Genomic DNA, 57,671 nt, shown 5'->3' with positions numbered 1-57,671 from the left:
CTCACCCGGACAGGCCGCGTCGAGCATCCCCTTGCCGACGAAGCCGCCGTGCAGCGGCTCGTGCCCCGACCCGCCGCCGGAGACGAGCCCGACCTTGCCCTCGTACGGGGCGCCCCGCCGGATGATCACCCGGCGCTCGACGTCGACCGTCAGGTCCGGATGAGCGGCGGCGATCCCGCGCAGCGCATCGGCCACGACCGTCTCGGGAACGTTGATCAGCATCTTCATCGGTACCTCCAACTGGGACCGGGCGCCTTCGCGGGCGCGAGGCCGGCGACGGCCGGCGTGTACCTCCAGTATCCGGCGATGATCGAAGAACGTCACGGAGAGCGCGGCCACCTGTCGCCGCCGGACCCGCCCTCGCACCCGCTCTCTGAGGGCCGCGACCCCGCGCCGCCGGACTTTCCCGGCCGGCCCGGGAGAGGGCCGCGGGCAGGTCAGGAGGGGCCAGGAAAGGGGCGGCTCCGGCAGCGGCAGCGGGTCCCAGCAGACCGGAACCGCCGGGCAGTGGGGCCGGGTTCTCCGGCAGCGCCGCCGCGGGCCCCGGCGCGGCCTCCACCGGCGCGGCGCCCGGTGAGGCGATCCGGGGCTGGCCGCCTCAGGGCGCCGCGCGTGGCGGGGCCGGTGGGCGGCAGCCGGCGAGTTTGGCGGGGGCCAGCACTGTGTCCACCCGGGTGACCAGTCCGCCGTCCAGGGTCAGTGCCATCACCATGGTCACCCGGGTGCCGTCCAGGACCGCGAAACCCGGCCCCTCGTTGACCTGGACCGGCACGATCCGCTGGTCGGGGCCGATCCTGCCCGCGACACCGATGAGGAAGCGGGCCACCCGGTCCGGGCCGAGCACCGGTTTGCGGGCCGCGGTCACTTCGCCGCCGCCGTCGCTGGTGAGGACCACCCGGGGGTCGAGCACGGCGGTCAGTGCCGCCAGGTCCCCGCCGGCCGCCGCCGCGGCGAAGGCGGCCACCGCCGCCCGGTGCTGCTCGGTGGCCACCCCCCTGCGCGGGGTGCCGTCGGCGACGTGCCTGCGGGCCCGGGAGGCGAGCTGGCGGACCGCCGCGGGTGTCCTGCCGACGATCTCCGCGACCTCGGGGAACTCCAGCCGGAACAGATCGTGCAGCACCCACGCGGTGCGTTCGGCGGGACTGAGCCTCTCCAGCACCACCAGCAGCGCGAAGCTCACCGACTCGTCGAGCGTCACCCGGTCGGCCGGATCGGGCGCCGTCCCCGCAGCGGTCAGCAGCGGCTCCGGCAGCCACGGGCCGACGTACGTCTCGCGCCGGCTGCGGGCCGAACGCAGCGTGTCCAGCGCGCCGCGGGCCACCGCCACCACCGCCCACCCCTCGACGTCCCGCACGGGTTCGCGGGCGTTCGCGGCGGCCAGCCGCAGCCAGCAGTCGGCGACCACGTCCTCGGCCTCGGCGTGACTGCCCAGCATCGCGTACGCCATGCGGGTGAGCCGCGGCCGGGCCTCGGCGTAGGCGGCGGCGAGAGCGGCGTCCCCGCTCATGAACGCCCGCTCATGAACGCCCCGCTCCTGTGCCCGCTGCCTGCCCGGCCAGCCACTCCTGGTAGGTCTGCTCGCCCCGTGGGCCGGGCCCGGCCGGCAGCAGGGCCCCGCCCGCCATCGCCCGGCCCACCCGGCCGGGCATCCGCACCGCCAGTACCCGGCGGCGCAGGCCGCGGGCCCTGAGCAGACGGCGGGCCATGTCCGGCAGGTACTCCTCGCGCGGGCCCGCCAGCTCCGGAGCCATCCCCAGCGGCGGTCCGACCGCCAGTTCGGCCAGTGCGGCGGCCACCTCCCGTACCGCCACCGGCTGCGAGCGCATCCGCGGCACCACGGCGACCGGGCCGGGCACCAGGGCCAGCACCTGGTCGGCGAACTCGTGGAACTGGGTCGCCCGCAGCACCGTCCACGGCACCGCACCCGCCCGCACGATCTCCTCCTGGCGGAGCTTGCCCTGGTAGTAGCCCAGGCCCACCCGGTCGACGCCCACGATGGACAGTGTCACAAGGTGGCTGACCCCGGCCTTCTCCCCGGCCGCCAGCAGATTCCGCCCCGCGGCCTCGAAGAACCCTTCGGCCGCCTTGCGGCTGGTCGTCGTGATGTTGGAGACGTCGACCACCGTGTCCACGCCGGCCAGCGCCTCCTCCAGACCTCCGCCGGTCAGCAGGTCGACGCCCTTGGACCGGGCGAGGACCACCGGCTGGTGCCCCTGCCCGGCCAGGATCCCGGCCACCTGCCGCCCGGTGAGCCCCGTTCCGCCCGCAACCGCTACCCGCATGGTCCCGCCGTCCTCTCCGTCAACGGGCCGTGACGTTCACGACCCACCACTGGACGGACGGGACGGCCCGCCGCCGTGTGACATCCCCGTCCCGGTCCTGCCGCCGCCGGCCGGCACCATCAGCGCGGCGCCGGCCACCACGAAGAAGCCGAGCGCGAGGACGTTCAGCACCTGGTCGGAGGTTCTGTACATGTCCAGGTGCCGCAGGTGGAAGGCCAGGTGCGGCACGCTGAAGACCAGCCAGGTCAGGCCGGTCACCGCGGCGAGCCGGTTGTCGCGGGCCCAGCGGGCGGCGCTCAGCGACAGCACCGCGAGTGCCAGATAGAGGGCGCCCACATCCCTGGCCAGATGCTCGTTGTACGGGCCGAGCACCGGCAGCCAGTGCAGGCCGAGGCCGGGGAAGGCGCGATACCAGGAGGTGGGGAGGAAGTACGCCCAGACACCCACGTACGCACCGACGGCGGCGACCACCAGCAGGAGCACACGGCGGAAGGTGATGTTCATACCCGCAGGACGAGGCAGCTCCGCCGGATGTGACATGCCGGGTCACTTGGCCGACACCGGAATGTGCGGGGTCGCGGCGAAGGCGGCCGTCGGTGTCATCGCCACCCCCTTCACCGTCACCGACCGGGAGGTGGAGACCTTGGCGCAGGCGCCGCCGCCCGCCGCGGTGCGGCCCGGCGTGGCCGGCGCGGTCGGGGAAGCCGCGACCTGGTGGGCCCGGTCCTCGAAGGTCTCATCCGACGGCGGGCCCGCGCCCGGCCCGGCCGCCGGGCCCCTGGACGGCCCCCTCGTCGTCGGTGCTCCGGTGCCGGTGACCTTCAGCGGACGGTCGGCGCCGATGGTCGCGAAGAGGCCCTTGGCGGCTGCCGCGGGCACCAGCCGGTCCGGATTGTCGGGGTCGGGGGCGCTCGGCATGGTGGTGAAGGTGAACCGGGCGGAGGGCACCTTGCGTACGTCGTCGGCCAGGCCCACCAGCTTGCGGATCGCGGCCAGCCCGGTGTCCACGGTCAGCGCCTTGGTCGCCGCGTCGGCCATCGTCAGCATCCCCGCCGGGTCGGAGAGCGAGCCGCCGTCGCGCATCCGGTGTGCCAGCGCGCCCAGGAAGAGGTGCTGGGCATCGGTACGGCCCAGGTCGCTGCCGTCGCCGAAGGAGTGCCGGGAGCGCAGGAACTCCAGCGCCGCCTCGCCCTTCAGCGAGTGGCGGCCCCTGGCCAGTTTCAGATGCGAGTACGGGTCGTACACATTGCGGTCCACGCACACCGACACCCCGCCCACCGCGTCGGACATCCGTACCACCCCGGCGAAGTCGGCGAGCATGAAGTGGTCGATGGGGAGCGCGGTCAGCCGGTGCACCGCGGCGACCGTACAGCCCGGGCCGTACTGCAGCGTGGAGTTGACCGGGCCGCGCCGGGACGCGGACACGCCGCCGTTCTGGGTCCGGCACGCGGGCAGCTGCATCACCGTGTCCCGGGGGATGCTCAGCACGGTGGCGTGCGAGCGGTCCGCGGAGATGTGCAGCACCATCTCCACATCGGCGTTCTGCCCCGGTCCGCAGTCGCCGCCGAGCCGGCAGTCCTCCTGGTCCGAACGGGTGTCGGAACCGATCACCAGCACATTGAGCGGGGTGCGGCCGAAGGCGTCAGGGCGTTCCCGGCCCGCGTCCCCGCCGATCCCGCCGAAGAGCGGCATGTCCCGGATATTGCCGTTCAGCCGGAAGTAGACGAAGGCGCCGGCGCCCGCGGTCAGCAGCACCGCCACGGAGAGGCCCACGGTCACCCAGCGTGCCACCCGCTGCCGCATCGACCGCGGCCCGGCCCGCTCCGCCGCCTCCCCCTCGCCCCCGCCCTCCAGCTCCGGCTCTCCTTCGCCTCGCGGCGGCAGCCGCCCCGGCCCGCTCGGCTCTCCGTCGAGAGGGTGGTCATGCTCACCGTCGGCCATGGGTGTGTACGTCCTTGCGTCCGTCCGCGGGCCGGGGGCGGCTGCCGCGTCTCGTGGTCGTGCTGCTTGCTCCTTCCACGGCCGGCCCGGTCCCCCGGCCGCCCGCCGCGCAAGCCCGGGCGTGAGCCCACCGGTACACCAGCGCATCCGCAGTATCGCCCACGGTGACGACGAATCCCCGCTCCCGACCGGCGGGGTGTCGGACCGTCGGCGGTCACCGCGGGCCGCCCACCGGGGCGGCCTCCGGCCCGGCCACCGGGCCCGCCGCGTACCGGCCGGACCGCATGCGGAAGCGTGTCGGGCACCTCCCCTCCGGGCGCGCCGCGCCGTCCCGAGCCGCGCCCCCGCCGCCGGCGGCTCCCCGTCGTCCCCAGGTCTCCTCGGGCGGAGCTACCGTTGGTCACACGGAGCGTGCCCGCGTGGGCCGGAGCGCGCGGGAGCAGGAAGGAACGGGAAGCGACGGGAAGTGATGGGAGGTGACGGGAAGGAACGCGGAAGGAGGATCCGTGCGCGAGGAGGACCCAGGACTCTTCGGTCCCGACTCGGTGACCTGGCAGCTCCACGGCGACCCCGTGATGTGGATCGCCGGTGTCCGCGCGCTCTACCTGCAGGCCCTGCACCCACGGGCGGTGCGCGGCGTCGTGCAGAACTCCGACTTCCGCCGCGACGCGTGGGGCCGGCTGCTGCGTACCGCGTCCTTCGTCGGCGAGATCACCTACGGCACCACGCTCGCCGCCGAGCGGGCCGGCGCCCGGATCCGCGGCATCCACCGCAGGCTGACCGGCACCGACCCCGCCACCGGGGAACGCTTCCGTGTCGACGACCCCGAACTGCTGCTCTGGGTGCACTGCGCCGAGATCGACTCCTATCTGAACGTCGCCCGCCGCTCCGGCTATCCGCTCACCGACGCGCATGCCGACTCCTACGTGGACGAGCAGCGCGAGGCCGCCCGGCTGGTCGGGCTCGATCCGGCCGCCGTGCCCGCCGACACCGGACAGCTCGCCCGCTACTTCGACAAGACGCTCCCGGAGCTGGCCGCCACCCCCGAGGCGTACGACGTCGTCCGTTTCCTCAAGGCGCCGCCGGTGCCGCCGGTCCTGCTGCCGGTGCGCGCCGCCTTCTGGCAGGGGATCGCCGGTATCGCCTTCGGCGCGCTGCCGCCCTTCGCCCACGAGCTCTACGGCCGCCGCGCCCCCTCCGCGGCCGCCACCGACCGGCGGCTGCGGCTCACCGCCCGGGTGCTGCGGACCATCCCGGCGACCCTGCGCCGGCAGCTGCCGCCCGGCCACATCCTCAAGGCGGTGGGGCGGCTCGGGCCCGGCACCCACCCCTCCGCCCGCCGACTTCCGAAACCGGTTCCCGAAATGCCCTGATGCGCTGTCCCGCACACCGTCCGGCGCCGCCATACTTGGACCGGGGAAGCACCGAGAAGCACGGGGGCGGCGGCGCACGATGGCGGCTGGACATCATGACGGACATCTGGAACCGGACGGCGCGATACCCGGCCGGCCGGGGGCGAACGGCACCCTCATCCAGGGCCGGTACCGACTGCACGAGCTGATCGGCCGGGGCGGCATGGGCGAGGTCTGGCGGGCGCTGGACGAATCCCTCGGCCGCCGGGTGGCGGTGAAATGCCTCAAACCCGCCGGGCACTCCAGCGACGCCGGCTTCACCCGCGTCCTCCAGGAACGTTTCCGCCGGGAGGCCAGGGTCGCCGCCGGGCTCCAGCACCGCGGCATCACCGTCGTCCACGACTTCGGCGAGCACGACGGCCTGCTCTTCCTGGTGATGGAACTGCTCGACGGCCGGAATCTGCTCCAGACGCTGGAGGACGCCCGCCGCCACCCGCTGCCGGTCCCGGACATCACCGACATCGCGGAGCAGGTGACCGCCGCACTCGCGTACACCCACGACCAGGGTGTGGTGCACCGCGACCTGAAACCGGCCAACATCATCCGGCTCACCGACGGCGCCGTGAAGATCTGCGACTTCGGCATCGCCCGGCTCGGCCACGACATCGGCTTCACCTCCCGCCTGACCGGCAGCGGCGTCGCCATGGGCACCCCGCACTACATGTCGCCAGAGCAGATCGACGCCGCCGAGGTCGACCACCGCAGCGACCTGTACTCGCTGGGCTGTGTGCTCTACGAACTGGCCACCGGAGCACCGCCGTTCGACCTCGGCGACGCCTGGTCCATCCTGGTCGGGCACCGCGACACCGAGCCCGTGCCGCCGCGCGCGGGCCGCCCGGAGCTGCCCGCCGAGCTGGAACGCCTCATCCTCGACCTGCTCGCCAAGGACCCCGAACACCGCCCGCAGGACGCCGCCGACGTCCTCGGCCGGCTCAAGGCGATGCGGGCGGCGGCCGGGGTCACCGCGAGCCCCGCGGTCCCCGCCCGGCTGCCCGCCTGGGCGAGGAACGTCACCACCGGCAGCGCCGCCCGCTCCACCCGCGCCCACCGCATCACCGCCCCGCCGCACCACGAACTCACCGCTGCCTGGTCCACCCGCCCGGTGCCGGTGGAGGCCGACCCCGACGCCGTCGCCGCGCTGGCCGCCCGGCACGCCGAAGCCGCCGACCTGGCCCGGATCGGCAACTGGAGCCAGGCGTACGACCTGCACACCTCGGTCGCCGCCGCCCGCGACCGCGCGCTGGGCCCCGAGCACCCCGACACGCTCACCAGCCGCCACGAAGCCGCCTACTGCCTGACCCGGCTCGGCCGCACCGAGGAGGCGCTGCGGATGTACGAGTACGTCGCCGAGGCCCGGCGCCGCGTCCTTGGCCCCGAGGATCCGCAGACGCTGGTAGCCCGGCACGAGGCGGCGTACGAACTCGGCCGGCTCGGCCGCCACCTGGAGGCCCACCAGGAGTTCTCCGCGGTGCTCGCCGCCCGCGAGCGCACGGTCGGTCCCGACGACCCGGACACCCTGCAGTGCAAGCACAACCTCGGCGTCAACCTCGGGCTGCTCGGCCGGTCCGAGGAGGCGCACACCACGGCGGTCGAGGTGGCCGAGGCGCGGGCCCGGGTGCTGGGGGAGGACGACCCGGAGACGCTGGTGACCCGCTTCGAGGTGGGCCACGCGCTGGGCCGCACCGGCCGCTGGGCGGAGGCGCTGCGCACTTACCAGGAGGTCGCCGACGCGCGGGCCCGGGTGCTCGGCCCGGACCACACCGAGACACTGGCCGCCCAGTACGAGATCGGCATCTGCCTGGGCCGGCTCGGCCGCAGCGCGGACGCCCTCGCCCTCTTCGAGGACCTCGTCCCGGCGCTCACCCGTACCGTCGGCTCCACCGACGCGGAGACCCTGCGTGCCCGGCACGCGCTCGGCGTCAACCTCGGCCTGCTGGGCCAGTGGGACCGGGCGCTCGCCGAGTCCCGCGACGTGGCGGCGGTACGCGAACGGGTGCTCGGTGCCACCCACCCCGACACCCTGGTCAGCAAGCGGGAGATCGCCGTCGGCCTGGGCTGGCTCGGCCGCTGGGCAGGGGCACTCACCGTCTACCGCGAGGTCGCCGAGGGGCGCGAGCAGGTGCTGGGGCCGGCCCACCCCGACACCCTCACCAGCCGCAACGACGAGGCCCGCTGCCTGGCCCAGCTCGGCCGGACCGCCGAGGCGCAGGAGATCCTGCGCCGGGTCACCGACCTGCGCGAGGAGGCGCCGGAACGCCTCTGAGCCCGCGCGGACACCCCTCCGTCCCGACCCCGAGCACGCCGCACCGCCCGCCCGCCACCTGGACGGCCTCGCCGGGACCACCGCGCCAGGACCACCGCGCCAGGAACGCCGCGCCGCCCTCGTCACCGGCGGCGGTAGCGGGTGATCATCCGGGGGTAGAAGCCGAGCGGCGGCGGACACGACGGCGAGGAGCGGCGGCGAGTGGACAGCGACAGCGGCACGGTCCGTGTGATGACCTGGAACCTCTGGTGGCGGTTCGGCCGCTGGGAGGAACGCCGCGAGGCGATCCTGCGCACCCTGGAGGCGGAACGGCCCGGCATCCTGGGCCTGCAGGAGGTGTGGGGGAGCGCCGAGCACTCCGGCAGGGACGAGAACATGGCCCGCTGGCTGGCCGAGCGGCTCGGCATGCACTGGGCCTGGTCCCGCTCGCCGGTCCAGGCGCGCTGGCACAAGCGCAACGGCGGCGACACCTCGGTGGACGTCGGGGTGGCGGTGCTGAGCCGCTACCCGCTGCTGGAGACCGCCGAACGGCGGCTGCCCGCCGCCGACTTCCCCGACGACGGAAAGACCGTGCTGCACGCTTCAGTCGAACTCCCAGGCGGTGTGCTGCCGTTCTTCACCACCCACCTCAACTCCGGCCTGGACGAGTCCGCGGTCCGCTGCGCGCAGGTCCGGGAGATCGCGGCCTTCATGGCCGAGCGGGCGCGCGGACCGTATCCGCCGGTGCTGACCGGTGACTTCAACGCCGAACCCGACTCCGACGAGATGCGGCTCCTCTGCGGCACCAGGACCGCGCCCGCGGCCCGCGGGATGGTGCTGCTGGACGCCTGGCGGTTCGCCGATCCGGGGCTGCCGCAGGGCACGTGGGACCTCGCCCACGACCAGGCGGTCACCTTCGGCCGCGGCCCGAGCTGCGTCGACTTCATCCTCGCCGGGCCACCGCAGGCCGGCGGCCGCGGCCGTATCCGCACCGCGCGCCGCGCCGGAGACGTCCCGGTGGCGGGGGTCCAGCCGTCCGACCATGCCGCGGTGATCGCCGAACTGGCCCTGGCCGAAGGACCGGCCGGCCTGTGACGTCCGCGCCGCAGGCCCTGCCGCCCGCTCAGTCCCGGCTGAACTCCACCTCCGCCGCCTTGACCACCGTGCCGAAGCGCGGGAAGTCCAGCGTCACCGACGACTCGTGCTCGGCCGCGGTCAGCCCGGACATCGCGTCCGTGGCGAAGACCAGGTGGTATCCCAAGTCCGCGGCGGCCCGCGCGGTGGACTCCACGCCGAGGTTGGTGGCGACACCGGCCAGGACGAGGGTGCGCACCCCGCGCTCGTGGAGCCACTCGTGCAGCCCGGTGTCCTGGAAGGCGCCGACGGTGTGCTTGACCACCACCAGACCGGCGACCGCCGCCACTTCGGGCACCAGATCGCTGCCCGGCGGCTGGACCGGCACCCCCGGACGCCGTACCCGGACCGCGAGCACGGGCGCGCCCGCGGCGCGGAAGGTGTGCGCCAGGCCGAGCGCCGCGTCAAGGACGTCGGGGCCCGGATGCGGGGCCAGCGGGAGGGCGACCATACGGTCCATCAGGTCGATCAGGAGCAGAGCGGTGCGGGCCGGGTCGAGCCCGGGAGCCAGCGGGGACTCGCGTCGGGCGCCGGCCCGGCGACCGTGATCATGTGCGGTCATGATCGGACCCTACCCGGCCGGTCAGGCTCGTGGACCGATGATCCAACACGTGGGCGCATCAGGGCAGTTGCCGTTCACCGCCGCGACTGCGGCATGACATCCCGGCGGGCCGGAAGCGGGCGGCTTGCGCCTTCTCGTATCCGCGCCGTGTCCCGGCGGATACGCTGAGCGGGTAGGACGACGTGGCACGTGGGAGGAGCGCGGACGTGGCGGAGAGCACCATCGGACAGCCGTTGGCCAACGGAAAGAAGCCCCAGGTCGATCTGACGGACGCGGAGTGGCTGTCCAGCAGCCAGGGCACCGGAGATGTACAGATCGCCTTCGTGGAGGGCTACATCGCCATGCGCGACGGCCGGAGCCCCGACGGCCCGGCGCTGATCTTCACCCCCGCCGAGTGGCGCGCCTTCGTCCTGGGCGCGCGCGACGGGGAGTTCGACCTCACCTGACCGCTTCCGCGACCTGGAGACCGCCGCCGCCGGACCCCGTACGAGCTACGGGGCCGGCGGCGGCGCCGGTCGCGGGCGGCCGGAAGGCCGCGCTCCGTCACGGCCAGGGGCCGAGTTCCGGCAGCGGATCGCCGGTCAGCGGCCCGGCCGGATGCCGTCCGGCCAGCCAGGCCGCGAGGTCGGTGAGCCGCCCGGCCACCGCGACCGGCGTGCCCTCACCGCGGGTCCAGGTCCAGGGGCTGTCCACCGCGGTGAGCGTCAGCCGCACCCCGGCCGGCACCCGCGGCGCCAGGAACTCCGCCACATGCGCGGCGAACGGCTGCGACCAGTCGGTCACGGACGGCCCCAGCAGCGCGTCGGTGGTGTGGATCTCCAGCTCCCGCCACCAGGCGAGACCCGCGTCGAGCAGTACACCGTCGCGGTAGCGGACCGGGCGCTGCCAGTCCTCCGGTCCGACCCCCGACCAGGACGCCTCGACCTCGTCGAGCGCGTCGGTGAGCGCCGCTCGCAACTGCGCCGCACCGCGCCGCTGTCCGGCCTCGATCGCCGCGTTGCGGGCCGGACGTCCGCCGTCGTAGACGTCGATCAGCTTGCCGCGCAGCGCGTACCTGGCCTGCCGGGCGAGCGCCAGACCGACGCCCTCGATGTGGGAGAGGACATGCGCGCGGCTCCAGCCGGGCAGTGCGCTCGGTGCCCGGGTCACGTCGTCGGTGAGGCCGGGCAGCAACTCCCGCAGCCTGCGCTGCCCCGCGTCGAGTGCGGCCGGGAGGCCGACCGCTCGCGCGCTGTCGGGTGTCACGGACACAGCCGCCCCCGCTCCCAGTCGCCGTCGGTGCGCCGGTACTCGACGCGGGTGTGCCGGCGGTCGCGGTCGCCCTGCCAGAACTCCACCTGGTCCGCGCGCAGGGTGTAGAGCGTCCAGCCGGGTGCGACCAGACCCGGGTCGGCAGCGATCCGGGCGGCGCTCGCGCGTACCGCCTCCTCGCGGGCCGCCGGGTCGGTCAGCGGAGTGCTCTGCAGGCCGGGCAGGGCCTCGGCGCGGGCGCCGGGGGAGCGGGCAAGGAAGTCGGCGGCGGACTCCGCCGCGGTGCCGGGCTCGACCCGGCCGCGTACCCGTACCTGGCGGGCGAGTGGTGACCAGTAGAAGGTCAGCGCCGCCTCGGGGTGGGCGGCGAGTTCGGCCCCCTTGCGGCTGCCGGCGTCGGCGGCGAACTGCCAGCCCTCGGCGGAAACGTTCTTGCAGATCAGCACCCGCGCCGCCGGGTGCCCGTCGGCACCGGTGGTGGAGACGGTCATGGCGTGCGGTTCGCGCACTCCGCCATGGATGGCTTCGAGCAGCCAGTCGATGAAGAGTTCCTGCGGATCGGCCGGCAGCCGCGTGGTGTCGAACACCGGCAGATCACCCGAGAAGACCTCAAGTCCGCGCAGCACTTCGCGCAGGTCGGACACGGATACCCCCCTCGCTGTTAATGGTGTAGGGCGAAGATACCATTAAGCCCATGGACGTTGATCAACTCGCGGTCGAGCTCGCGGTCACCATCCGGCACGACGGCCACGGCGGTGTCGCCGACGACCTCACCGAGCCGGCCGGTCTTGACCGCTGGGTACGCGAGCACCCCGCGGCCCGCATCGCCGCGGGCCCGGACTTCACCGCGGACCCGGCCGCGCTGGCCGCGGTCGTCGAGGTGCGAACGGCGGTGCGCGCGCTCTTCGCCCGGGCCGTGCTGCCCGGACCGCCCAGTTCCGCTGACGCCGGCCTGCTGCCGCCGGCCGCGCAGGCGATCGGCCGGCTCAACGCGGCCTCGGCGCTGGTCCCGGTCACCGCGCTGCTCGACTGGCCGCCGGACGGCCCGCCGGCCGCGGGCTGGGCCGTCCCCGGCGGGCCCACCGCGGGAGACCGGCTCACCGGCGCCATCGCCAGGGCCGCCATCGCCTTCCTGGCCGGACCCGACCGGGAGAAGCTGCGGGCCTGCCCGGCCCCGCGCTGCGTCCGTTACTTCGTCAAGGAGCACGCCCGCCAGGAGTGGTGCAAGCCCTCGTGCGGCAACCGCGCCCGAGTCGCCCGTCACCACGCCCGCCGCCGGGCGCAGACCGCCGCGCACCAGGACTGATCCGCCGCGCACCAGGACCGATCCCCGCAGGACGGCCGGCGAGGGACCGGTGACCGGTCACCCGGAAGGCACAGAACATCTCTTACTACCGGTAAGGGGGGCGCACGCGGGGCGCAAGGGAGCTTCCGGGAGTCGCGGGGGTCGTGAGAGCTGGTGGGTCCGGGCGCCGCGTGGCAGGGTCCGCAGTGGGCCGGCCCGGAGGGTGCCTCCACGGTGCCGCAGCCGACGCCGTGCCGGTCATGTCTCCTGCCAGTGACGGACCGGCACGGCGGCTGTCCGCCCGGCGCCCCCTCCGCGGTTGCCTCCCGCCCCGTCCGGACACCGTTCCCGCCGCCGGTGAATTACCCGTCGTTCCCATTCCGTTATCCCCTCACACGCCGCAGCCAACGGCGTACGCTGTGAGCCCACTGGACCGGTGGTCATACGGGCTGTCGTGCGCCGGGCGCGCGCCCACCGGGAGGTTGGGGGGTGCACGATGTCGCAACGAGTTCCGCGCAACGGGCGCGCGTTACTCGAGCGCGAGGGCGAACTGGCCGCCGTCGACGAGGCGTTGGCCGACCTCGTGGGCGAGCGCGGCCATTCCCGCGGCGGGCTGCTGGCGTTCGCCGGTCCCGCCGGACTCGGCAAGACCACTCTGCTCGCGGAGGTCCGCAGACGCGCCGCCGCCCACAGCTGCACGGTGCTGTCCGCCCGCGGCGGCGACCAGGAACAGCAGGTCGCCTTCCACGTGGCACGGCAGCTGCTCCAGCCCCGGCTGGCCGGCAGTTCGGACCAGGAGATCCGCGCCACGCTGGGCAGTTGGTACGGCATCGTCGGCCCCGCACTGGGCCTGTGCACCGCCGACGGCCCGGCTCCCGACCCGCAGGGTCTGCGCGACGGCCTCGACTGGGTGCTGACCCACCTCGCCGTGCAGGACGCCCCCGTCGTCCTGGTCCTGGACGACGCGCACTGGGCCGATCCCCAGTCCCTCAACTGGCTGGCCGCCTTCGCACCCCGCGCCGACGAACTCGCGCTGCTCATCGTGGTGGCCTACCGCCCGGACGAACTCCCGGCCGGAGCCGACGCGTTCCGCTATCTGCCCGGCCGGGCGGGCTACCGGCCCATCGCTCTGGAACCGCTGACCGCCGACGCCATCGGCGAGCTGGTCCGCGACTCGGTCGGCGAGCACGCCGACGACGCCTTCTGCCGGGAGTGCTGGGCGGTCACCGCGGGCAATCCCTTCGAGGCCGTCGAACTGACCGTCAAGGTCCGCGACCGGGGGCTGCCCCCGGACGGGACGAGTACGCACCTGCTGCGGGACCTGGTGGCCGCGGTGAAGGGCCGCGGTCTGATCGCCCAGCTGGAGCGGCTCGGCCCCTCGACGGTCCGCCTCGCCTGGGCGGCCGCCGTCCTCGGCACCGAGATCGAGCCGGCGCTGGCCGCCACGGTGGCCGGACTCGGCCGGGAGGAGGCCGCCGACTGCGCCGACCGGCTGCGCGAGGCCCGCATCCTCACCGGCAGCCAGACGCTCGGCTTCGTCCACCCGCTGATCGCCACCGCCGTCTACCGGGCGATTCCCGACGCGGTGCGGGTCGCGCTGCACGGCCAGGCCGCCTGGTCCGTCGTGGACGCCGGGCAGGGCCCCACCGCCGCCGCCCGCCACCTGCTGGAGACCCATCCCGAGGGCGACCCCTGGGTGGTGCACCAACTGCGCGCGGCGGCCCGCGAGACACTGCGGGCCGGCGCCCCGGAAGCCTCCCGCACCCTGCTCGCCCGTGCCCTGCGGGAACCGCCGCCACCGGAGGAGCGCGCCGCGGTCCTCTACGAACTGGGCTGCTCCTCGCAGCTGCTCGAACCCTCCGCCACGGTCAATCACCTGCGGGCCGCGCTGGAGGAGGAGATCGACGACCCGGCGCTGCGCGACAGCATCCTCTTCCGGCTCTCCCAGTCCCTGGCGCACAGCGACCGGATGACCGAGGCCGCCGAGCTGGTCGGCCACGCCGCCCGCACCGCCACCGGTGCCAGGACCAGGCTGCGGATGCAGGCCGAGCAGTTCATGTGGGACGCCTTCCGCGCCGACGAACCCGACTCGCCCAGCCGCTCCCGGCGGCTGGCACGGCTCGCCGACCGGCTGACCGGCCGCGATCTCACCGAGCGCTACATCATCGCGCTCCGCGCCTGGGACGCCACCCTGCGCGGTGAGCCCACCGGCACGGTGCTCCGGCACGCCGCCCGCGCCCTGGAGGGCGGCCTGCCCTGGGCCGACGAGGACCGCGGCTTCGAGGTGCCGGTGCTCGCCGCCCTCACGTACATGTACGCCGACTTCCCGGACCGGGCCGAGGAGCTCTTCGCCACCGGCATCGCCGACTTCGAGCGGCAGGGCTGGCGCGGCGCCCACCTGTCCTTCGGTTATGTGCTGCTGGGCTACCTCCACTACCGGCGCGGCCGGCTCGCCGAGGCCGAGGAACTGGCCCGCGACGGGCTGCGGCTGGCCGAGCGGGTCGGGCGCGGCACGCCTGTGCAGTGGTACTCGATCGCCGTACTGGTCGAGATCCTGCTGGCCAGGGGGCGTACCGGGGAGGCGACCGCGCTCGCCGCCGACTACGCGTTCGAGGAGCCCTTCCCGGCCACCGTCACCTTCCCCGACGCCCAGGCGGTGCACGGCGAACTGCTGCTCGCCCGCGGCATGTACAAGGACGCCGCCACCGAACTGGCCTCCGTCGGGCGGCGGCTGGACCCGCGCGGGATGCGCAACCCGGCCTGGTGCCCGTGGCAGATGGATCTGGCGCTCGCCGAGTTCCACGACGCCCCGGAGCGGGCCGGCCGGACCGCCCTGGACGCGGTGACCCGGGCACGGCAGTTCGGCGCCCCCTCGACGATCGGGCACAGCCTGCGGGTCGCGGCGCAGGTGATCCGCGGGGACACCGGCCTGGACCTGCTCGCCGAGTCCGTCACCCAGCTGGAGGACTCGCCCAACGCCTACCAGCTGGCCTGCTCGCTGGTCGCGCACGGCACGGCACTGCGCCAGTCGCGCCGCACCGGCGCGCTGGCGGAGGCGGCCGACCGGCTGCACCGCGGCCTGGAGGTCGCCCTGCGCTGCGGCGCGGACGGCCTGGCGGCGACCGCGCGCCGGGAACTGGCCCTGATAGCTCCGCTGCGCCCGGCCGGTGTGACCGGCAACGGGCTGTCCGACCGGCCGCACACCGCATGACGTCCGGCTCCCGGCGGACGCGTCCCACCCCGTACGATGGCCGTATGTCCTTCCTCCGCCGCCGTAGCGCAGCCACGCCCACCGGTCCGGACTTCGACGTTCTCGCGATGGACCCGGGGGACTGGCCCGGTGACCTGGGGGCCGGGCTGCTGCCCGGGCCCGACGGGCGGTGCCAGGGCATCTACCTGCGCTACGACCTGTTCGGCGGACGCGGTCCCGCCATGCTGATCGGGAACCTCCCGCCCGGCTCGCCCGCCCGCGAGCTGGCGGAGGGCCAGGTGCCCTTCGAGGTGGCGCAGCTGCTGGCCGCGCTCGGCAACGACGAACACGCCGAGGTCACCGAGCTGGAGGACACCCCGGTGATGCAGGGCGACGGCCTGCTCATCGTGCGCCGGATCAAGATCTCCGAGTCGCGGGTCGCCTGTGCCCAGTTCGACCGCAGTGACGGTGTACAGGTCACCATCGCCACCTGGGACCGGCCGATCACCGATGATCTGTACCAGCTGCTCAAGCCGCTGCCCGCGGAGATGTTCCAGGCCGGCTGAACCACCGGGCACCGCGGTATGCGCGAGGCCGGCCGGGCAGCAGCCCGGCCGGCCTCGTCGTGTTCTCCGCGTCCGGCTCCGGTCAGGGCGCGCCGAGCAGCGACGGCAGCAGCGTCACGTCGTCGGCCCTGACGTACTCGATCCGTGCGCCGAGCTGGATCTCGTAGTACAGCTGCTTCCCGCGGACCACCTGGTGGCTCGCGGGGTCGAAGGTCACCGCGTAGTAGTACTCGCCGTGCACCGCGCCGCCGACCACGTACCGCTGCCCTGCGGGCACCGTGTACGGCATCGGGGTCAGGGACTGCACCGGGACGCCCGCCGGGAAGGCCGACGCCTCGGGGTAGGCGCGGCCGTAGACCGGGATGGTGTCCAGGCCCTTCTTCGGGGTGATCACCAGGCCGAGCGCGTTCACCGCGGTGGGGTCACGCCGCGGGTTGTGGAACCACGCCTTCTGGCCGAGGTACCAGATCGCCGTCCAGTCGCCCTGCCGGCCGGCCACCGCGAACTGCTGCCCGGCCGTGGCCCGGGCGCCCATGTCGTTGACGCCGGTCGTGCTCGCGCCGGTGGCGCCGTGCAGTCCGATGTCCCGCACCAGCGGCGCGTCCTGGCTGGGCGCGGAGTAGAGCCGTACCGCCGCCGAGCCGTGCGCCGGACAGGTGTCGCCGGCGGTGACGCAGCCGGTGTAGACGGGCTGGTTGGTCTCGTAGTCCGGGTCGATGGTCACGATGCCGCCCCAGGAGCCGGCCGTCGCGTGGATCGGGGCGCCGAGCAGCTCCATGTAGTGGCCCCAGTCCCAGTACGGGCCCGGGTCGGTGTGCATTCCGGAGATGTACGAGCCGGTGGGGCCCGGCACATTGTCGTGACCGAGGATGTGCTGCCGGTCCAGCGGGATGCGGTACTTCGCCGCCAGGTACTTCACCAGCCGCGCCGACGAGCGGTACATCGCCTCGGTGTACCAGGCGTCCGGATCGGTCAGGAAGCCCTCGTGCTCCACGCCGACCGACTTGGCGTTGGTGTACCAGTTGCCCGCGTGCCAGCCGACGTCCTGCGTCTTCACATGCTGGGCCACATGGCCGTCGGACGACCGTACGGTGTAGTGCCAGCCCAGATACGTCGGGTCCTGGACCAGCTGCATCGCGGTGTCCCAGTAGCCCTCGGTGTCGTGGATGACGATGGTGTCGATCTTCTCGTCGTGCGGGCGGTCGGCGAGGTCGTAGTTGCCGTAGTCCCCGCCGCCGGTCTCCTGGTAGGGCGCCGGCACCCACTCGCAGCCGAGCCCCGGCGGGCACTCGGTCCCGGTGGCGTTGGTCCGGCGCAGGCCCACCCGGGCCGCCTGGCCGGCGGCCGGCCGCAGGGACGGCAGCGCGGCGAGCCGGATCTGCTGACCGGTGTCGGTGGTCCGGACCTGGCCCTGCCGGATGACGTCGAAGACGTCGTCGGCGAAGGACGTGGCGGTCGCCCGGTCGTCGGCGCCGGAGTAGCGGGCGACCGCCGCGTACCAGTCGGCCGGGTCGTCGCTCAGTGCCTCGCCGAGCGACTTCTGGGCGCTCGCCAGCAGGGCGGCGCCGCCCGCGACGTTGTCGGCGGGGTCCGTGCGCAGCGCGTCGGCGGGCAGGCCGGTGAGAGCGGCGGCCCGGTCCAGGGTGGTCAGGCTCGCCGGGAGGGCCGCGATGTCGGGCGCCTCGATGGTGGCCGAGGTGATCAGCGGCCGGGAGTCGTCGCCGCGGCCGTCACCACCGTCGCCGACCGCGGAGCCGGGGAAGTCGGTGAGGGCGGTACGGGCGTCGGTCAGGTGCATCGGGCCGTAGCCGCCCGTGACGCTCGGCATGCCCTGGTGGCCGTCCCAGCGGGACTCCAGATAGGACACGCCGAGCAGCACGCTCTGCGGCACGTGGTAGTGCTCCGCGGCGTCGCCGAAGGCCCGCTGGAGCGGGCTCGTCGCGGCGCCCGGCTCCGCCTGTGCGGCGTGCGCGGTGCCGAACACCGGCAGCAGTGCGGCGGCTGCGGCGACGGCGGTCACCGTACGCGGCAGCCGCCGGGCGCGGCGTCTGCCGGACGGGGGAGCGTTTCCTGGCACGGGGCCTCCTCCATGGAATACCGGTCGAACAGGCATCACAGAGGTACCGGCCGGCACAGGGTCCGTCAACTATCCGTCAACAGGCCGTATACGGTGTCGCCTTCGTCGTCGTCGCACTTCAGAGTCGGTTCCGCGGAAGTTTCGCGGCGACAGGGCGCCGACCTGCCAGGCATCAGTGGTGTGGACCGGTGCGGCGGACCGGGCGGGGCGGACACCGTACGGCGCAGGTCGCCCAAGCTTTCGCCCGCGCCGCCGGGTCTGACGGCAGGTGGCCGCAGTGACGATTCGCCCGGCCGGCGGTACTCCTCGCCCGCTCAACGGGTCCCCACCGCCGCCCGGACCGCTCCGCGGGCCATGCCGCAGTCGTCGTGCAGCCGGCGCAGCAGCAGCCGCTGCTCCTCGCCGGTCTCGGCGGCGCCCGGCGGCACCGGGCCGGTGGCCCGCATGGTGCGCTGCACGGCCATCTCGTAGGTGCGGATCTCCCGGGTCAGCACCAGCATCAGGTTCACCAGGAAGGCGTCCCGCGCGGCCGGGCCGGGTGCCTGCGCCTGCTGGCTGATCTGCCGGCGGGCCGCCGGGTCGTCGCCGAGCACCGACCAGAGCACCGCGAGGTCGTAGCCCGGCAGATACCAGCCGGAGTGCTCCCAGTCGACCAGCGAGGGCCCGGCCGGGGAGAGCAGCACATTGGAGAGCAGCGCGTCGCCGTGGCAGAACTGCCCCTGTGCGTGCGTCAGTCCGTGCAGCAGCTTCTGCAGGTCGCCGAGGTCCCGGTCGGTGAGCAGCCCGAGCTCGTGGTAACGGCTGATCCTGGAGGGGTAGTCGATGGGCGCGTCGAAGGAACCGGTGGGCGGGCGCCACATGTTGATCCGGGAGTACGCCGACAGCGCGGCCCGCACATCAGCGCGGGTGGGGGGCTGCGAGGGGTGCCGCTGCGGCGCGACCACCCGTCCCGGCATCCGCTCCATCACCAGGACACAGCTCTCCGGATCGGCCGCGATCAGCCGGGGCACCCGGACCGGCGGCCGGTGCCGCACGAAGGTGCGGTAGGCGGCTATCTCCTGGCGGAAACGTTCCGTCCACGCGGGGGAGTGGTCGAGCAGACACTTGACGACCGCCGGAGCGCGTCCCGAGCTGCCGATCAGCAGTGCGGTACGGCCGCCGCGGCGCAGCAGCTGGACAGGGGTGAACTCGGGACAGATCCGCTGCACCGCGGCCACCGCGGTACGCAGCTGGCTGCCTTGGGGACCGGTCAGGTCGAGCCTTCCGCTGAGCGGATGGGAGCCGGCCGCCAGACCGCGCCGGACCGCGGTGGCCTGGCGGGGCCTGAGCACCGGCTCGGCGACCGACGGGTACACGGGCCGGGGCGGAGCGGACACGGAGGACGATGCCGGATACATGACGGAGAGCAGATCCCTTCGTGTGCCTACGAGTTCAGGGGCGCCGCCGCGGCGGGCCACGGCGCGGGGTCCGGGTGCCGGGCCCCGCCTGCCGGGCGCCGCACCCTGGGGAATGCGGTCCCGGCCGGCGGGGCCGGTCCGTCCTCGCGCCGGGTCCTCCCCCGACGGTCCGGCGAAGGACCGTACGGAGCCCGGCTGTTGCCGGGCGGGGTGGCGCTTTCCTACCTGACACCCCGCCGCGGGTGGCAGACCATCTGGCGCACCCTGGCGAACCCTGGCGAATAGTCGCGGGGCCCATGTCAGCGGGATTACTGTCAACTGTGCCGAGGAACCTGGGGGCTTGACGTGGGCAATGAAGCCAACACCCGACTCGCGGACCTGTTCGGCCTCACCGGCTGGTCCAAGGGCGAACTCGCGCGGCTGGTCAACCGGCAGGCGGCGGCCATGGGCCACCCGCAGCTGGCGACCGACACCTCGCGGGTACGCCGCTGGATCGACACCGGTGAGTCGCCGCGCGATCCCGTGCCGCAGGTGTTGGCCGCGCTGTTCACCGAGCGTCTCGGCCGTGTCGTGACCATCGAGGATCTCGGGTTCGACCGGCGCCGGCAGACAGGAAAGAGACAGACCGGAGACGGCCTGCCATTGCCGCAGCCGGAGCGAACCGCGGAGGTCCTCACCGAATTCACGGGAATGGACCTCATGCTCAACCGACGCGGTCTGGTGGGCGCGGGCGCCGCGCTCGCCTCCGGTTCCGTACTCAGCACTGCCATGTACGACTGGCTGCACACCGATCCGGCCCTGCGGGCCGACGCCCCCGTAATGGACCACCCGCTGCGAGCGGACCCCGCCGACCACGACCGCTACGAGGCGGCGCCGATCGGTGCCCAGGAGATCGAGTCCCTGGAGCACTCCGTCGAGGTCTTCCGCGCCTGGGACGCCTCCCGCGGCGGGGGCCTGCAGCGCAAGGCCGTGGTGGGCCAGCTCAACGAGGTGGGCGGCATGCTCTCCTATCCCCATCCGCCGCATCTGCAGCGGCGGTTGTGGGGTGTGGCCGCCAACCTCGCGGTCCTGGCCGGGTGGATGTCCCACGACGTGGGCCTGGAGCCCACCGCTCAGCAGTACTTCGTGCTCGCCGCGCACGCCGCACGCGAGGGCGGCGACCGGCCGCGGGCCGGTGAGGCGCTGTCCCGCGCGGCCCGCCAGATGGTGCACCTGGGCCGGCCGGAGGAGGCCCTCGATCTGATGAGCCTCGCCAAGTCCGGCACCGGGGACGCCGCCCCGCCGCAGGCCCGCGCGATGCTGCAGACCATCGAGGCGTGGGCACAGGCGTCCATGGGCCGCGGCCAGGAGATGCGGCGCACCCTCGGCGAGGCCGAGGACCTGTTCGCCTCTGACCGGAACGAGATCGAACGTCCCAGCTGGATGGCGAACTTCGATGAGGCCGATCTGCACGGCATGCAGGCCCTGGCGTACCGCACGCTGGCCACCTACGAACCGTCGGCGGCGGCGCGGGCCCAGATCCACGGCAGGGAAGCGATCAGGCTGCGTACCGAAGGCCATGAACGCTCCACCATCTTCGACCTGCTCTCCCTCGCCGCCGCCTGCTTCATCGCCGGCGACCCCGACCAGGGCGACGCCTACGCGCGCAGGGCGCTGCTGACCATCGGGCAGACCTCCTCGCACCGCACCTGGGACCGGCTCCACGAGATGTACCTGCTCACCGGCCGGTACGCCGGCCAGCCGCGGATCCAGGACCTGCGGCAGGAGCTGGAGGCGGCGCTGCCCCGGCGCAAGGGCCGCGGCACCCGGAGCGCCCCGAAGAGCACCCGGAGCAAGGGGACGGGCCGGATGTCCGTATGATCCGTATGACCGGCGAGAACGACGAAACGGGCAGCACCGATCCGGCCGGAGCGGCCGGCCCGGCCGCAGCACCGTCCCCCGGGGTCCAACTCGCGTGACGCCGGCCTGACGCCGAACGGGCCGGACCGAACAGAGCAGTTGTCACCGCGGGTTACCGGGCGACGGGCATCACCCGGTGTGCTCAGGCGATCCTTGCGATCAGTACGCAGGCGTCGTCCTCGCGCTCCGGAATGCCGAACTCCTCGGCCACCAGCCGCACGCAGTCCTGTGCGGACTTCGCGGTGGCGAACAGCGGTGCCATCGCCAGCAGGCGGTCGGCACCGCTGTGGGTGCCGGCGGCGGTGTCGGCGCTCCTGCGGGGGATCAGCCCGTCGGTGTGCAGCACCAGCAGGTCACCGGCCGCCAGTTGCTCGCCGGCCTGGGCGTACTGCGCGCCGGAGGTCGCGCCGAGCAGCACACCGTCCGGCGGGTCCAGCGCCCGGCCGATCCCGTTGCGGAAGAGCAGCGGCGGCGGGTGGCCGGCCTGCGACCACTGCAGAAGCCGGGTGTCCGGCTCGTAACGGCAGCACAGCGCGCTGCCCAGGGCGGGCTGCGGGGAGGTGTCGAGGAGTTCGTTGAGCCAGCCCATCAGCGGGCCGGGCTGGAGGCCGGCGACGGCCATCCCGCGCAGCGCCCCGAGCAGCATCGCCATGCCCGAGGTGGCCGCCACGCCGTGGCCGGTCAGATCGCCGACGGTGAGTAAGGAGGAGCCGTCAGGCAACTGCATCGCGTCGTACCAGTCACCGCCGATCAGCGCACTGGTCCCGGAGGGGAGGTAGTGGGCGGCGAGGTCCATGGTGATGGGGCCTCCGTCCTGCGGGAACCGCAGGGTGCCGCGCCACGGGGGGAGCACGGCCTCCTGCAGCTCGACCGCCAGCCGGCGCTCGGTCTGGGCGATGCGCCGCTGGCGCTCCAGGGAGTCACGGGTCTCCCGGAGCGTGCGCTGGCTGCGCCGCAGATCGCTGACGTCACGGATCACCGCCCACATGGACACCGTCCCGCCGTCGGCGCCGAGCACCGGTTCGCCCACCATGTGCACCGTACGGACCGTGCCGTCCGCGCGCACGATACGGAACTCGCAGTCGATCGGCCGTCCGTCGACCAGGCAGCCGGTGACCATCTCGGTGAGCAGCTGCTGGTCCTCGGAGAAGAGCCACGACGGCAGCTCGTCGAGCGTCAGCGGGCCCTCCCCGGGCGATCGGCCGAAGATCCGGAAGAGCTCGTCCGACCACTGGACACCGTCGGTGAGCAGATCCCACTCGGCGCTGCCCGCCCGGCCCAGCGCGCCGACGGTCCCCGGGTCGGGGAGCGGTATGCCCGCGGAGAGGTCCAGCGCTCCGCCGTCGGGTCCGGCGTCCGTTGCGAAGCCGTCCTTGAGCTGGCCGAGGTGGGTACCCAGGTCGTCCAGCTGGTGGACGGCCAGGTCGCACAGGGCCCGCTGCCAGCGCAGCTGAGGATCCTCGGCGGCGACGGCACTGTCGCGCAGCACCGCGTCCACCCGGGTGCGCAACTGACGCGCCTGGGAGATCAGCGCGTCCACAGCACCAGGGTCCGGTGGCTGCGCTGCGGTGTGATCCGCGTGCGTGGGGGACGGCATGACGCACTCCGAAGGTGTCTGCCGGCACGCCTTACGGCGGCCGTGGCGGACGGGAAGACCGGTAACGACTGTTGCACAGCGAGCGATGGGCTGTAAGGGTTTCCGCGATACCCGTTCTGCCGGTGCTCCTGGCATATGCCAATCGCCTGGCGGGCCGCCGTCCCCCCGGAGGACACCACGCGCTCCCCCCCCACGGGCGGCCAGGGGCCGCCGCGGACCGCCCAGGGGGAAGAGAACGCCCGGAAGCGACATCCCGCCCCCGGACTCGGTAGGATTCCGCCGCCCGTCCCCACGGAATCCTCGCTACCGCCAGGTATGGAATGCCCGGCGCCCGGCAAGGATGCCGGGCACCGGCAGCGGAAATCCCGTTGCCATGATTCCCCCCGCACCGGATGCTGACCTCATGTTCGACCCAGACATAGCGCCCAGTGGCACCCTTCTCGGCCTCCTGCAGAGAGGACGTGGAGACGGGCCCCTGCATGCCCTGGCGGCGCCGCGGGCGGAGGCCCTCGCCGCCCTTGAGGCATGCGTACTGCGCGACCCCCGCCTCGACTGGCGGGTGGAGTCGCGCTCCCTCTACTACGCGCGCCTGTACTCGGACCTGGAAGGCCCGCTCGACGGGATCGAACAGCACCTCTTCCACCCCGACGACCTGATCGCCCCCGACGAGCACCGCTGCGGCCTGGCCCTGTCGGTGCTGGGGCACCTGGCCGGCTACGGCCGCCGCGACGCGCTGCGGCTGCTGCGGCGCTACGCGGCGACCGGCGGCTGCTGGGAATGGGCACTGGACGAACTGGCCGTCCGCGACGACGACGAGGCCGCGCTGCGTGCCCTCGGCCCCGCCGTGGTGGCCCGCTTCCCGCACACCCCGGAAGGCGAGGCCGAACTCGCCCGCGCGGTCCGCGAGGCCTACGAGCCCCGGCCCTGGCAGCTCTGGGCCGAGGACGGGGCCCACCCCGGCACCGCGGCGCGCGTCCGCCGGGCCCAGGAACAGGTCTCCTTCGACCGCTGGCAACGCCAACTGCGGCCGGCCGGACCCACCCCCGGCTGGAGCGTCGGCGCCGTGCTCGTCTGGGCCCAGGAGGGCCTGGCCGCCTATCCGGCGGTCGAACGCGACCAGCCCGCCGCCCGCTGCCTGGCCGCCGTGGCAGGCCCCGAGGACCGGCCCACCCTGCTGGAGGCAGCCCGGCAGGGGCCGTCCGCCGCCCGCGCCGCCGCGCTGCGCCATCTCACCGACCGCCGGGACCCCCAGCGGCTGGACCTGATCGAAGCCGCCGCCTGCTGCGGCGACGAGCGGGTGGAACGCGCGGCCCTGGAGTCCTTCGAACGGCTCAGGGACGACGACGCCATGGCCCGCGCCCGCGCCTGGGCGCCCCGCACCGACCCGCTCGGCTCCGCCGCCGCCCGCATCCTGGCCCGGCACGGCGGCCCGCAGGACGCCGGCCTGGTGCTGGCGGCGCTCCGCCGCACCGTACAGACCGGCGGCGCCGACGCCGACGGGCTCGACGCCCTCGTGGCGGGCGCCGGGCGGCTGGCGGCCGGCGCACCCGGTCACGAAGGACAGCTCACCGCCTGCCGCGCCGCACCCGTCCTGCGGCACCTGTACCGGGAGACCTCCTCCTCGCAGCTGCGCGGCACCGCCGCCCAGGCGCTCGCCGCCGCCGACCCGGGGTTCGGCGCCGGGTTCGCCGTCGAGTGCCTGTGGGACTGTGAGGAGAGCACCCGCGAACTCGCCGCACACAAAGCCGCGTCCGGGGACGTCAGAGTGCTGACGCAACTGCGCCGGCTGGCCGCGGATCCCGCCGAGGAGGCCGAGGTGCAGACCGCGGTACGCGGCCGGCTCAGCTCCGGCGGTCCCGGCCGGTGACATTCCGTCCGACGCGGTTCCGGCCGGTGACACCCCGTCCGACGGCCGCCCCGCCACCGGATCCCGCCGCGCCCGGGCGGCCGGCCACCGCCCGACCGGAACGCCACGGGCGCCCCAGAGGTTCCGCCGGGTGAGCCGCGATCCAGAAGCTCATGGGGCGTTTCACTGAGGGAAAGATCCACGTGGCCCTGACAACTTCAAATACGGCGACAACCACCGTATGCGAGTCGCCATCGTCACCGAGTCCTTCCCGCCCGACGTCAACGGAGTGGCCCACTGCGCGCTGCGCACGGCCGAACACCTCGCCCGGCGCGGCCATGACCCCCTGGTCATAGCGCCGGCCGGACCGCAACTGCCTGAACCCGGCCAGGACCCCTGCCCGGTCGTCCGCGTCCCCTCCCTGCCGCTCCCCGGCTACCCGCAGGTGCGGGTGGCGCTGCCGGGCCGGCGCACCGCCGCCGCCATCGCCGCGCACCGGACCGACATCGTCCACCTGGCCAGCCCGTTCGTCCTGGGCGTCCGCGGTCTGGCCGCCGCCACCCGGCTGCGCATCCCCGCCGTCGCCGTCTACCAGACCGACCTGGCCGGTTACGCCAAGACGTACCTCAACGCCGGCGAGGCCGCCGCCTGGCGCCGGATCCGCGGCGTGCACACCGGCGCCGCCCGGACCCTGGCCCCCTCGACCGCCTCCGTCAGCGCACTGGAGGGCCAGGGCGTGCCCCGGGTCCACCTGTGGCCGCGCGGTGTCGACTCGGTCCGCTTCCACCCCGGCCACCGCGACGAGGAACTGCGCCGCGAACTCGCCCCGCGCGGCGAGCTGATCGTCGGATACGTCGGCCGGCTCGCGGCCGAGAAGCAGGTCGAACTCCTCGCCGAGGTCTGCGCGCTGCCCGGCGTGCGGGTGGTCGTCGTCGGCGACGGACCGAGCCTGCCCGGCCTGAAGACCGCGCTGCCCGGCGCGGTCTTCCTCGGCCGCAGAACCGGCGACGACCTCGCCCGTATCTACGCCTCGCTCGATGTCTTCTGCCACACCGGCCCGTTCGAGACCTTCTGCCAGACCGTGCAGGAGGCGATGGCCAGCGGCGTGCCGGTGGTCGCCCCCGCCGCCGGCGGTCCGCTGGACCTGGTCGACCACGGGCGGACCGGACTGCTGGTGCCCCCCGGTGACGCCACCGCCGTCCGCGTCGCGGTCCAGATGCTGCACGCCGACCCCAGGCTGCGGGTCCGCTTCGCCGCCGCCGCCCGTGCGGCGGTGGCCGCCCGCACCTGGGAGGCCGTCGGCGACCTGCTGCTCGACCACTACGCCCAGGTCCTCGTCGAGCGCCAGGCGGTGGCGGCATGAGCACCCCCACCGCCCCCGCCCCGTACCCGCGTGAGCCGGAGCGGGGCCTGCGCATCGTCCGGCTCGCCAACTTCGTCACCCCCGTCTCCGGCGGCCTGCGCACCGCGCTGCGGCACCTCGGCGAGGGGTACGCCGCTGCCGGCCACGAACCCGTGCTGGTCATCCCCGGCGCCGGCCGCAGCGACGAACTCACCGCACAGGGACGGGTCATCACCCTGCCGGGACCGGAGATCCCGGGCACCGGCGGCTACCGGCTGCTGGCCCGCAGGGCGCCCCTGGAGGCACTGCTGGAGTCCCTCCGGCCGGACCGGCTGGAGGTCTCCGACCGCACCACCCTGCGCTGGACCGGCGAATGGGCCCGCCGGCACCGCGTCCCCGCGGTGATGGTCTCGCACGAGAGCGCCGACGGAGTGCTCGGCACCTGGGGCCTGTCGGCCGGCACCGCCCGCCGCGCCGCCGACGCCCTCAACCGCCGTACCGCGCTGTCCTACACCAAGGTGGTGTGCACCACCGCCTGGGCCGCGGCGGAGTTCGAGCGGATCGGCGCCCGCAACGTCGTACGGGCCCCGCTCGGCGTGGACCTGGAAGGGTGCCACCCCTCCTACCACGACAAGGCGGTGCGCGACCGGTACGCGGGCGGCGCGCAGGTGCTGCTGGTCATGTGCTCCCGGCTGTCCCCGGAGAAGAAGCCGGACACCGCCCTGCACACCCTCGCCCGGCTGCGGGCCGAGGGCGTCGACGCGGCCCTCGTGGTGGCAGGCGACGGCCCGCTGCGGGCCCGCCTGACCACCCACGCGCGCGTCAACCGGCTGCCCGTCACCTTCCTCGGCCACGTCAAGTCCCGCGCCGAACTGGCCGCGATCCAGGCCAGCGCCGATGTGGCGCTGGCCCCCGGCCCGGTGGAGACCTTCGGTCTCGCCGCCCTGGAGACGCTGGGCTGCGGCACCCCGGTGGTGGTCAGCTCCCGCTCCGCGCTGCCCGCCCTGGTCGGCCCGGCCGGCGCCGCCGCCGACACCCCCGCCGAATACGCCGCCGCGGTACGGCGGCTGCTCGCCAGGCCGGTCGCGGACCGGCGCGCCCAGGCCCGTGCCCGCGCCGAGCTCTACACCTGGTCGGCCGCGGTCGACGCCTTCCTCACCGCACACGGAGCGGCCCTCGACCGGGTCTCCGAACGGATGCCGTCATGACCGCCGAGAGGAGCGCCGTACGGTTCGCGGTGCTCGGCGACTCGCTCAGCGAGGGCATCGGCGACCCGCTGCCCCGCGGCGGATGGCGCGGCTGGGCGGTGCTGCTCGCGGAGGGGATCACCGAACGGCCGCAGGACACCGTGGTGGTCAACGCCGCCTCCAGCGGCGCCCGTACCGGCGATGTGGCCGGCGAGCAACTGGCCACCGCGCTGCGGCACCGGCCGCACCTGGCCTCCGTCGTGGCCGGCGGCAACGACACGCTCCGCGGCGGTTTCGACATCGAGGCCGTCGCCGGCGACCTGCACCACGCGATCGGCGCGCTGCGGGCCGCCGGGGCCGACGTGCTCACCGCGTGCCTGCCCGACCCCGGCACCGTGCTCAACCTGCCCTGGCCGCTCGCCAGGCCGCTGGAGCGGCGGATGCGGGCGCTCAACGACACCGTGCACGCGCTGTCCGCGCACCACGGCGCCCTGCACGTGCACGCCGCCGACCACCCCTGGACCACCAGTCCCGGGGCGCTCAGCGCCGACCGCCTGCACCCGAGCGAGACCGGGCACCGGCTGCTCGCCCGGGACTTCCACGCCTGCCTGGCCGCGGCCGGGGTCGCCACCGGACCGGCCCCGCAGCCGGAACCGGACGGTGCGCCGCCCGGTCCCGCCGCCTCGGTGTGGTGGATGGCCACCCGCGGCACCCGATGGGTCGCCGACCGCTGCACCGACCTGCTGCCGGACCTGCTCCGGCTGGCCTGGGAGGAGTACCGGCACGTCCGCCGCGGCACCGCGCCGCTGCTCGACCTCGCCGCGGCCGAGGCCACCGCCCGTGCCCTGGACGGCCTCGGCCTGACCGGGACGGCGCCGGCCGGCTACACCAGGCGGGTGGGGGCCACCGGTACGAAACGGATCCTCGTCCCCGGCGGCGACTGGGCGGCGGCCGGAAGCGAGCCCTCGGGCACCACACCGATGACCGGATAACCGCCGGTGGTCGGATGATCCGAGAGAAAGACGACAGGGCGGCCGTCGGGAGGCACCTGGACAGCGCCCAGCACCATGCCCTCGCTGGGCAGTTCGCCGTCGCGGGCCCGGTCAAGAGCCGGGCCCAGCGTGCGCAGGCCGATCCGGTTGGACTGCGGGGAGACCCTGTACGCGCCCTGGGCCAGCGTCCTCAGGGCGCCGGGCGCGAACCAGTCGTCCCGCGGCCCCGGCGCCAGCGGCAGTACCAACTCCTCGGCGAACCCGCCGTACAACGTCACATCGGCGGCCCCGCTGCCGCCGCGGACCGGTCCCACCGGCAGTTCGTCACCACCGGCCACCGGCTCGGGGCCGAGCCCGGAGAGCAGATCCGTCGACCGGCTGCCGAGTACCGCCGGCACCTCGATCCCGCCGGACACCGCCACATAGGAGCGCAGACCGCGTACCGCCGCGCCCACGTCCAGCAGCGCGCCCGCCGGGACCCGCACCGGAGCCCCCCAGGCGGCCGGCCGGCCGGCCAACCGCACCGGGCACGCGGCACCCGTCACGGCCACCACGACCGGCTGCGAGGGCCGCAGCGCACAGCCGTTCAGCGTCGTCTCCAGTGTGGCCGCACTCTCCGCGTTGCCCACCAGCCGGTTCGCCAGCCGGTGCGCGGGCAGGTCGAGGGCCCCGGAGCGCGGCACGCCGAGGTGCGCGTGGCCAGGGCGGCCGAGATCCTGCACGGTGGTCAGCGCACCGGCCCTGACCACCCCGAGGCAGGTGCTCTCCCGGGCGGTCACCGGGCCGCCACCGCGGTGAACCGGACCTCGGTGCCGGGGGCCAGCAGCGCCGCCGGCTCCCGCCCCGGGTCCCACAACTGCGCGCCGGTGCGGCCGATCAGCTGCCAGCCGCCGGGGGAGGGCCGCGGATAGACACCGGCGTACGGCCCGGCCAGCGCGACCGAACCCGCGGGCACGGTCGTACGGGGCGTCCTGCGGCGCGGGACGTGCAGGCGTTCCGGCAGACCGGTCAAGTAACCGAAGCCGGGGGCGAATCCGCAGAAGGCGACGCGGAAGGGCGTGTCCTGGACGATGTCAACGGCCGCCTCGGCACTCACCCCCCAGAGCCCGGCGACCTCCGCCAGATCGGGCCCGTCGAACCGCACCGGCAACTCCACGGCCGGCGCCTCACCCGGCACCACCGGGGGTACGTCCCAGCACGTCACGTCCACCGCGAAGGCCCGCGGGTCCGCGAGGCCGCTGAGCAGCACCGTCCGGGCGGCGGGCACGATCTCGGTGACCTCGGCGAACTCCCCGGCCGCCCGCCGCCGCAGCAACTCGGCGTGCAGCGCCTCCGCCTGCGCACCGTCCGCGGTCTCCACCAGGACTGCCCGGGCACCGGCCGGCAGCACACGGACGTCCAGCCTCATCCGCGTCCCTCCGCGCCGGTCGTCCGGACGCCATACGGCGCGCCGGAGGTACACGGACGCTGCCCATCGCGCCCGGCCCTCATACGAACGCCGCCACGCGCAGCCCCGCCGACTCCAGTGCCTCGCGGACCTGGGCGGCCAGCCGGGCGGCGCCGGGCGTGTCGCCGTGCACGCACAACGACCGGGCGCCGACCCGCACCCGCTCCCCGGTCAGCGCGGTGACGGCGCCCTCCCCGGCCAGCGCCACCGACCGGGCCACCACCGCGTCCGGGTCCTCGATCACCGCGCCCGGCTCGCGGCGCGGCACCAGCGTGCCGGCCGCCGTATAGGCCCGGTCGGCGAACGCCTCACCGACCGTCGGCAGCCCGGCCGCCGCCGCCTCGGCGAGCAACCGGGAACCCGGCAGCCCCAGCACCGGCAGCCCGCCCGCGAGCCGGACGCCCGCCACCACCGCGGCCGCCTGCTCGCTGTCGTGCACCGCCCGGTTGTAGAGCGCCCCGTGCGGCTTCACATAGGACACCGCCGAGCCGGCCGCGCGGGCGAACACCTCCAACGCGCCGATCTGGTAAGCGACTTCGGCGGCGAGTTCGTCCGGCGGCACATCCATCGCGCGCCGCCCGAAGCCCGCCAGGTCGCGGTACGACACCTGGGCGCCGATCCGCACCCCGCGCTCGGCCGCCAGCGCGCAGACCCGCCGCATCGTTTCCGGGTCGCCCGCGTGGAAGCCGCAGGCGACATTGGCGCTGGTCACCACCGACAGCAGCGCCTCGTCGTCGGTGAGGTGCCAGCGGCCGAAGCCCTCGCCGAGGTCCGCGTTGAGATCGATGACCGCATCCGCCATGATGATCCGCCCGGTGTCGTTTCCGTCGTCCGCACGATCATGGCATGCCCGCCCCGTGGGGGTCCGTGCCGTTTCGTGCGTTGTCGGTGGCACGGCTTAATGTGTGGTGCGTGACCACCACCGTCCCGTACTCGCTGCCGGGCGCCGCACGCCCCGCGCCGGGCCCGGCGGCCGACGAAGGCCTGGCCCGCAGGCTCAAGGCACTGGCCTGCACCGCGCCGCTGCACGACCTGGACGCCCGCAAGGCGAATCTGGCCGGCGAGTACTCGGTGTACGCGATGGCCGAGGTGGCCCTGGCCGCGATCGACCTGGTCACGCTCAACATGGACTTCGACACCGGCGCGGACCACGACCAGATAGTGGCCAGACTCCTGCCCAGGGTCGCCGCCCAGGCCCCGGACCGCCGCCACGCCGAGCACGAGCGGGTCGCCCGCTGGGTGCTGGAGAACCTGATCAACGTCGGCAGCGCGGACCGCGGATTCCGCGCCGTGTACGGCACGTTCGACCCCGACGGCGCCTATGTGCGGCGGGACTACGACTTCAAGCTGGTCGAAGAGGTGCCGGGCCCCGGCGGCACCGTCTATCTGCGGACCACCGACGAAGCGGTCAACGTACTGGTCGGCGCGCTCGACACCGACGTCACCAGCGCCCAGATCGCCGCCGAGGTCAAGCTGGAGGTGCTGATCAGCCGCGGCCGGCTGGCCGACGCCCAACTCGCCGCCGAACAGGCCCGCTACCGCACCGTGCAGTACGCCGAGACGCTCCGGCGCACCCTGGAGGCCACCCGGCGCAACGTACGGGCGGTCGACTGGCTGCGGCAGGTGCCCGACATGATCGCCGAAGCACTCGACCACGTCGCCGACCGGTACCGCCACGAGAACGCGATCCTCACCAACATCCGCAAGGCACGCGACGAGGCGGAGGAGCCCGAGCACAAGCGGCGGGCCGCCGAACTGGTGGACATCGTCAAGGACTGCATCCGCCGGCACACCCAGCTCCAGTCACGGCTGCTGGAGGCCGGGCCGCTCTTCCGCGCCGAGCAGGACCGGCAGGCGTTCGCCGCGCCCCCGGCCCGGGCCGGGCTCGACCTCTACGGTCAACTGGTCGCGCCCCTGCTGCCGTTGCCGGTGGAGCAGGCGGCCCGGGTCACCGACGCCTTCTTCGCCCGCGGGGCCGGACTGCGCACCCCGGCCGCGGTCCGGGTCGCCGACCTCGTCGAACTGCTGCTGACACCCCCGGTCGAACGCGAACACCTCGGCGCCGAGATGCCCGAGCCCGACCTGGTCGCCACCCCGGACGACTCCCGTTTCTCCGAGGAGCAACTGGAGTCCGCTCTGGAGCTGCTCGACCTCCCGCACGACGCCCCCCGGCGCCTGTCCGGTCTCCTCGCCGAGGCCCGCCGCCGCGACCCCGACCTCCCGTACCTCCTCGCGCTGCTCGCCGTGCACGCCGCCTCCCCGCCGGTCGGCACCGCCCACCGCCAGGGCGAGCCGCACATCCTCTTCGCCGTCGACGACGGCACCCCCCTGGAGGACCCGGAATTCGCCGGCGCCGACCTCATCCTCGGCACCGCCCGCCTGTCGGCCCGCCCCGCGGAGCCGGCATGACCCGGGACGTCCTGCCGGGGCCGGACGCAGCGCGCAGGACCGGGTCCAGTGAGGAGAGCGGCACATGAGTGAGACAAGCGAGACCGGGACGGTGCCCGGGGCCGGGGTCACCACCGGGGACGTGGCCGACGCCGCGCGCCTGGTGGGCTTCGGACTGCAGCCCAGGACGGTGCCCGCCCGCGACGTCGAGTACGGGGATCTGGTGCGGCGGTACCGGGAGGAGCCCGCCTTCGCCCGGCTGGTGGACGCGGTGGCGACCGGACTCGGCCTGGTCGTCCTGGAGGTCTCGCCGCGGGCGGGCATGGCCGTCGCGGCCGGCGAGGACTCCCTGTTCGCGGTCCGGATGGGCGACTACGCCCGGCGGGCCGCCTCCGACACCGGGGACCGGTTCCTGCACGGCCTCGCCCACCTCGCCGCGGCCGCCCTCGCCTTCCCCCGCCCGGAGGACCTCGCCGACGACGGCTACATCGGCCGGATCACCGTGCACGGCGTGGACGCCTTCGTCCGCCAGGCGTGCCGCCGGCTGGAGGAACGCGCCGACGAGTCCGGCCTGAACACCGACCCGGCCAGCGACGCCCCCGGCCTGGAGGCGGCCTGGCGGGTGTGGACCCGCCGCAGCGCGACCGGCGCCACCAAGGACGCCCGGCGGCTGGCGAGTTCCACCACCGGCATCATCGGCAAGGCCGTCGCCTTCCTGGTCGACTCCGGCTTCCTGCAGCGCACCGGCGACGAGTCCGGCGGCACCTACCGCACCACCGCCCGCTACCAGTTGCAGGTCCGCGACATGGCGGGCAGCGCCGCCATGGCCGAACTCCTCGACCTCGGACTGGTCCCGGTCGGCGACGGCACCGCCACCCTGCTGCCGGCCGCCCAGGACGACGAGCCCGGTCTGGCCGTCGACGCCGGCCTGCCCTTCCACGCCCTGCCCTGACGGAATCCACGACCCGACGAGAGTCCGCCGCATGTACGAGCTGTCCCGCATCCGCCTCTACTCCATCGGCCCGGCCGGCGCCCGCTACGCCGACACCGTGCTCGATCTGCGGGGCGTCGGCGAACCGGTGCCGCGACCCGCCCCCACCCAGGGTGAGTTCTTCGCCGACGAGCCGTCCGGGCCGCCGCGCCGCCCGGCCCCCGCCGGTGTGCTCTTCCTGGAGAACGGCGGCGGCAAGTCCGTGCTGCTCAAACTGATCTTCTCGGTGATGCTCCCCGGCCACCGCAACACCCTCGGCGGCGCCAGCTCCGGTGTGCTGCGCAAGTTCCTGCTGGCGGAGGACTGCGGCCACGTGGCCCTGGAGTGGCAGCACACCCTCACCGGTGAACTCGTGGTGGTCGGCAAGGTCAGCGAGTGGCGGGGCCGCCAGGTCTCCCCGGACCCGCGGAAGTTCGCCGAGGCCTGGTACTCCTTCCGGCCGGGCCCGGGGCTGAGCCTGGACGCGCTCCCGGTCGCCGAGTCCGCCGCGGTCCGGCCGCTCGTCGACGGGACGTCGGGTGCGCGCGGCCGGCGCCGCACCATGAAGGGCTTCCGGGACGCGGTGACCGAGGCCGGGAAGGCCTACCCGCACCTGGAGGTGGTCTGGGAGGAGATCCACGACCGCTGGAACGAACACCTCGGCGACCTCGGCCTTGACCCCGAACTCTTCCGCTACCAGCGGGAGATGAACGCCGACGAGGGCGAGGCGGCCGGTCTCTTCGCGGTCAAGAAGGACTCCGACTTCACCGACCTGCTGCTGCGCGCCGTCACCGACACCCGCGACACCGACGGCCTCGCCGACCTGGTGCACGGCTTCGCCGGCAAGCTGGGCCGCCGCGCCGAACTGACCGCCGAACGCGACTTCACCGCGGGCTCGCTGGAACTGCTGGAACGCATCATCGCCACCGCAGGCACCCGCGACCAGGCCCGCGCCGTGCACGCCCAGTCCGAGCGCCGCACCCGCGCCCTGACCCGGCGGCTGTCGGCCCGCGCCCAGCAGGAGCGCGGCCGGTCGGCCGAACTCGCCCAGCACATGGCCCGGGCCGCGCACCTGGTCACCGACGCCGAGCAGGCCCGCGGCAGCAGCGCCCTGATCGCCGCCGAACTCGCCTACCGGCACGCCGCACTGGCGCTGGCCGCCGCCGAGAAGGACGCCGGCGCGCTGCGCCGCGAACTGGGCGACGCCCGCACCCTGCACGCCGCCTGGCAGACCGCCGAGACCGTACTGCGCCACCGCGCGGCCGGTGACCGGCTGCAGCGGGTCACCGCGGCCATCCGCGAGGCCGAACGCGACGCCGCCCCCGCGCTCGCCGCCCGCACCACGGCGGCCGGCGACCTCGTACGCGCGCTGCAGGCCGCGGCCGCCCGCGCCGAGGAGCAGGCCGACGCGGAGGAGGAGCGCTCGGCCGCACTCCAGGCCCTCTCCGAGACCGCGCACCACGACGCGACCACCGCCGCCACCGAGGCCCAGCGGGCCCGCAGCGAGAGCGAACACCTCGGACAGCGCCTCGCCGAGGTCGAGCAGGAGACCGCCGACGCGGTACGGGCCGGCTGGCTGGACGACTCCGCCCCCGACGCCGACCCGGCCAGGGCGGCGCTGGCCGCCGCCGACGCGGAGAAGACCGCGGAGGCCCTGGCGCGGACCGCCGCCGAGACCGCCACCGGCGCGGTGGCCAGGGCCCGGGAGGCCGCGTCAGCCGAAGCCCGCGCCGAACTCGCCGCCGCCCGCGCGGCGGACGCGCTGGCCACCGCAGAGTCCGCGCGCTCCGCGGCCACCGTCGCGGCCACCGCCCTGACCGCCGACCCCCGCCTCGCCGCGCTCCTCAGCCTCCCGGCGGCCACCGCCGGCACACCGGCCGACGCCCCCGGCGCGCCGACGATCCCGGCCGCCCGCACCTCCGGCGCCGGCGCGCCCGCGAGGTCCGGCGACGGGGACTCGGGCGCCGGTCCCCTGACCACGGACACCGGCCCCAGGTCCGCCGCCACCGCACGCCAGGACGACCCCGGCGGCCGGCCGGCCCGCACCGGCGACACCCCGCTCACCCCGGCGGAACTCGACCTCTTCGCCGACTCCCTGCGGGAACTGCTCGACGACTCGGTGAGCACCGCGGAGCGGCAGCTGTTCGAACTGCGCACCGCGGCGGCGGACGACGCCCGCATCCTCGGCGCGCTCGGAGACGGCGGACTGCTGCCGGCCGGCCCCGACGTCCTGGCCACCGTCGAGTACCTCGGGGAGCACGGCGTCCCCGCGCTGCCCGGATGGCGCTACCTCGCCCAGGCGGTCGACCCGGTGGACCACGCCGTGGTGCTGGCCGCCCGCCCCGAACTGGTCGACGGCGTGGTGGTGACGGACCCGGACACCTACGCCCGTGCCAAGGACGTACTGGCCCAGGCCGCCCTGCTGCCGCGTTCCACCGTCGCGGTGGGCACCGCCGCCGCCCTGCTCGCCCCGCCGCCCGCGACCGGCCCCGCCCAGGACATCTACCTCGTACCGCCGAACCCGGCGATGCACGACGAACTGGCCGCCGACGGTGAACGGCAGGCGCTGCGGGCCAGGGCCACCGCGCGGGAGGAGGAGATCCGGACGCTCGCCGCCCGGCTCGCCCACGACCGGACCCTCGCCGCCCGGCTCGCCTCCTGGCGCACCGCCTGCCCGCAGGGCCGGCTCGCCGAACTGGCCGCGGACGTGGCCGCCGCCAAGGAGACCGCCGACCGGGCCCGTACCGAACTCGCCGCCACCCGCGAGGAGCGGGCCGAGGCCGACGCCGCCGCCGCGGAGGCGGCCGGTGAGAACGACGTACGCCGCACCGCCGCCGAGCAGGCCCGCCGCAGGGCCGACGCGCTCGCCGGACTCGCCCACCGGCTGCGCGAGCGGGCCAACTGGCAGCGCCGCAACCGGGAACTGGCCGCCGACGCCGCTGAGGCGGAGGCCCGCGCCGAGGCGTGCCTGGCCCGGGCCCGCGCCGCCGACGAGGACCGCCGCGCCGCCCAGCGTGCCTCCGACGACGCCCGCCGCACCGCCAGGGTCCTGCGCGCGGAACGCTCCGAGATCGCCGGCGCCCCCGAGGACGGCCCGGACACCACGGCCACCGCGCCCTCGGCCCAGTCGCTGCCCGCCCTGCGGGAGGCGTACCGCGCCGCCTCCCAGGTCTACGAGAAGGTCGGCGTCGGCGCCGACCTGCGCGCCGAACAGGCCCGCGCGGAAAGCACCGAGAACGCCGCCCTCGCCGAACTCGAACGCCTCACCAACAAGGTCCGCAGCCGGGCCGCCCGGCTCCTCGAAGGCCCGGACGGCGCCGACGGCCCGTCCCGGCAGGCCGCCGCGGCCCGGGCCGAACAACTGGTGCAGACCCTGGAATCCCGCCAGTCCATCGCCAGTGAGCGCCTCGGCCGGCTGCGCGGCGACGCCGAACGCCTCGCCCCGGCCGACGGCGACGCGCACACCGAACTGCCGGCGGAACTGCGCCCCCGCGACGCCGAGCACGCCCAGGAGCTACTGCGCGCCGCCACCACCGAACTGGCCTCCCGCACCGAGGCGCTGGAGCAGGCCAGGACCGCGCACGCCGACGTCGTCAGGTCCCACCGGGCCGCCGAGGACGCGGCCGGCGGCTTCGACGAGATCGCCGCGACCCTCCGTGACCTGCTGCGGGACGGCCCCCAGGCCGCGGCGGAGGACGAGGAACCGGAGCCGTACCCCGGCAGCCCGGAAGAGGCCCGGCAGGCCGCCGCCGAGGCCCGGCGCGGCCTGCGCGGCTGCGCCGCGGACCTGTCCACCGCCGAGACACAGCTGCGCGAGGCCGCCGACGTCCTCATCCGGCACGCCAACGCGGTCCGCTACGAGCAGGTGCGCACCCCGGCCCGCCAGCAGATCAGGGAACTGCCCGCCGCCGCGCTGCCCGACCACGCCGCCGCCTGGGCCACCGCCTTCGCCCCCCGGCTGCGGGTGCTCACCGACGAGCTGAGCCAGCTGGAGCGGAACCGCGACAGCATCGTGGACCGGCTGCGCGGCCTGGTCGAGTCGTCGCTGGCCACGCTGCGCTCCGCCCAGCGGCTCTCCCGGCTCCCCGAGGGGCTGGGCGAGTGGTCAGGGCAGGAGTTCCTGCGTATCCGCTTCGAGGACCCCGACCAGGCGGTGCTCTCCGAACGCCTCGGCGAGGTCATCGACGAGGCGACCAGGGCCGCCGTCCGCAAGAACTCCGACCTGCGCCGGGACGGTATGACGCTGCTGCTGCGGGCGGTCGCCGCCGCGCTGGAGCCCCGCGGTATCGCGGTGGAGATCCTCAAACCGGACGCCGTACTGCGCGCCGAGCGGGTCCCGGTCGGGCAGATGGGCGACGTCTTCTCCGGCGGCCAGCTGCTCACCGCCGCCATCGCCCTGTACTGCACCATGGCCGCGCTGCGCAGCAACGACCGCGGGCGGGACCGGCAGCGGCACGCCGGCACCCTCTTCCTCGACAACCCCATCGGGCGCGCGAACGCGACCTATCTGCTGGAACTCCAGCGGGCCGTCGCCGACGCGCTCGGCGTGCAGCTCATCTACACCACCGGACTGTTCGACACCACGGCGCTCGCCGAATTCCCGCTCGTGGTCCGGCTGCGCAACGACGCGGACCTGCGGGCCGGGCTGAAGTACATCAGCGTGGAGGAGCACCTGCGCCCCGGCCTGCCGGTGCCCGATCCGCACGGCGAGCAGGTGCACGGCGAGATCACCGCCACCCGGATGTTCCGCCGCCCCGCGGAAGCCGCGACGGCCGGCGCGGGAACCGCGGAACCGCGGCCGTGACACGGTGCGCGCGGCGGCCGTTCAGACGCCGTGCATCCGTGGCACGTGATACCGGCGGCGGCTGCCCCGCTGCCGCCCGGCCGACCGCGCCGCCCGGCGGGCTCTGCGCCGCTCCCTGCGCAGCGCCCGCGCCGCGCTGCTCGGACTGGACACCACACCGTTGCGCTGGTTCCACACCTGGCGGGTCACCCATACATCGAGCACCGCCCAGGTGGCGACCACACAAGTGAGCACGGTGAACAGCATCATGGGGGCGGTGAGCCAGGAGTGCCCGGCCGCCAGCAGCAGCTCGACCACCGCCTCGATCAGCGCCACCGACACGATCAGTACGGCCCGTACCGCCGCGGCGCGCACCGGATCAGGCAGCCGCGGAGTACCGACCGCCTCTTCCTCCCACACCGATTGGCTCTCGAACGTCATGAAAGGTCCCTGCCCCGAAAAAACCGGGTGCATTCAGGAGGTACGTTTCCGGCCAGACCTGCCCAACCCGCGGGACGAACTTTCGAGTTACCCCGAACGCAGTAGTAGGCTCACGCCGTTTAAACGCGACACAGGACCCCCGAAGTGGGGGAGACGTTGGGGAGGCCATGCGCTTTCGCGGTACGACGATCCGCCGGAAGATCGTGGCGCTGCTGCTGATCCCCCTGGTGTCCCTCACCGCCATCTGGGCCTTTGCCGCTACGATCACCGGTCGCGCGGTGTTCGGACGGCCGGACATCAAAACGGTGGCGCAGAACATCGGCTACCCCGCAGAGGCAGTCATCAGCAGCCTCCAGCAGGAGCGCAAGGTCGCGCTGATGTACGTCGCCAACCCCCGTGACTCCGAAGCCCGTATCGCTTTCAGCAAGCAAGAACACGCCACCGACGCGTCGATCGCCAAGCTGCGCACCCAGATCGCCACCTCGCACGCGCGTGGCGAACTGGACAGCACCGCCCAGGACAAGCTGGACATCTTTCTCAACACCGTCGAAGGCGCCACCTCGTTGCGCCAGCGGGTCGACAACCAGCGCATCACCCGCAACGACACCTATGACGCGTACAACGGACTGATCACCCCGGCCTTCGATCTCTTCGACGACCTCAACCCGCTCTCGGACACCGCCAAGGACAGTCGGCGCCGGGCCGGCGTCGGCCTGATGCGGGCCCGCGAACAGGTCAGCCGCGAGGACGCGTTGATGACCGTGGCGATCAGCAGCGGGCACATGAACGCCGCCGAGCTCACCTCCTTCACCTTCGCCGTCGCCAATGAGCGCAACTACTACCAGGACGAACTGCAGGCGCTCGGCCCGGCACTGCGCGGCCCCTATGACGCGTACTGGCAGAGCACCAACGGCAAGGAGATCCGCGCGGCGCAGGACGCGGTGATCGCGGCCGGTACCGAGAACGCCCCGGTGGTGGCGGCCCATCTGCAGTGGCCCACGCTGGCAGGCGACGTCTTCGACGATCTGGGCCGGCTGGACAATGCCTCGTCACTGGAATTCACCCAGGAAGACCCGCTGTCCACGTCGGTGATCACCGAAGCGGCCATCGCCGGCGGTTTCGGTCTGATCGCGGTCATCGCGTCGGTCATCGTCTCGGTCCGCATCGGCCGCAGCCTCATCCGCGACCTCACCGGGCTGCGCCGTGAGGCCCAGGAGGTCTCCGGCACCCGGCTGCCGCGGGTGATGCGCCGGCTGGCCGCCGGTGAACAGGTCGACGTCGAGACCGAAGTGCCGCGGCTGCAGTACACCGACGACGAGATGGGCCAGGTCGGCAAGGCGCTCAACATCCTGCAGCGCACCGCGGTCGAAGCCGCCGTCCGCCAGGCCGACATGCGCAAGGGCGTCTCCGACGTCTTCGTCAACCTGGCCCGCCGCAGCCAGGTGCTGCTGCACCGGCAGCTCACCCTGCTCGACGCGATGGAACGCAGGACCGAGGACGCCGAGGAACTCGCCGACCTTTTCCGCCTCGACCACATGACCACCCGTATGCGCCGGCACGCCGAGGGCCTGGTCATCCTCTCCGGCGCCGCGCCCTCCCGGCAGTGGCGCAAGCCGGTGCAGCTGATGGACGTGGTCCGTGCCGCCGTCGCCGAGGTCGAGGACTACGAGCGGATCGAAGTACGCCGGCTGCCGCGGCTCGCGGTGAGCGGCGCCGCGGTCGCCGACCTCACTCACCTGCTGGCCGAACTCATCGAGAACGCCGCGGTGTTCTCGCCGCCGCACACCCAAGTGCGGCTGAACGGCGAGGCCGTCGCCAACGGCTTCGTGCTGGAGATCGACGACCGCGGCCTCGGGCTGACCCCGGACGCGCTGCTCGAAGCGAACCTCCGGCTCGCCGAGACCCCCGAGTTCGAACTCTCCGACACCGACCGGCTCGGCCTGTTCGTGGTCAGCCGGCTCGCCCAGCGGCACGGAGTGCGGGTCTCGCTGCGGCAGTCGCCCTACGGCGGCACCACCGCGGTGGTACTGATCCCCGCGCCGCTGCTCACCGAGACCGGCGACGACACGGGTTCCACCCGGATCGGCGACATGCCCGAGCCGCACCTGCTGCGGCCGTCCGCCGACACCGAACACACCTTCCGCCAGTGGGGCCTGGACCCGTCCGGCGGCGAGACGCACAAGGAGCACTCGGCCCACGCCGACGAGCCGGCCCTGGTGCCCGAGGACGAGACGGAGCCGGCGGAGCCGGACGAGCCGCTGCCGTTGCCGCGTCGGCGCCGCAGCGCGGGGGCTCCGGTGCTGGTCTCCGACCACGGCCGGCCGGTCGCGGGAGCAGCGGAACCCGTCGCCGAACCCGTCGCGGAACCAGCCGTGAAAGCGGCCGCCGAGCGGGCCGCGGGGCCTGCCTCGCAGCCGTCCGCCGGGGCCGGGAGCCCTGCGCAGCCGCTGCCCCCCGCCCAGCCTGTCGAGCCGGTGTCCCCGGAAGCCTCCGGGCGGCCCGCCAGGTCCGCGGCACGCGCGCCGGACGCCACCACCCCGGAAGGCGGCGGTACCGTGCTTCCGCGCCGGATCCGGCAGGCGAGCCTCGCGCCGCAGCTGCGGACCGAGGCCACCCAGCAGAACGCCCAGCCGGCGCACGAGGCCAGGGAGCGTTCCGCGGACGAGGTCCGCGACCGGATGGCGTCCTTCCAGCGCGGCTGGCAGCGCGGTCGTGAAATGGCCGACGCGGAGACCGACGACACATCGACATCGGTACCGAGAACGACACCTGAGGGGAACGGTCGATGACCGCACCATCAAGTCCGACACGTGAGCTGAGCTGGCTCCTTGACGATCTGGTCGCCCGGGTGGCCAGTATCCGCAAGGCCCTGGTGCTCTCCGGCGACGGCCTGGCCATCGGTGCTTCGGACGGGCTCACGCGTGAGGATTCCGAGCACCTGGCCGCCGTCGCGTCCGGCTTCCACAGCCTGGCCAAGGGCGTCGGCCGGCACTTCGGTGCCGGCGGCGTCCGGCAGACCATGGTGGAGCTGGACGAGGCATTCCTCTTCGTCACCGCGGCCGGCGACGGCAGCTGTCTGGCGGTCCTCAGCGACGCGGACTCCGACGTCGGTCAGATCGCGTACGAAATGGCCCTGCTGGTCAAGCGGGTGGGCGCCCATCTCGGCTCGGCGCCGCGCGCCGACGGCGGCACGGCGCTCAGCGGCTGACCGGATGAGCTGACGGACGGGGTGAGGGGGTGTCATGACGTCGGAATCGGACCGCTGGTACGACGACGCGGCGGGCCCGGTGGTGCGGCCGTACGCGATGACGCGCGGCCGGACCAGCCACGCGGCCGAGGCGAAGATCGACCTGATCGCCCTGGTGGTGAGCGAGACCGACGCCGGGGACGACACCGCCCTGGAGGACCACACCCTGTCGCCCGAGCACCTGGACATCGTGGAGCGGTGCCAGGTGCAGGCCACCTCGGTGGCCGAACTCGCCGCCGACCTCGATCTGCCGGTCGGGGTGGTGCGGGTGCTCGTCGGTGATCTGCTGGAGGCCGAGCATGTGCACATCCACAAGCCGGTCCCGCCGGCCGAACTGCCCGACGAGAGCATCCTGCGAGAGGTGATCAACGGGCTGCGCGCCCTGTAGGCCGCCTGTCGAACCCGTCCGCCCGGCGCGGTCACCGCCGAGGTATCCGCACTCCCGCCAGGGACGCATCCGCCGAGGAAGTAGAGAACAGACCATGGCCCTCGTCCGCTCCGAACGCCGCCCCAAGCCGCCCGCCGACGAGCCGGTGGCGCTCAAGCTGCTGGTGGCGGGCGGCTTCGGTGTCGGCAAGACCACCCTGGTGGGCTCGGTCAGCGAGATCCGGCCGCTGCGTACCGAGGAGTCGCTGAGCGAGCTCGGCCGCCCGGTGGACCACACAGAAGGCGTCGAGTCCAAGCGGACCACCACCGTCGCGATGGACTTCGGGCGGATCACCCTGCGCGACAACCTGGTGCTGTACCTGTTCGGCACGCCGGGGCAGGACCGGTTCTGGTTCCTGTGGGACGAACTGGCGCAGGGCGCACTGGGCGCGGTGGTGCTGGCCGACACCCGGCGGCTGCAGGACTGTTTCGCGGCCGTCGACTACTTCGAGCGGCGTGGCATCCCCTTCACCGTCGCGGTCAACTGCTTCGACGGCGCCGAACTGCACGAGCCGGACAAGGTCCGTGACGCGCTCGACCTCGATGGCGGGGTGCCGGTCGTGCTGTGCGACGCGCGCGAGCGCGAGTCCGCCAAGAACGTCCTGATCAGTGTGGTCGAGCACGCGGCCGAGCTGGCTGTGCGGCGCCGGGAGCCGGCCGCCGACTGACCCTGCGCGCAGGGTGGTTGATCACCGCCGGGAGCCGTCCGCCGGGCCGTCCGCGAGGCCGCCGGTGCCTTCGTCGTGGCCGCTGCCCTGCCCGGCGAGCCACTTGGCGGCCGTCTCGGCCAGTTCTGCGTCCCGGCCGGCCAGCATGGTCGTGATCATCTTGACGTCGCCGCGCAGCGACCACGCCGGGTGCCCGAAGGTCGCCGGATTGTTCTTCTCGATCAGGAAGTGCGCAGGCCAGGCCGTCCCGTAGCCGATCAGCGGCAGCGCGGCGGCGTACCTCCCGCGGCCCCGTGCCAGCCCGTAGCCGGTGACAGCGAGCCCGGTGAGGGTGCCTGCCAGGTGCACCCAGCGGGTGGCCGCCTTCGAGTGCATCGCCACGTAATACGGCCAGAACTCCTCGAAGGTGCTGAAGGTCTGCTTCGTCATCACCGCACCGTAGCGCTGCCCCTGGACGTTGTCAGGGGTCCGTGTTACGTTGTTCTCGTCTTGAGAAAGACTCATATTGAGATCAACGTGAGCGGGCTCAACCCGCGGCGGCTGCCGCGGACATGGGCGACGGAGAGGACCGGGTGGGCGCCATGCACAGGGCGGACGGAGTGGACAGGGCGGACGCGGCAGAGCGCGAGCGGGAGTTCCTCGCCGGCTACGACCCGCGCGCCTTCGACCCCATCGCCGTCACCGTCGACGTGGTCGCGCTGACCCTGCGGGACGACCGGCTGCATGTGCTGGCCGTCCGGCGCGGTGGACCGCCTTTCGACGGTGCCTGGGCGCTGCCCGGCGGATTCGTCCGGGCCGGCCGTGAATCGCTGGACGAAGCCGCGGCCCGCGAACTCGCCGAGGAGACCGGCCTGGACGCGTCCGCGCTCGGCCGGGTCCACCTCGAGCAGCTCGGCTCCTACGGACGTCCGGACCGCGACCCGCGCATGCACGTCGTCTCCGTCGCCTACCTCGCCTTCGCCCCGGGCCTGCCCGACGCCGAGGCGGGCAGCGACGCCGCCGGCGCGGCCTGGGTCCCGCTGGAAGCGATGTCCTCCACCGGGCAACCGGAAAGACCGGCTCCGCGTCCCTTCGAGCAGGGTCGGCGGCCCGGGACCTACGGGGGTGGACCCGGCCGCCGGCCTGACCCCTTCCCGCCCGGCGCGATCCAGCTGGCCTTCGACCACCTCGACATCCTCGCCGACGGTCTGGAACGCGCCCGCGCCAAGATCGAGTACACCCCGCTGGCCACCGCCTTCCTCGCCGAGACCTTCACCATCGGCGAACTCCGGTCGGTCTACGAGACGGTGTGGGGCGCGTCGCTGCACGCCGGCAACTTCCACCGCAAAGTGCTCTCCGTCCCCGGCTTCGTGGAGTCCACCGGGGCGACCGACGCCCGCCAGGGCAGCCGCGGCGGCCCGCGGGCCAAGCTCTACCGGGCCGGCGACGCCACCTTGCTGCACCCCGCCCTGCTGCGTCCGGACCGGGAGGCGACCATACGATGACGGCCGTCCGTGAGCCGATCCGCACCTTCGACGACGCGCTCGCCGCCCTTCCGGCCGGCTTCCCGGCCGACGCGGACGCCGCCGCCCGGCACTACCGGCGCCTGGCCCGCCTGCTCCACCCCGACACCGCGCCGCCCGGCCGCACCGACCAGGCCACCGCGGCCTTCGCCCGGCTGAGTGCCGCCTGGCAGGCCCGGTCCGCCGACCTTCCGGTCCTCACCTCGCCGCACCACTCGTACGTGCTCGGTCCCGCCATCGCCACCGGTGACCTCGCCGAACTGCGCACCGCCCACCACCGGCGTGCCGGCGAGCACCGCGAAGCCGTACTCAAGATCCCGCTGCGGCCCCGCGACAACGACCTGATGTCCCACGAAGCGGCCGTCCTCACCCGCCTCGGCACCGTCGGCGAACCGCGCCACCGCGCCTACGCGCCGACCCTGCTCGAAAGCTTCCGGGACCGCTCCGCGGACGGCACCGAACGCGTGATCAACGTGCTCGCACCGCTCGCCGGCTTCCACACCCTCGCCCAGGTAGCCGCCGCACACCCCGGAGGGCTCGACCCGCGGGACGCCGCCTGGATGTGGCGCCGCCTGCTGGCCGCCCTCGGCTGGATCCACCGGGCCTGCCTGGTGCACGGCGCGGTCTTCCCCGAACACGTCCTCATCCACCCCGAGTTGCACGGCCTGGTCCTCCTCGACTGGTGCTACGCGACCGCCACCGGCACCCACCTGCCCGTCCTCGTCGACCGGCACCGCGACAGCTACCCGCCGGAAGTCCACGACCGCGGCCCCGCCACGGCCGCCACCGACATCCACCTCGCCGCCCTGTGCATGCGGCAGCTGATGGGCGATCAGGCACCGCCGCCGCTACGGGCGTTCGTACGCGGCTGCACCCTGCCCCGCCCCGGCGCCCGCCCGCAGGACGCCTGGCGGCTCCTCGCCGAACTCGACGCCGTGCTCGACCGGCTCTACGGACGGCGCACCTTCCGCCCGTTCACCATGCCGACCGCACCGGCCGTCTGACACACCATCACCCACCACCCAACACACCACCACCCAGGGGGAATCACCATGGGAAGCGGAAGCTGGTCCACCAACGTCTACGACGCCGCCGCGCGCTACCGAGCCGCCTCCGGCACCGACGCCTTCGCCTACAGCGACCACGTCACCCGCTCGGCGCCCCGCAGCAGCTGGCGCGCCCACCAGACGCTCGACCCGTACGGCCTCACCGTCCGGGAGAGCCGCGACTCCGCCGAGCACCCCACCTCGCTCGCGATCTCGGTGCTCTTCGACGTCACCGGCTCCATGGGCGGCGTCCCGCGGGTCCTGCAGACCAAACTCCCCGATCTCTTCGGCCTGTTGCTGCGCAAGGGCTACACCGAGCACCCGCAGATCCTCTTCGGCGCCGTCGGCGACGCCACCTGCGACCGTGTGCCGCTGCAGCTGGGCCAGTTCGAGTCGGACAACCGGATGGACGACCACCTCGGCAACATCCTGCTGGAAGGGGGCGGCGGCGGCCAGATGACCGAGTCCTACGAACTCGCGCTCTACGCGATGGCCCGGCACACCGCCCTCGACTGCTACGAGAAGCGCGGCCGCCGCGGATACCTCTTCGTCATCGGCGACGAGATGCCCTACGGCAAGGTCAAGTCCCGCGAAGTCCGCGATGTGCTGGGCGAGTCGATCTCCCGCGACATACCGCTGCCGGAGATCCTCGCCGAACTCCAGCGGAAGTTCCACGTCTTCTACATCCTCCCGGCCGGCGCCTCCTACGCCGGGAACCCCGAAGTGCTCGCCTTGTGGCGCAAGCTGCTGGGCCAGAACGTCATCGAACTCGACAACCTCGACGCCGTCTGCGAAACCATCGCCCTCACCGTGGGCCTCGGCGAAGAGGCCATCGACCTGGCGGCAGGGCTCGCCGACCTGGAGGACATCGGCTCCACCGTGGTGGACTCGGTCGCCCGCGCACTGGAGTGATCCGCGGCGCCAGCCCGCGCCGGTCCGCCGCGCGGGCGGGCGGGCGGCGCACCGGCAGCCATACAGCAGCAGCCCCAGGCAAGGAGTACCTGTGCACACGCTCGTGGTGGACTTCGGCTTCGGCGACGCCGGCAAAGGCGCCACCGTAAGCCACCTCTGCGCCACCGCCGACCGTCCGGTCCCCGCTGTGATCCGCTTCAACGGCGGTGCCCAGGCCGCCCACAACGTCGTCACTCCGGCCGGCCTCCACCACACCTTCGCGCAGTTCGGCGCCGGCACCCTCCACGGCACCCCCACCCACCTGTCCCGCTTCATGTCGGTGGACCCCCTGGCCCTCACCGCCGAAGCCGACCACCTCAGCGCGCTCGGCGTACCCGCCCCGTACGCCCTGCTGAGCACCGACCGGCGGGCACCGCTCACCACCCCCTACCACGCCGCCGCCAACCGCCTGCGCGAGCAGTCCCGCGGCAGCGCCCGGCACGGCTCGTGCGGAATGGGCGTCGGTGAGACCACCGCCTACGCCCTCGCCCACCCCGACGACGCGCCGACCGCGGGTGACTGCTCCTCCCGGCCCCGGCTGCTGCGCCGGCTGCGGCTGCTGCGGGACCGCCTCACTGACGAACTGGGCCCGCTGCCCGCACCGCCGATCGAGGCGTTCGCCGACGTCTGCACCGCTTTCGCACAGGCCGTCACCCTCACCGACGAGGACGCACTGCGCGCCCTCGTCCGCCGGGGCCCGCTGGTCTTCGAAGGCGCCCAGGGCGTCCTGCTCGACGAATGGCACGGCTTCCACCCGTACACCACCTGGTCCACCACCACCTTCGCCAACGCCGAGACGCTGCTCGCCGAGGCCGGTGACACCGCGGGCGCCCGCCGCCTCGGCGTCGTCCGCACCTACACCACCCGGCACGGCCCGGGACCGCTGGTCACCGAGGACCCAGGACTGCGGCCACTGCTGCCGGAACCGCACAACGGCCACGGCCGCTGGCAGGGCGCCTTCCGGATCGGCCACTTCGACGCGGTCGCGCACGCCTACGCGGCCGAGGTGTGCGGGGGCGTGGACGCCCTGGCGGTCACCCACCTCGACGCCCCCGGCCGCTGCCGTCGCTTGCGGATCTGCCGCGCGTACGGCATCGACGGCCGGCTGGTGGAGCGGTTGCCCGCAGGGCCGCCCGGGGACCTCGCCCGTCAGGCCGAGCTCACCGCGGAACTGCTCGGCGCGCGCCCCGCGCTGTGGGAGACCCCCGGGCCCGACCCCCGGTGCTGGAGCGACACCATCTCCGGGCTGCTCGGCGCCCCCGTGCTGCTGGAATCCCGCGGACCCTCCCGCCAGACGGTGCGCCCGGCCGTCCCGCGCCCCGTCGGGTAAGGTCCCCCCGTGCCGAAGGACTCCCACTGCTCCGCCTGCGGAACCCCGTTCGCCGCCGACGCCGGCTGGCCCCGTACCTGCGCCGCCTGCGGGACGGTCAGGTACCGCAATCCGCTGCCGGTCGCCGTCGCCCTGCTGCCGGTACGGGCCGCCGGCAGCACCGCACTGGTGGTGATCCGGCGCACCATCGAACCCCGGCGCGGCCGACTGGCCCTGCCCGGCGGCTTCATCGACTTCGGGGAGAGCTGGGAGCACGCCGTCGTCCGCGAACTCGCCGAGGAGACCGGCATCGTCGCCCCGGCGGCCGATGTCACCCTCGCCGACGCCCTCACCGACGAAGCCGGCGGCTATCTCCTGCTGTTCGGGCTGCTGCCGGTCCTCGACGCCGCCGAACTCCCGCCGTCCGCCGCAACCGACGAGACCGAAGGCCACCAACTCCTGCACGCCCCGGAAGAGTTGGGCTTCGACCTGCACACCCTGGCGGTGCGCCGCTGGTTCGCCGGCGACTACGGCGCGACGCCCCGGACCCGCACCCGGTAGCCGGGCTCCCCGCCACCGTCCCGCTCCACCACCACCTTGCCGTCCACCCACCGGGACACGAACCGCTCCACCCGGGGCGCGCCCCACCCCTCGGGGTCCCCGGCGAAGACGACCCCGCTGCCGGTACGGCCCTGCCGCGGCGCCCACACCTCCAGCTCGATCGCGCCGTCCGCCCCGGCCACCGGCAGGATCGACCCGGCCTTCGCCAGCACCGGGATACGGTCGAGCGGCGCGTCCAGCAGCACCTGCCCCCGCCCGCGGTACTCCGTCTCTGTCAGCGTGTCGTACCAGCGGCCACGCGGCAGCCGTACCGCCCGCGTCACCGACCCCGGCTCCAGCACCGGCGCCACCAGCAGCGCGTCGCCGAGCAGGAACGCGTCCGCGCACTCCCGCAGCGCCCGGTCGCCCGGCGACTTCCACCACAGCGGCCGTACGTAAGGGGCGCCGGTACCACGGGCGATATGGGAGAGCGTCTCCAGATACGGCAGCAGCCGCACCCGCTCGACCAGCGCCGCACGGGCGTGTTCGAGCGCGGCGGCGCCGAACTCCCACGGCTCCCGCCGCCCGCCGTCGATCGCCGAATGCGTCCGGAAGAACGGCAGATACGCCCCCAGCTGGAACCAGCGCACGTACAGCTCGGGCGACGGCGTACCGGTGAAACCGCCCACGTCAGGACCCGAGTACGGCACCCCGCACAGCCCGAGGCCCAGCACCAGCGCCAGGGAGGCCCGCAGCCCCTCCCAGCCGGTCGCCACATCGCCCGACCAACTGCCGCCGTACCGCTGCATACCCGCCCAGCCGGAGCGGGAGAAGAGGAAGGGCCGCTGCTCCGGCCGCAGTCTGCGCAGCCCCTCGTACCCGGCCCGGGCCATCGTCAGACCGTAGACGTTGTGCGCCTCACGGTGGTCCCCGCCGCGGCCGTCCAGCACATGGCGGGCGGACCGCGGCAGCGTCGGATCGCCGAACGGGGCGAAGGACACCGGTTCGTTCATGTCGTGCCACACCCCGGCGAAGCCCTGCGCCAGCCGCTCCGCGTAGAGGCCGCCCCACCAGGCCCGCGTCCGCGGGTCGGTGAAGTCGGGGAAGACCGCCTCACCCGGCCAGACCACCCCCCGCACCGGCTCCCCGCGGGCGTCCCGCACAAAGGCGTCCGCGGCGCTGCCCTCGTCGTACGCGGCCAGCCCCCGTTCCACCTTGACCGCCGGGTCCACGATCGACACCAGCCGCACCCCCTGCCCGGCCAACTCCGCGGCCAGGCCCGGCAGATCGGGGAAGTTCCGGCGGTCCACCGTGAACACCCGGTGGCCGTCGAAGTGGTCGATGTCCAGATGCAGCACCGACAGCGGCAGCCCGCGCTCGCGGTAGCCCGCCGCCACCCGGCGGACCTCCTGCTCGCTGCCGAAACCCCACCGGGAGTGGTGGTGGCCCAGCGCCCAGCGCGGCGGCAGCGCGGGGCGGCCGGTCAGCGCCGTCCAGCCGGCCAGCACCCGGGCGGGCGTACCGGCGATCACCCAGTACCGCAGCGGTCCGCCGTCCATCCGCACCTCGCAGCCGCCCGGCCGGTCATGGCCGGAGCCGGCGCCCTCCTCGCCGTCGCGCAGCGTCACCCGGCCGTCCCAGGTGTTGTCGTGGAAGATCAGATGGCAGCCCGCGTCCGCGACCACCAGCTGCAGCGGCATGGTGATGTACAGCGGGTCGTCGCCCGGCGCGAAGGACCCGCCCGGGTCGGTGTTCCACAGCCGGTAGCCGCCCGCGGGCAGCCGCGGCCCCGCCGCCCGGCCGCCGAGCCCGTACACCCGGGCGTCGGCGGGCGTCTCCGAGCGCTGCACCCAGCGGGCCCCGCCGCCCTCCTGCTGCCCGGTGGCGTCCCACCAGCGGGGCGGCAGCTCCCGGCGCAGCAGCAGCCCGCCGGGGGTGCGGATCTCCACCGCGCCGTGCCGGGAGATCAGCACGGTGACCCGCTCCGAGACCACCCGCCAGCCGTCCTTGTCCGGCTCCAGCACCGCCCGGGTGTCCGCCGCGGGACATGCCCCGCCCGCCGGACCCTCGCCGGCCAGTGCGTACGAGGGCTCCGGCGCGGCTCCGTCCCAGCCGCAGAAGACCGCGCCGCCGACCGCCACCCGCACCCGCAGCACCGAACGCGTGAAGCGGACGACCCCGCCGCCGGGCAACGGCTCGGCCTCCACCGCGGCCCCCGGCACCCTGGCACGCTCCGGGCCGCGCCGGGGGAGATCCCGCGCGTCGGCCCGCTGCCGGCGCCACGCCGAGCGTGCGGCACGCCGGCCATTGGCGGAACCCGCCATCCGAACCGATCTCAGCAGGTCCCGAGCATTCATGTGCCAACTTTCGCACTGAAACCACCATCGGCGCCGCCCGTTCAGTCAGCGTTCACCTGCAAGGGGCCGCCCGGATCATCGACGCGCGTCACACGGCCGTCCCGCGGCGCCCCGGGAGCCGCCCTGGCGTACCGGACGATCACATGGCATCGTCCTGCCCAGCCCCCCGCGGCGGGAGACCCCCGCCCGGGACCCAGCAGCCACGCAACGACGCGTACCGTCCGGGAGCCGCCAGATGAGCACCACGCCCGAGCCCGCCGCCCCCGCGGAACCGGCGGACGCCCCGCAGCCGCTGTGGACGCCGGGCCCCGAGCGTGTCGCCCGCGCGCAGCTCACCCGCTTCCACCGCTGGGCGGCCGGCCGGCACGGTGCCCCTGCCCCCCGCGCCGCAGACCCGCAGGCCGACTACACCGCCCTGCACTCCTGGTCCGTCCGCGAACCCGAGGCGTTCTGGGGGGCCCTGGCCGAGTGGTACGACGTCCGCTTCTCCAGTCCGTACGAGACGGTGCTCGCCGACCCGGCGATGCCCGGCGCCCGCTGGTTCCCCGGCGCCCGCCTCAACTACGCCGAACACGCGCTGCGCCCCGCACTCGACCCGGCGCGGGCCGCACAGCCCGCACTGCTGCACCTCGACGAACGGCAGCGGCCAGGAACCGTCAGCTGGGCCGAACTCGCCCGGCAGGTCGCCTCGTTGGCGGCGGCGCTGCGCCGGCTCGGCGTCGCCCCCGGCGACCGGGTGAGCGGCTACCTGCCGAACATCCCGCAGGCCGTCGTCGCCCTGCTCGCCACCGCGGCCGTCGGCGGCGTCTGGACCTCCTGCGCCCCCGACTTCGGCGCCCGCAGTGTCCTCGACCGCTTCCAGCAGGTCGAGCCCGTGGTGCTCTTCACCGTCGACGGCTACCGCTACGGCGGGAAGACCCACGACCGCACCGCGGAGGTCGCCGAACTGCGCGCCGGACTCCCGTCGTTGCGCGCCACCGTCCACATCCCGCTGCTGGACACGGTGGCCCCGGAAGGCGCCCTGGACTGGACGGCGTTGACCGCCGGCACGGAGGAACCTGCCTACGAGCAGGTCGCGTTCGACCACCCGCTGTGGGTCCTGTACTCCTCCGGCACCACCGGCCTGCCCAAGGCGATCGTCCAGTCCCAGGGCGGCATCCTGCTGGAACACCTCAAGCAGACCGGCCTCCACCTCGACCTCGGCCCCGGCGACCGCTTCTTCTGGTACACCTCCACCGGCTGGATGATGTGGAACTTCCTGGTCGGCGGCCTGCTCGCGGGCGCCACCATCGTGCTTTACGACGGCAGCCCCGGCTTCCCCGACATCTCCGCCCAGTGGCGGGTCGCGGAACTCACCGGCAGCACCGTCTTCGGCACCTCCGCCGCCTATGTCATCGCCTGCCGCAAGGCCGGCATCCACCCCGGCCGCGCCTTCGGCCTCTCGGCGGTCGACTGCGTCGCCACCACCGGCTCCCCGCTGCCACCTGACGGTTTCCGCTGGCTCCACGACGAGGTCAAGGAGGACCTCTGGATCGCCTCGGTCAGCGGTGGCACCGATGTGTGCAGCTGCTTCGCCGGCGGGGTGCCGACCCTGCCGGTCCACATCGGCGAACTCCAGGCCGCCTGCCTGGGTACGGACCTGCAGGCGTGGGACGCGCAAGGCCGCCCGGTGTCCGGTGAGGTCGGCGAACTCGTCGTGACCAACCCCATGCCCTCGATGCCGATCCGGTTCTGGAACGACCCGGGCGGCACCCGCTACCGCGAGAGCTACTTCGAGATGTTCCCCGGCGTGTGGCGGCACGGCGACTGGATCACGCTCACCGACCGCGGCACCGTCGTCATCCACGGCCGCTCCGACTCCACCCTCAACCGGCAGGGCGTCCGGATGGGTTCCTCGGACATCTACGAGGTCGTCGAACGCCTCCCGGAGATCCGCGAATCACTCGTCATCGGCATCGAACAGCCCGACGGCGGCTACTGGATGCCGCTCTTCGTCCAGCTCGCCGACGGCGCCGCCCTGGACGACCCGCTCCGGGACCGGATCCGCGCCGCGATCCGCGGTGAACTCTCCCCGCGGCACGTCCCCGACGAGATCATCGCGGTGCCCGGGGTCCCGCACACCCTCACCGGCAAGCGCATCGAGGTCCCGGTCAAGCGGCTGCTGCAAGGCACCTCACTGGAGAAGGCGGTCAACCCCGGCTCGGTGGACGACCTCGGGGTGCTCCGCTTCTACGAGCGGCTCGCCGCGGACCGGGCCGGCGGCCGCTCGTAGAAGCGGCTCATACTGCTGAACGGGCCTCCACAGCCGGGCTGTTCAGCCTGTGTACGGGGCGAAGATCTTCGAGAACTCGTACGGCGCCTGGGAGATGTTGGTGCACTTGTACAGGGCGCCGGTGCAGGCGTTGGCGTCCCGGCCCTCTTCCCAGAACGAGAGCATGCCCAGGTGCTTGCTCCTGGCGAAGGTGACGAGCTGCTGCGCGTCGGCCTGGTTGTAGATGTGCCCGTCGTCGTTCTGGCCGAGCATCGGGGTGACCCCCACCATCGCCCACACCTGGGCGTCGGACTTGCCCGGGTAGAGCGATGTGAGCTGGCTGAACAGGCTGTTGGCGGCCTGGACCGCCGCGTCGCCGTAGTCGACGTTCTGGTAGTAGTCCATGGCCATCGCGTTGACCATGTCCAGGTTGACGCCCGCGTTCTTCGCCGCGGTGACGACGTTCAGCCCGTCGGAGGTCAGGCCGTTGGGCAGTACCGGGAGGGTCAGCGAGATCCGCAGACCGGGGTGGGTCTGCTGGAGCTTGGCCAGGGCCTGGGAGCGCAGCGCGATCGACGCGGGTTCGGCGACCGCCGCACCCTCGATGTCGAAGTCGGCGTAGGAGAGGCTGTAGGCGTCCACCACCGCCGCGTACTCGGTGGTGAGAGCGTCGACCGAGGAGCACGCCTGGGCCAGTTCGATGCCGCTTGCACCGCCGAAGGAGATCTTCACGTCCCCGCCGGCCGCCCTGATCGCATCGATCTGGTCCTTGGCCCACGCCTGCCGCGGGTCGTAGGCGTTGAACCACGAAGCCTTGCAGCCGGCCGACGTGACGAAGCCGAGCGTGAAGCTCTTCACCCCACTGGCCTGGGACATCGCGGTGAGACTGGGCGTCGGCCACGCGCCCATGTCGACGTAGGGAGCGGTACGGATCAGGCCGGGCGCCGGGTTGCCGCCCCCGCCGCCGGTCGCGCTGGTGGTGCCGGAGACGGCCGCGCTGTACGCCGAGGTGTTGCCGGCCGCGTCCTTGGCCCGCACCTGGAAGGAGTAGGAGGTGGCGGCGGCGAGGCCGGAAGCGGTGTAGGAGGTGCCGGTCACGGCGACGGGGGCCGCGCCGTTCCGGGAGACCTCGTAGCCCGCCACCGAGCCGGAGTTGTCGGTGGAGGCGTTCCAGTGCACGGTCAGCGAGGAACTGGTGGCCGACCCCACGGTGACGCCGCCGGGGACCGACGGGGGAGTGGTGTCGCTGCCGCCGCCCCCGGTGCTGCCGCCCGCGTCGCAGGATCCGCCGTTGAGCTTGCAGTTGGCGGGCGTGCCGGGGCCGGAGTTCACCCACCCGAAGACCGCGGAGGCGTTCGGCGCGAGGGACCCGTTGTAGTCGCGGTTGGTGAAGGTGTAGTGCGTCCCGCTCTGGGTGAGCAGCGCGTCCCAGTAGCTGCCGACACTGCTGCCGGCCGGCAGGTCGAACTCGACCTTCCATGAACTGATCGTGGCGCTGCTGCCGTTGAGGACCGTGTACTGCGCCTGGTAGCCGCTGCCCCAGTCCGAGGTCTTGGCGAAGGTGGCGCCGACGCCGCCGGCCGCCGACGCGGGAGGAGCGAGGAACAGGATGAGCGTGCCGAAGAGCGCGAGAAGGAGGGTGAGGGATCTTCGCATACCGGACTCCCATTTGGTCTGTACCAATGCCGCCCGCGTTCTGGATACTTGACCCGCTGTACCGCCGTCAAGAGGGCCGTCACGCGGCCCCTGACGTCGCATCAGTCCCCTGTAGCCCGGGAACCCCGGGGCACGGCTCCGGCCGGACCGGCCGTTGTCAGAGGGTCCGGTTACGGTGAGTGAGCACGGTCGAGCTGTGGGACACCGGTCCCGCGGCGGCCGGAACCGGAGGGGGAAAACCCATGACACAGACCAGGAACGACGGAGCACGAGGAGCCGGGCGCAAGCGGACGGCCGACGACCGCCGGGGGAGCGGCGGACACCGCGGCGCCACCTCACGGCGGACAGCGGGCACCTCCCGGCAGCGCAACCGCTACCGGCGGGCCCTGCGCAAGGAAGCCCCCGTCGTCGTCGGACTGCTCCTGGACGACCAGGACTTCGCCCTCATGACCGGCGACCGGAGCTTCCCCTTCGACGAGTACGCCGTCTACCTGCACCACCTCGACGGGCTTCTGCACAGCCTGCACGCCCAGGGCACCCACATCGCCGTCACCCTCTTCGACCCGGACGCCTACACCCACTACTGCGAGAGCACCCGCCAGCCACCGGACTCCCCACAGACCCGCACCCGCTACGTCGCCGACGTCACCACGGCCGGCCCCGCCGTGCCGTACGAAGGGCAGCACATCACACAGCTGCGCTCCCACCTCGCCCGCGAAGCCGACCGCAGGGCCACCTGGGAGCGGGCCACCGACGCCCTGATGGACGCGGGACCCTGCCCCGACTGCGACCGGGACCTCGCCCACTGCGCCTTCGACCGCGCCTCGCACACCCTCCTGCGCGTCATCGAAGCCATCGGCCCCGGCGCCCACCACGTCGTCTGCAGCCTCCCGGCGCCGGACAGCCCACCCCTGCTCGCGGCCGTCGAGATCGAGGCCGACGAGGACGGCGAGGTGGACATCGCGGAGGCGGACGCCCTCGTCGTCTGCACGATCATGGCCGCGGGAGAAGCCACCATCCGGCGGCCGGGCGGCCTGGTGGTCCGCACAACGGACGCGACCGGCGCCGAGACGGTACGGGGCTGGTCACTGCGGAAAGGCGAACCCCACCCACTGACCGAGGCAGAGGTCTTCAGCGCCTACTGCACCGACCCGGAGACCGGCGACCCCGTACCGCCGGAGCCCGGCGTCCGCTACCGCGCGGGACTGCCACTGCCACCACCACGGCAGGAGCACCTGCCTGGACGGTAGAGCACGCCAGCAGGCCGCCCCCTGCCCGATCACCCCGGCGACCGGGCAGGGGCCGGCGGCCCTACTCGCCGGACAGCACCCCCTGCGCGGCCCGGCGGGCGCCCTCCGCACTGTCGGTCGCCCGCGCGGCCGAAGCCGCACGCTCGCACTGGGCCAGCGTGTGCTTCGCCAGCGTCGCCCGAACATACGGAATCGACGCCGCACCCATGGAAAGGCTGGTGACACCGAGACCGACCAGCACACACGCGAGCAGCGGGTCCGCCGCCGCCTCACCGCACACGCCGCAGCTCTTGCCCTCGGCCCGCGCCCCGTCGGCGGCGGACGCCACCAGGTCCAGCAGCGCCGGCTGCCACGGATCCTGGTACCGGGACACGGCGCCGGCCTGCCGGTCCGCCGCGAAGGTGTACTGCGCCAGGTCATTGGTGCCCAGCGAGATGAACTCCACCTCCTGGAGCACCGACCGGGCCCGCAGCGCCGCCGCGGGGATCTCCACCATGACCCCGAACTTCGCCGGCAGGCCCGCCTCGCGGCACGCGTCGGCGAAAGCCTTCGCATCCTGGCGGTCGGCCACCATCGGGGCCATGACCTCCAGATGCACCGGCAACCCCTCGGCCGCGAGGGTGAGCGCCCGCAGCTGCGTGCGCAGCACCTCGGGGTGATCGAGCAGCGTCCGCAACCCGCGCACCCCCAGCGCCGGGTTCGGCTCGTCCCCCGGCGTCAGGAAGTCCAGCGGCTTGTCCGCCCCGGCGTCCAGCACCCGGACGACCACCCGTCCCTCGGGAAACGCCTCCAGCACCTGCCGGTACGCCCCGACCTGCTTCTCCACCGACGGCGCGTTCGCGGAATCGTCCAGGAAAAGGAACTCGGTACGGAACAGCCCCACACCCTCCGCCCCCGCCTCGACGGCGGCCGGCACGTCCGCCGGACCACCGATGTTCGCCAGCAACGGCACCTTGTGCCCGTCCGACGTCGCCCCGGGCCCCGACGAAGCGGCCAGCGCCGCCTTCCGTGCGGCAGCGGCCTCGGTCAACGCGGTCCGCTTCGCCGCGCTCGGCTCCACGAACACCTCGCCGGAACTGCCGTCCACCGCCACGACCGTGCCCTCGGCCAGATCCGTGGCCCTGGGAAGCGCCACCACCGCCGGTACACCCAGCGCCCGGGCCAGAATCGCGCTGTGGCTGGTGGGCCCGCCCTCCTCGGTCACAAAACCGAGCACCAGCGCCGGGTCGAGCAGCGCGGTGTCGGCCGGCGCCAGATCCCGTGCGACGAGCACATAGGGCTCATCGCTGTCCGGCACACCCGGCATCGGCACACCGAGCAGCCGCGCCACGATCCGGTTGCGGACATCATCCAGGTCCGCGACCCGGCCGGCCAGATACTCACCCGCGCCGGCCAGCAGCGCCCGATAGGAGGCGAAAGCGTCGTACACCGCCCGTTCGGCCGTACTGCCCACCGCGATCCGGCGTTCGACATCGGCGATCAGCTCCGGGTCCTGCGCCATCAGCGCCTGGGCCTCCAGCACCGCCTGTGCGTCACCCCCGGCCAGATGGCCGCGGGCGGTCAGATCGGCGGCGACCGCCTCCACCGCCTGACGGGCACGGCCCTGCTCACGCGCGGCGTCCTCCGGCCGGATCTGCTTGGCCGGCGGTTCCAGCACGGCTGTGCCCATGTGCCGTACCTCGCCGATCGCCACACCGTGGCTGACGCCCACACCTCGCAGTGTTGTCTCCATCCCCATCTCACTACTTCCAGTTGAAGAGGGTGTCCCCGGCGACGATGTCCCCGGCGTCGATGACCTCGCTGAGCGCTGCCCCGGTGGCCTCCAGTGCGATCACCGGACACACCGGGGACTTCCCGGCCGCCTCCACGGAAGCCGGGTTCCACCGCACGATCCCCTGACCGCGGACCACACTGTCGCCCTTGGCGGCCAACAGCTCGAAGCCTTCGCCATTGAGCTGCACGGTGTCCACACCCAGATGCGTCAGTACCCCGTGTCCCTCGTCGTCCACCACCACGAACGCGTGCGGGTGCAGGGAGACGATGACGCCGTCCACCGGGGACACCGCGTCGGTCTGCTCCCTGAGCGGATCGACCGCGGTCCCGGGTCCCACCATCGCGCCGGAGAACACCGGATCGGGAACCTGGTCGAGTCCGACGGCCCGACCGGCGAGCGGCGACGAAACGGTGGTCATGGAAGCCTCCTGAGTACGGAGCTCAACAGGGGTGTCGTCACTACC

General features: G+C 74.1%; 46 protein-coding genes (1 of these 46 only partly in view). 26 read left to right on the top strand and 20 right to left on the bottom strand.

Annotation, left to right across the window (positions count from 1 at the left end; translation table 11 throughout):
- The 5 genes from dhaK to OG552_RS03075 all read right to left on the bottom strand — a co-directional run.
- On the bottom strand, positions 1 to 228 hold the 5' portion of the coding sequence (gene dhaK / locus OG552_RS03095; protein WP_329129358.1) for a dihydroxyacetone kinase subunit DhaK. It extends 765 nt beyond the left edge of the window; 228 of the gene's 993 nt are visible here — the first part of the coding sequence; it begins with the start codon at positions 226 to 228; the stop codon falls past the left edge of the window.
- Positions 229 to 598: 370 nt separating this feature from the next.
- Positions 599 to 1,507, bottom strand: coding sequence for an RNA polymerase sigma factor SigJ (sigJ, locus tag OG552_RS03090; RefSeq protein WP_329129356.1), 909 nt, complete (start codon positions 1,505 to 1,507; stop codon positions 599 to 601).
- Positions 1,508 to 1,517: 10 nt separating this feature from the next.
- Complete coding sequence (locus tag OG552_RS03085; protein WP_329129354.1) at positions 1,518 to 2,282, bottom strand: SDR family oxidoreductase; 765 nt, start codon at positions 2,280 to 2,282, stop codon at positions 1,518 to 1,520.
- A gap of 36 nt (positions 2,283 to 2,318) precedes the next feature.
- Positions 2,319 to 2,786 (bottom strand): hypothetical protein, encoded by a 468-nt coding sequence (locus OG552_RS03080; RefSeq protein ID WP_329129352.1) that lies wholly within the window; start codon positions 2,784 to 2,786, stop codon positions 2,319 to 2,321.
- 42 nt (positions 2,787 to 2,828) lie between these two features.
- Complete coding sequence (locus OG552_RS03075) at positions 2,829 to 4,223, bottom strand: LCP family protein (RefSeq protein ID WP_329129351.1); 1,395 nt, start codon at positions 4,221 to 4,223, stop codon at positions 2,829 to 2,831.
- Between the two features lie 506 nt (positions 4,224 to 4,729).
- Between OG552_RS03075 and OG552_RS03070 the strand changes: the two genes are divergently transcribed.
- The 3 genes from OG552_RS03070 to OG552_RS03060 all read left to right on the top strand — a co-directional run bounded on the left by OG552_RS03070 (position 4,730) and on the right by OG552_RS03060 (position 8,972).
- Positions 4,730 to 5,596, top strand: coding sequence for an oxygenase MpaB family protein (locus tag OG552_RS03070; RefSeq protein WP_329129350.1), 867 nt, complete (start codon positions 4,730 to 4,732; stop codon positions 5,594 to 5,596).
- 79 nt (positions 5,597 to 5,675) lie between these two features.
- On the top strand, positions 5,676 to 7,898 hold the full coding sequence (locus OG552_RS03065) for a serine/threonine-protein kinase (protein ID WP_329129347.1): 2,223 nt from the start codon (positions 5,676 to 5,678) through the stop codon (positions 7,896 to 7,898).
- A 201-nt stretch (positions 7,899 to 8,099) separates the two neighbouring features.
- Positions 8,100 to 8,972 carry an endonuclease/exonuclease/phosphatase family protein gene (locus OG552_RS03060; RefSeq protein ID WP_329129345.1) on the top strand — a complete coding sequence of 291 codons (873 nt, stop codon included), beginning with the start codon at positions 8,100 to 8,102 and terminating at the stop codon, positions 8,970 to 8,972.
- A 28-nt stretch (positions 8,973 to 9,000) separates the two neighbouring features.
- Here the strand turns inward: OG552_RS03060 and OG552_RS03055 are convergent, their stop codons facing one another.
- Entirely contained in the window at positions 9,001 to 9,573 is a 573-nt protein-coding gene (locus OG552_RS03055) for an isochorismatase family protein (protein WP_329129344.1), read from the bottom strand.
- A 206-nt stretch (positions 9,574 to 9,779) separates the two neighbouring features.
- On the opposite strand from OG552_RS03055, the gene OG552_RS03050 reads away from it, so the two are divergent.
- Positions 9,780 to 10,019, top strand: a complete 240-nt coding sequence (locus OG552_RS03050; protein WP_329129343.1) for a DUF397 domain-containing protein — start codon at positions 9,780 to 9,782, stop codon at positions 10,017 to 10,019.
- Between the two features lie 97 nt (positions 10,020 to 10,116).
- On the opposite strand, the gene OG552_RS03045 is transcribed toward OG552_RS03050, so the two are convergent.
- The gene (locus tag OG552_RS03045) at positions 10,117 to 10,824 is read right to left on the bottom strand and encodes a maleylpyruvate isomerase family mycothiol-dependent enzyme (protein WP_329129341.1); all 708 of its coding nucleotides are present in this window, start codon (positions 10,822 to 10,824) and stop codon (positions 10,117 to 10,119) included.
- Positions 10,815 to 11,468 (bottom strand): pyridoxine/pyridoxamine 5'-phosphate oxidase, encoded by a 654-nt coding sequence (locus OG552_RS03040; protein ID WP_329129340.1) that lies wholly within the window; start codon positions 11,466 to 11,468, stop codon positions 10,815 to 10,817. Before OG552_RS03040 ends, OG552_RS03045 begins: the two co-directional genes overlap by 10 nt.
- Before the next feature lie 50 nt (positions 11,469 to 11,518).
- On the opposite strand from OG552_RS03040, the gene OG552_RS03035 reads away from it, so the two are divergent.
- The 3 genes from OG552_RS03035 (at position 11,519) to OG552_RS03025 (ending at position 15,865) form a co-directional block, all read left to right on the top strand.
- Positions 11,519 to 12,130, top strand: a complete 612-nt coding sequence (locus tag OG552_RS03035) for a CGNR zinc finger domain-containing protein (protein WP_329129339.1) — start codon at positions 11,519 to 11,521, stop codon at positions 12,128 to 12,130.
- Positions 12,131 to 12,605: 475 nt separating this feature from the next.
- Positions 12,606 to 15,320: an ATP-binding protein gene (locus OG552_RS03030; protein ID WP_329129338.1), complete on the top strand. Its 2,715-nt coding sequence runs from the start codon at positions 12,606 to 12,608 to the stop codon at positions 15,318 to 15,320.
- Positions 15,321 to 15,364: 44 nt separating this feature from the next.
- Complete coding sequence (locus OG552_RS03025; RefSeq protein WP_329129337.1) at positions 15,365 to 15,865, top strand: hypothetical protein; 501 nt, start codon at positions 15,365 to 15,367, stop codon at positions 15,863 to 15,865.
- 82 nt (positions 15,866 to 15,947) lie between these two features.
- Here OG552_RS03025 and OG552_RS03020 read toward each other — a convergent pair whose 3' ends face one another.
- Both OG552_RS03020 and OG552_RS03015 read right to left on the bottom strand, forming a co-directional pair.
- Entirely contained in the window at positions 15,948 to 17,978 is a 2,031-nt protein-coding gene (locus OG552_RS03020; protein WP_329129335.1) for an N-acetylmuramoyl-L-alanine amidase, read from the bottom strand.
- Between the two features lie 278 nt (positions 17,979 to 18,256).
- Entirely contained in the window at positions 18,257 to 19,339 is a 1,083-nt protein-coding gene (locus OG552_RS03015; RefSeq protein WP_329129333.1) for an aminoglycoside phosphotransferase family protein, read from the bottom strand.
- Between the two features lie 345 nt (positions 19,340 to 19,684).
- Here OG552_RS03015 and OG552_RS03010 point away from each other — a divergent pair, with 345 nt between their 5' ends.
- On the top strand, positions 19,685 to 21,199 hold the full coding sequence (locus tag OG552_RS03010) for a DNA-binding protein NsdB (protein ID WP_329129331.1): 1,515 nt from the start codon (positions 19,685 to 19,687) through the stop codon (positions 21,197 to 21,199).
- A gap of 181 nt (positions 21,200 to 21,380) precedes the next feature.
- Here the strand turns inward: OG552_RS03010 and OG552_RS03005 are convergent, their stop codons facing one another.
- Complete coding sequence (locus OG552_RS03005) at positions 21,381 to 22,835, bottom strand: PP2C family protein-serine/threonine phosphatase (RefSeq protein ID WP_329129329.1); 1,455 nt, start codon at positions 22,833 to 22,835, stop codon at positions 21,381 to 21,383.
- Between the two features lie 403 nt (positions 22,836 to 23,238).
- Here OG552_RS03005 and OG552_RS03000 point away from each other — a divergent pair, with 403 nt between their 5' ends.
- The 4 genes from OG552_RS03000 to OG552_RS02985 all read left to right on the top strand — a co-directional run bounded on the left by OG552_RS03000 (position 23,239) and on the right by OG552_RS02985 (position 28,202).
- Complete coding sequence (locus OG552_RS03000; protein ID WP_329129327.1) at positions 23,239 to 24,702, top strand: HEAT repeat domain-containing protein; 1,464 nt, start codon at positions 23,239 to 23,241, stop codon at positions 24,700 to 24,702.
- Between the two features lie 220 nt (positions 24,703 to 24,922).
- Positions 24,923 to 26,044, top strand: coding sequence for a glycosyltransferase family 4 protein (locus OG552_RS02995; RefSeq protein ID WP_329129325.1), 1,122 nt, complete (start codon positions 24,923 to 24,925; stop codon positions 26,042 to 26,044).
- Positions 26,041 to 27,231: a glycosyltransferase gene (locus OG552_RS02990; protein ID WP_329129323.1), complete on the top strand. Its 1,191-nt coding sequence runs from the start codon at positions 26,041 to 26,043 to the stop codon at positions 27,229 to 27,231. The genes OG552_RS02995 and OG552_RS02990 overlap by 4 nt, the downstream gene beginning before the upstream one ends.
- The gene (locus tag OG552_RS02985) at positions 27,228 to 28,202 is read left to right on the top strand and encodes an SGNH/GDSL hydrolase family protein (RefSeq protein ID WP_329129322.1); all 975 of its coding nucleotides are present in this window, start codon (positions 27,228 to 27,230) and stop codon (positions 28,200 to 28,202) included. Before OG552_RS02990 ends, OG552_RS02985 begins: the two co-directional genes overlap by 4 nt.
- Here the strand turns inward: OG552_RS02985 and OG552_RS02980 are convergent.
- From OG552_RS02980 to OG552_RS02970, 3 genes are all read right to left on the bottom strand, one after another.
- Positions 28,094 to 28,981, bottom strand: coding sequence for a biotin-dependent carboxyltransferase family protein (locus tag OG552_RS02980; RefSeq protein WP_329129320.1), 888 nt, complete (start codon positions 28,979 to 28,981; stop codon positions 28,094 to 28,096). The two genes, OG552_RS02985 and OG552_RS02980, sit on opposite strands and share 109 nt — an antisense overlap.
- The gene (locus OG552_RS02975; protein ID WP_329129318.1) at positions 28,978 to 29,610 is read right to left on the bottom strand and encodes a 5-oxoprolinase subunit B family protein; all 633 of its coding nucleotides are present in this window, start codon (positions 29,608 to 29,610) and stop codon (positions 28,978 to 28,980) included. Before OG552_RS02975 ends, OG552_RS02980 begins: the two co-directional genes overlap by 4 nt.
- A gap of 79 nt (positions 29,611 to 29,689) precedes the next feature.
- Positions 29,690 to 30,451, bottom strand: coding sequence for a LamB/YcsF family protein (locus OG552_RS02970; RefSeq protein WP_329129316.1), 762 nt, complete (start codon positions 30,449 to 30,451; stop codon positions 29,690 to 29,692).
- A gap of 110 nt (positions 30,452 to 30,561) precedes the next feature.
- On the opposite strand from OG552_RS02970, the gene OG552_RS02965 reads away from it, so the two are divergent.
- From OG552_RS02965 to OG552_RS02955, 3 genes are all read left to right on the top strand, one after another.
- Positions 30,562 to 32,058 (top strand): hypothetical protein, encoded by a 1,497-nt coding sequence (locus tag OG552_RS02965; RefSeq protein WP_443070857.1) that lies wholly within the window; start codon positions 30,562 to 30,564, stop codon positions 32,056 to 32,058.
- Positions 32,059 to 32,122: 64 nt separating this feature from the next.
- Entirely contained in the window at positions 32,123 to 32,989 is an 867-nt protein-coding gene (locus OG552_RS02960) for a hypothetical protein (RefSeq protein ID WP_329129314.1), read from the top strand.
- 31 nt (positions 32,990 to 33,020) lie between these two features.
- Entirely contained in the window at positions 33,021 to 37,811 is a 4,791-nt protein-coding gene (locus OG552_RS02955) for a hypothetical protein (RefSeq protein WP_329129312.1), read from the top strand.
- Positions 37,812 to 37,832: 21 nt separating this feature from the next.
- Here the strand turns inward: OG552_RS02955 and OG552_RS02950 are convergent, their stop codons facing one another.
- On the bottom strand, positions 37,833 to 38,231 hold the full coding sequence (locus OG552_RS02950; RefSeq protein ID WP_329129310.1) for a hypothetical protein: 399 nt from the start codon (positions 38,229 to 38,231) through the stop codon (positions 37,833 to 37,835).
- 167 nt (positions 38,232 to 38,398) lie between these two features.
- On the opposite strand from OG552_RS02950, the gene OG552_RS02945 reads away from it, so the two are divergent.
- From OG552_RS02945 to OG552_RS02930, 4 genes are all read left to right on the top strand, one after another.
- Entirely contained in the window at positions 38,399 to 41,020 is a 2,622-nt protein-coding gene (locus tag OG552_RS02945; protein WP_329129308.1) for a sensor histidine kinase, read from the top strand.
- Complete coding sequence (locus OG552_RS02940; RefSeq protein ID WP_329129305.1) at positions 41,017 to 41,439, top strand: roadblock/LC7 domain-containing protein; 423 nt, start codon at positions 41,017 to 41,019, stop codon at positions 41,437 to 41,439. The genes OG552_RS02945 and OG552_RS02940 overlap by 4 nt, the downstream gene beginning before the upstream one ends.
- 34 nt (positions 41,440 to 41,473) lie before the next feature.
- Complete coding sequence (locus OG552_RS02935; protein ID WP_329129303.1) at positions 41,474 to 41,866, top strand: DUF742 domain-containing protein; 393 nt, start codon at positions 41,474 to 41,476, stop codon at positions 41,864 to 41,866.
- 94 nt (positions 41,867 to 41,960) lie between these two features.
- Positions 41,961 to 42,572, top strand: coding sequence for a GTP-binding protein (locus tag OG552_RS02930; RefSeq protein ID WP_329129301.1), 612 nt, complete (start codon positions 41,961 to 41,963; stop codon positions 42,570 to 42,572).
- Between the two features lie 21 nt (positions 42,573 to 42,593).
- Here the strand turns inward: OG552_RS02930 and OG552_RS02925 are convergent, their stop codons facing one another.
- On the bottom strand, positions 42,594 to 43,001 hold the full coding sequence (locus tag OG552_RS02925; RefSeq protein WP_329129300.1) for a DUF962 domain-containing protein: 408 nt from the start codon (positions 42,999 to 43,001) through the stop codon (positions 42,594 to 42,596).
- Positions 43,002 to 43,153: 152 nt separating this feature from the next.
- Between OG552_RS02925 and OG552_RS02920 the strand changes: the two genes are divergently transcribed.
- The 5 genes from OG552_RS02920 to OG552_RS02900 all read left to right on the top strand — a co-directional run bounded on the left by OG552_RS02920 (position 43,154) and on the right by OG552_RS02900 (position 47,941).
- Positions 43,154 to 44,056 carry an NUDIX hydrolase gene (locus OG552_RS02920; RefSeq protein ID WP_329129298.1) on the top strand — a complete coding sequence of 301 codons (903 nt, stop codon included), beginning with the start codon at positions 43,154 to 43,156 and terminating at the stop codon, positions 44,054 to 44,056.
- Positions 44,053 to 45,078, top strand: a complete 1,026-nt coding sequence (locus tag OG552_RS02915; RefSeq protein ID WP_329129297.1) for a molecular chaperone DnaJ — start codon at positions 44,053 to 44,055, stop codon at positions 45,076 to 45,078. The genes OG552_RS02920 and OG552_RS02915 overlap by 4 nt, the downstream gene beginning before the upstream one ends.
- Before the next feature lie 48 nt (positions 45,079 to 45,126).
- Positions 45,127 to 46,032, top strand: a complete 906-nt coding sequence (locus tag OG552_RS02910; RefSeq protein ID WP_329129296.1) for a hypothetical protein — start codon at positions 45,127 to 45,129, stop codon at positions 46,030 to 46,032.
- 91 nt (positions 46,033 to 46,123) lie between these two features.
- Complete coding sequence (locus tag OG552_RS02905; protein WP_329129294.1) at positions 46,124 to 47,401, top strand: adenylosuccinate synthetase; 1,278 nt, start codon at positions 46,124 to 46,126, stop codon at positions 47,399 to 47,401.
- A gap of 9 nt (positions 47,402 to 47,410) precedes the next feature.
- The gene (locus tag OG552_RS02900; RefSeq protein ID WP_329129293.1) at positions 47,411 to 47,941 is read left to right on the top strand and encodes an NUDIX domain-containing protein; all 531 of its coding nucleotides are present in this window, start codon (positions 47,411 to 47,413) and stop codon (positions 47,939 to 47,941) included.
- On the opposite strand, the gene OG552_RS02895 is transcribed toward OG552_RS02900, so the two are convergent.
- Entirely contained in the window at positions 47,908 to 50,277 is a 2,370-nt protein-coding gene (locus tag OG552_RS02895; RefSeq protein ID WP_329129291.1) for a glycoside hydrolase family 31 protein, read from the bottom strand. The two genes, OG552_RS02900 and OG552_RS02895, sit on opposite strands and share 34 nt — an antisense overlap.
- 235 nt (positions 50,278 to 50,512) lie before the next feature.
- Here OG552_RS02895 and OG552_RS02890 point away from each other — a divergent pair, with 235 nt between their 5' ends.
- Positions 50,513 to 52,549: an acetoacetate--CoA ligase gene (locus tag OG552_RS02890; protein WP_329129289.1), complete on the top strand. Its 2,037-nt coding sequence runs from the start codon at positions 50,513 to 50,515 to the stop codon at positions 52,547 to 52,549.
- Positions 52,550 to 52,591: 42 nt separating this feature from the next.
- On the opposite strand, the gene OG552_RS02885 is transcribed toward OG552_RS02890, so the two are convergent.
- On the bottom strand, positions 52,592 to 54,184 hold the full coding sequence (locus OG552_RS02885; protein WP_329129288.1) for a cellulose binding domain-containing protein: 1,593 nt from the start codon (positions 54,182 to 54,184) through the stop codon (positions 52,592 to 52,594).
- Positions 54,185 to 54,426: 242 nt separating this feature from the next.
- On the opposite strand from OG552_RS02885, the gene OG552_RS02880 reads away from it, so the two are divergent.
- Positions 54,427 to 55,434, top strand: a complete 1,008-nt coding sequence (locus OG552_RS02880; protein ID WP_329129286.1) for a hypothetical protein — start codon at positions 54,427 to 54,429, stop codon at positions 55,432 to 55,434.
- 61 nt (positions 55,435 to 55,495) lie between these two features.
- Here the strand turns inward: OG552_RS02880 and ptsP are convergent, their stop codons facing one another.
- Both ptsP and OG552_RS02870 read right to left on the bottom strand, forming a co-directional pair.
- Positions 55,496 to 57,166, bottom strand: a complete 1,671-nt coding sequence (gene ptsP, locus OG552_RS02875; RefSeq protein WP_329129284.1) for a phosphoenolpyruvate--protein phosphotransferase — start codon at positions 57,164 to 57,166, stop codon at positions 55,496 to 55,498.
- 10 nt (positions 57,167 to 57,176) lie between these two features.
- On the bottom strand, positions 57,177 to 57,626 hold the full coding sequence (locus OG552_RS02870; protein WP_329129283.1) for a PTS sugar transporter subunit IIA: 450 nt from the start codon (positions 57,624 to 57,626) through the stop codon (positions 57,177 to 57,179).
- Positions 57,627 to 57,671 lie beyond the last annotated feature (45 nt).

It is taken from the genome of Streptomyces sp. NBC_01476 (genome assembly GCF_036227265.1).
GTDB lineage: Bacteria > Actinomycetota > Actinomycetes > Streptomycetales > Streptomycetaceae > Actinacidiphila.
The sequence above is the reverse complement of the archived record's forward strand: the minus strand, read 5'-3'. Positions and strand labels throughout refer to the sequence as shown.

Bases quoted from the DNA above. Each gene is read 5' to 3' on its own strand.
- sigJ (WP_329129356.1), bottom strand. From the start codon at position 1,507: ATGAGCGGGGACGCCGCTCTCGCCGCCGCCTACGCCGAGGCCCGGCCG.
- OG552_RS03085 (WP_329129354.1), bottom strand. From the start codon at position 2,282: ATGCGGGTAGCGGTTGCGGGCGGAACGGGGCTCACCGGGCGGCAGGTG.
- OG552_RS03080 (WP_329129352.1), bottom strand. From the start codon at position 2,786: ATGAACATCACCTTCCGCCGTGTGCTCCTGCTGGTGGTCGCCGCCGTC.
- OG552_RS03075 (WP_329129351.1), bottom strand. From the start codon at position 4,223: ATGGCCGACGGTGAGCATGACCACCCTCTCGACGGAGAGCCGAGCGGG.
- OG552_RS03065 (WP_329129347.1), top strand. From the start codon at position 5,676: ATGGCGGCTGGACATCATGACGGACATCTGGAACCGGACGGCGCGATA.
- OG552_RS03055 (WP_329129344.1), bottom strand. From the start codon at position 9,573: ATGACCGCACATGATCACGGTCGCCGGGCCGGCGCCCGACGCGAGTCC.
- OG552_RS03035 (WP_329129339.1), top strand. From the start codon at position 11,519: ATGGACGTTGATCAACTCGCGGTCGAGCTCGCGGTCACCATCCGGCAC.
- OG552_RS03030 (WP_329129338.1), top strand. From the start codon at position 12,606: ATGTCGCAACGAGTTCCGCGCAACGGGCGCGCGTTACTCGAGCGCGAG.
- OG552_RS03025 (WP_329129337.1), top strand. From the start codon at position 15,365: ATGTCCTTCCTCCGCCGCCGTAGCGCAGCCACGCCCACCGGTCCGGAC.
- OG552_RS03020 (WP_329129335.1), bottom strand. From the start codon at position 17,978: ATGCCTGTTCGACCGGTATTCCATGGAGGAGGCCCCGTGCCAGGAAAC.
- OG552_RS03015 (WP_329129333.1), bottom strand. From the start codon at position 19,339: ATGTATCCGGCATCGTCCTCCGTGTCCGCTCCGCCCCGGCCCGTGTAC.
- OG552_RS03005 (WP_329129329.1), bottom strand. From the start codon at position 22,835: ATGCCGTCCCCCACGCACGCGGATCACACCGCAGCGCAGCCACCGGAC.
- OG552_RS03000 (WP_329129327.1), top strand. From the start codon at position 23,239: ATGTTCGACCCAGACATAGCGCCCAGTGGCACCCTTCTCGGCCTCCTG.
- OG552_RS02995 (WP_329129325.1), top strand. From the start codon at position 24,923: ATGCGAGTCGCCATCGTCACCGAGTCCTTCCCGCCCGACGTCAACGGA.
- OG552_RS02990 (WP_329129323.1), top strand. From the start codon at position 26,041: ATGAGCACCCCCACCGCCCCCGCCCCGTACCCGCGTGAGCCGGAGCGG.
- OG552_RS02985 (WP_329129322.1), top strand. From the start codon at position 27,228: ATGACCGCCGAGAGGAGCGCCGTACGGTTCGCGGTGCTCGGCGACTCG.
- OG552_RS02975 (WP_329129318.1), bottom strand. From the start codon at position 29,610: ATGAGGCTGGACGTCCGTGTGCTGCCGGCCGGTGCCCGGGCAGTCCTG.
- OG552_RS02970 (WP_329129316.1), bottom strand. From the start codon at position 30,451: ATGGCGGATGCGGTCATCGATCTCAACGCGGACCTCGGCGAGGGCTTC.
- OG552_RS02960 (WP_329129314.1), top strand. From the start codon at position 32,123: ATGAGTGAGACAAGCGAGACCGGGACGGTGCCCGGGGCCGGGGTCACC.
- OG552_RS02955 (WP_329129312.1), top strand. From the start codon at position 33,021: ATGTACGAGCTGTCCCGCATCCGCCTCTACTCCATCGGCCCGGCCGGC.
- OG552_RS02950 (WP_329129310.1), bottom strand. From the start codon at position 38,231: ATGACGTTCGAGAGCCAATCGGTGTGGGAGGAAGAGGCGGTCGGTACT.
- OG552_RS02945 (WP_329129308.1), top strand. From the start codon at position 38,399: ATGCGCTTTCGCGGTACGACGATCCGCCGGAAGATCGTGGCGCTGCTG.
- OG552_RS02940 (WP_329129305.1), top strand. From the start codon at position 41,017: ATGACCGCACCATCAAGTCCGACACGTGAGCTGAGCTGGCTCCTTGAC.
- OG552_RS02935 (WP_329129303.1), top strand. From the start codon at position 41,474: ATGACGTCGGAATCGGACCGCTGGTACGACGACGCGGCGGGCCCGGTG.
- OG552_RS02930 (WP_329129301.1), top strand. From the start codon at position 41,961: ATGGCCCTCGTCCGCTCCGAACGCCGCCCCAAGCCGCCCGCCGACGAG.
- OG552_RS02925 (WP_329129300.1), bottom strand. From the start codon at position 43,001: ATGACGAAGCAGACCTTCAGCACCTTCGAGGAGTTCTGGCCGTATTAC.
- OG552_RS02920 (WP_329129298.1), top strand. From the start codon at position 43,154: ATGCACAGGGCGGACGGAGTGGACAGGGCGGACGCGGCAGAGCGCGAG.
- OG552_RS02915 (WP_329129297.1), top strand. From the start codon at position 44,053: ATGACGGCCGTCCGTGAGCCGATCCGCACCTTCGACGACGCGCTCGCC.
- OG552_RS02910 (WP_329129296.1), top strand. From the start codon at position 45,127: ATGGGAAGCGGAAGCTGGTCCACCAACGTCTACGACGCCGCCGCGCGC.
- OG552_RS02895 (WP_329129291.1), bottom strand. From the start codon at position 50,277: ATGAATGCTCGGGACCTGCTGAGATCGGTTCGGATGGCGGGTTCCGCC.
- OG552_RS02890 (WP_329129289.1), top strand. From the start codon at position 50,513: ATGAGCACCACGCCCGAGCCCGCCGCCCCCGCGGAACCGGCGGACGCC.
- OG552_RS02885 (WP_329129288.1), bottom strand. From the start codon at position 54,184: ATGCGAAGATCCCTCACCCTCCTTCTCGCGCTCTTCGGCACGCTCATC.
- OG552_RS02880 (WP_329129286.1), top strand. From the start codon at position 54,427: ATGACACAGACCAGGAACGACGGAGCACGAGGAGCCGGGCGCAAGCGG.
- ptsP (WP_329129284.1), bottom strand. From the start codon at position 57,166: ATGGAGACAACACTGCGAGGTGTGGGCGTCAGCCACGGTGTGGCGATC.
- OG552_RS02870 (WP_329129283.1), bottom strand. From the start codon at position 57,626: ATGACCACCGTTTCGTCGCCGCTCGCCGGTCGGGCCGTCGGACTCGAC.